Here is a 54,202-nt window from a genome sequence, read left to right as displayed (position 1 = left end):
GCCCCGCTCTGGACGCGCTGTCACCGCATCGGCGCGCGCCAGACAAAGCGGCCCTCGCCGTCTTCGTCGGTGAAAAGCGGGATCGCGTGGCCGATCACCGCCGAGGCGGGGAACGGGCCGAAATAGCGGCCGTCGAGGCTGTCGCCGACGTCCGGGTTCATCAGGAACACTTCGCCCTCGGCGATGACGCGACAGCCCTGCCAGACCGGCAGGTCTCGGCCGAAGCTGTCGTGGTCGCGCGCCTCGCCGAGCGGAACGCCGTCGACGATAATGGCGCGGCCATCGCGGCACAGGCGCTGTCCGGGCAGGCCGAGAACGTGCTTCAGAAGCGGCACGTCGCGTGCGACGTAGCCGCGCTCGACCATAAACGAGGCGAAGGGTTCGGGTGGGATGACGGCGACCAGATCGGGCACCGCGATCCGGTCGTCGGGTGCGACAGTATAGAACCCGATCGGCACGCTGGCCGATGCGTTCCAGACCAGCCTTGGCGCAGTCGGAACGAATCCGGCAAAGGCGATCCCGAGCGTGGCAACCGTCGTCACCATGACATAGCGAAAGCGCGTCATGGGGCGATCTCCCGCCGCCAGAGCCATGCCTGATGACGCTCCGCGGTGTAGGGACGCGGCGCTTCGCCTGCGTTTATCCAGTGGGAGACGTGCCGCCAATGATCGGGATCGACTTGGGCCGGATCGACACCTATGGCCTCGATCCCGTCGACATGGCGAAGGACAGCCTCGACCTTCGGCCAGCCTTCGATCTTCAGCAGGATTTCGCCGCCTGGACGGACGAAGGGCAGCGTCTGATAGGACTGGCCCGGCGCAACCGCGCGCAGGATGTCGAGGCGCGAAATGATCGTGCCGTGGTCGTTCGCCGCCCAGCGGACGAACGCAAACACCGTGCCGGGATGGAAGAATACAACACGCCGGTTGCGATCGAGGATCTGCTCACCAGTCGCATGGCCGAATCTGATCCAGTATTCGGTCTTGCCTTCCACCCAGGTCAGTTCCGCGCGGGTCAGATCGCCGTCATGGGCGTCGATGCCGATCATGGGCGGTCTCCCCCTATGTCGGGAAACTCGCGCGCCAGCAGGTCGCGCAGCATGTCGGCGACGGTGATGCCGCGCTGGAAGGCCGCGATCTTGATGCGGCCGCGCAGCGCCGGCGTGATGTCCACGGTCAGCCGCGCCGAATAGGCGTCGGCGGTATCCGTGCGCTTTGGCGGCGCGTCGCCGGCCTTGATCCAGCTATCGGGATCGGCCGGGCGCGTAGCGAAGCAGCGCTTCTCGGTGCGCGCCGTCATGACGAAATTCCGTCATGGAATGGCAGCACGGTGGCGATGCGCGCCCGCGCGCACTCGGCCATGTCGGGGTCGATCTCGCAGCCGAGATAGCGCCGGCCGGAAAGCCGGCAGGCTTCCCCGGCCGCGCCGGAACCGGCGAACCAGTCGCCGACCAGGCCGCCTTCGGGGCAGCTCGTGCGGATCAGGATCTCCAGGAGCGCCGACGGCTTTTCGGTCGGATGGATGGCGCGGCCGTGGCAGTTGCGCAGGTAGATGACCGAGCGCATGAGGCGCGGCCCGCCGTCATGGCTGACATAATGGCCGGCGTCGATCTGGCCGGTATGGGGCGGGCGCTGCTTGCGCCGCACCGTGCGGGCCGTCGCGTCGGGCGTGGTCTGGACGTCGTTGTAGATGTCACGCCAAGCGGTCTCGGCGGGATAGAACTGGACGGCCAGTTCATGCACCCGCTTGAAGCGGTCGGCATGAAAGCCGGTGCCGTTCTGCTTTTCCCAGACGATCTCCTGCGCGATCCGCAAGCCGGCGTCAGTGAAGCGGTCGGCGGTCGCCATGAAGCTGCGCAGCGAGCCGAAGACCCAGAGCGAGCCGGTCGGCCTGAGGGCGGCGCGCGCCAGCACGACCCAGCCCTCGACGCGCCGATCCCAGGCGAGCGAAGTGTCGCCATAGGGCGGATCGGCGATGATCATGTCGTAGGGTGCGTGCCAGGGCATTTCTTCGCGGCAGTCGCCGGTAAGGATCGTCATGCCGATACCCTCCCGATCCCCAGCAGGCCGATCTCGGCGGCCAGGGCGGCAATCTCGCGCGCGGCGGGTGATCGGCGCCCGATCTCGCGGACGAGCCGCCCGGTCTGCGCGGCGTCGGCGAAGACGACGCGCTGGCCGATGGCGCTGGTGAGCACGGGAGGATCGTGGTCCGCCAGCGTCTCGGCGGTCTCGCGGGCGATGACGGTGCGGGCACCGCAGCGGTTGAGCACGAAGCGGGCAACGAGCTGGGGCCGGTAGATGCGCGCCTCCGCCAGGAGGGCGAGCATCTCCGCCGAAGCCCAGCCGTCGAACGGCGATGGCTGCACCGGGATCAGCACGAGATCGGCGGCGAGCAGCGCGGAGCGCATGAGGCCGGCGACGCGCGGTGGCCCGTCGATGACGATGCGATCGACATCGCGGGCGAGTTCGGGCGCTTCGCGATGCAGCGTGTCGCGGGCCAGGCCAACGGTGCCGAAGGCGCGTGGCAGGCCCTCACGCGCGCGTTGTTGCGACCAGTCGAGGGCGGAGCCTTGCGGATCGGCGTCGATCAGGGTGACGCGCTTGCCACCCTGAGCCAGTTCACCGGCAAGATGCAGCGCCAGCGTCGTCTTGCCGACACCGCCCTTCTGGTTGAGGAGCGCGATGATCATTTGCACCCCCCCGGCAGATCGAGAGGCAGGCGGGGTCTTTCTGCAGATTCAGGAGCCTCGGTTGCGCCTCGATCAGATGCCGGTCGAGGCGATGCCGGGGCGTCGGATGCCCTCTTCTTAGCGGCTCTACCAAGGCTTCTGGCGGTGTCGCGGATGAGGTTTTCCACATCGCGCGCGCGCTCTTCAAAGTTAGACTCTTTGTTAGACTCTAAGTTAAGGGCGCGATTTCCTGAATGGGTTCCGGGTGTTAAGCCCGGTTTCGGTTCCTGATAGCACGAGCCTCCGGTTCCCGATAGCACGATAGTCCGGGTTCCCGATAGCACGAGGCCATCCACAGGTTTTCCACAGGGCGCGAGCGGCTCGAAGGCCAGCTGCATTCGCCCGCCGACCTCGGCCTCGAGAAACAGCGAATAGCCCGGCAGCGGCTGGCGCCGGATGATGTCGCGCAACTCGAAGGCGAAGCGCTTGAACGGCGACAGGCTGCCGGATTTCTGGTGAAGGTGACGGAAATCGAACCGCCAGCCATCGCGCTGGCGGCCGCCGTGCTTGCGCACCAGGCGGTAGAGCCAGCGGTCGAGGCCGCCGGTGAGATCGAAATAGGTCCGGTCGATGGTCAGCACGAGCGCATCGTCGAGGACGGCCTGGTAGAACCAGTCCGGCACGATCATCTCGATGCCATCGGGTCTGCCGCTATGGTCGGTGCGTTCCTGCCATTCGTTGATCCAGGAGAAGCGATGCCGGCGCCCTTCGACCGGCTGGCGGATCGAGGTGGAAATCGTGGTCGATTGCAGCCGGTCGAGCGCCGCCTTCAGGCGCTGATAGTCGCGCAAGCCGGTGCCGCGCCCGACATAGGTGAGAATCTCGTAGGGCGTGGCGGCCATCAGCCGGGAGGTGCGAAGGCCGCTGTCGCGGGCTTCGACGATCTGGCTCGCCGCCCAGATCAGAATATCGGCGTCCCAGATCGTGGCCATGCCGTGATCGGGAACAGCCTCGACCCGGATGGAGACATTGCCGGCGGCGAAGTCGATGGGCGCGATGCGCTTCGACTTGGCGAGGGAGAAGAAGGGATAGGCCATGAGATCCTGCGCGTCTCGTGGCGCGAAATCGCCGGGGAGCGCCCGGAACAGGTCGAGCTGCCCGCGCTCAGAAAGGGATCGGCGTCGCACCGTCATGAAGGGAACCGGCTGCGATCAGCGGGCGTAACGACCGGCCTGCGGGCCGGACGGAAACGCATGACGCTTGGCGGGCAGCACGGAGCCGCGCGGATCGGAGGTGGAGGTCACCGCGCCGCGCTCGGTCCAGGCCTCAAGATCGTCGATGGCATAGACCACACGGCCGCCAAGCTTGCGATAGGCTGGCCCGGTTCCGTAGGTGCGGTGCTTTTCGAGGGTCCGGGCCGAGAGGCTGAGAAAGGTCGCGGCCTCCTTGGTCCGTAGAAAACGCGGCGGCAGGACGACGGGTTCATGTGGCATGATCGGGCCTCCGTGGGGTTGCAAGCGGCCGCTGCGGATCAGCGGCGGGCAATGACCACGGTGGCGCAGGAAGAGCGGCGAGTTGCAGGGCGAAGTTGGGGGGTATCGAAATCGCCCACCATCAGGGCAAAGGATCGCGTTATCGTGGGCGGCGATGACGCAGGAGTTTCCGATAACCGCCGGCGACCATGGAACGGGCGTCGCGCAGGAATGCCTTGATGGCATGACGGGCCGAGGACGCCTGCCATTCGTCCCGCTCAAGCCGGCCGGTGTTCAGAAGAACCCGCGCGATCTCCTGCTGCGTCGCGCCGGCCCGATGGCCATCGAAGGCCCGCAGCATCCGTCGGAGGCGCGCGCGTTGCTGGCGTGTCAGGCGCGTATCCGGCGGGATCGCGCGACCATGCAGGGCCGAAAGGAAGCGTTGAATGGCCTCGATCCGGTCGAAACCGGCGAGGCTGAGAGGGACGACGGCGACCGCGATCGCGTCCCCCATAATGGCGCCGTCGAAGATCTGGAGCTTCCGCCCATTGCCAAGCGGGACATGGAACTCCGCGCCAGCGTTCTCGACCGAGAAGTCGAGGCGCCAGTTCGGCGGAGCGCCGTCAGTGCTGTCGTCAAGTTCCGAAGGGGCTTCGGTCAGCACCACCACACTTGTGTCCTCCGCTGGGAGCCAGAAGACCGGCGCATCGGGTGGCGGGACCAGCGGATCGACAGGGAAATCGCAACCCCCAGCGCTGCCGGATCCGTTCGGTCAGCGGTTGGGGGTCTCCATGGTCGGCAATTGAGGCTTCAAAATCTGCGTCATAATCGTCATTGCGGCGCAGCCATTCCCAGGCCAGATCGGATGCCGTCAGTTCATCCAGATGGTCGTATTGCGCCGACGAACGCCAAGTCGATGCGTCAGGGGTCATCGCGGCCTCCCGGGTCTACTCAAACGAATTGAGAAGGGTCAGGATTCCCGCACGCGTTGAATTGAGGAAGTCAGGCGATGGTCAACAGGTGATGCGCGGCACGCATCACGCGTCAGGAATTGCGCTGGCTTTCGCGGACCAGTTCGCGGTAGCCGTGTTCGGTCATCCAATGCGCGCGAGCGAGATGAGTATCATGGATGGAGCGGCAGCGGTCGGGATCGCACTCTGGATCGAGGCCAAAGAGAACCTGCACAGCTTCGCGCCAATCGGCGCCATCACGCTCGGCATCGAGAAGGCGCATGTAGAGTTTCATATGCTCGCGATCATAAGACGTCAGCGTCTGGCTGGACGGTGGTGTGTCGAGATATGTCTGTGTCGCGCGGCCCATCATTCGCTCACGTTCGGGTAACGTATTTGTTAACCATCTTCGGCGGAAGATAGCCATTCCTTTTGACGAGAACCTGACATCACGCTGGCCGCTGTTTCACCGTTTGTCGGTGTTGACCGTATCGTGTTGCAGCAACACGCCCTCGCCCTTATCCGTCGACAAGAAAACGATCCCGGCCGCTTCGAGAGCGCGGCGCACCTGGTCGCGGGTGGACTCGAACACCTCGAGCCCGCTTTGGGATTCGAGGCGTTTGAGTGCGGTCAATGCGACCTGGGCCTTGTCGGCGAGCGTCTCCTGTGTCCATCCCAGTAACGCGCGCGCAGCCCGAGATTGGCGAGCGGTGATCATACATGATCACCTCCCACCGGGATACGCACGCACTCCAGAACTACGACTTCTCTATTCGGACCAACCCAGTAGCGAGAGACCCGTCACTCTCGAGCGGACATTTTACATACTATAGTTGATAAACTCATAGTATGTAAATCGCGATCTTCCTGCGCATGGACATGCGCAAACTGGTCGGCCGGAACTTCGCCCGCCTGCGTCGGGAGAAGGGCCTGACTCAGGAAGAGGTCGAAGCACGTTCCGGCTTCAGCCAGCAATATCTCAGCAGCCTCGAACGTGGGCGGAGGAATCCGACCGTGATTACGCTGTATGAACTCGCCCAGGCCCTCGGCGTCAGCCACGTCGATCTGGTCGAGCCCGACGACGAGGTTTGAGCGGCACACCCGCGAGGATCATGCTTCTCTTCGTGGTCGGTACAAGACCGCCACAGGATGGGATCAGAGGAACCGGCGGGACAATCTAAATTGCGACATCACCTCGGCATCGGCCTTGGCGGTCAAGTCGTATTTGCGCGCTCGCCGTTCCCCGTCCCCTCACGGGAAGTGCCTCGATCGAGCAGCAACCCGATCGAATCTTTATGCCGATGGAGTTGCGCCTTCCGGCCGCTGGCCCCAGTTGAATTCCGTTCCGTCGATCCACATGCGATGGAGGATCACAGCGATTTTCCGCGCCAACGCGATGATTGCCTTCTTGTGGCCTCGGCGTCGCGAGATCTGTGCACCCCATGCCTTGAGCGCCGACCACCGTTTCACGCGCGTCAGCAGCACTTGCGCGGCCTCATAGAGGAGGCTTCGCATCATCTCATCGCCCCATCTCGATATCCGTCCGTTGCGATCGACTTCGCCGGATTGTAGCTTGCGTGGTGTCAGTCCAAAGTGGGCGCCGACAGTGCGTGAGCGCGTGAAGCGGGCCGGAACATCGACCGTCGCCCGGAACGTCAGTGCGACAAGAGGACCGACGCCGGGAACGGTCATGAACCGGCGTGTCACTTCATCCTGGCGGGCTAACCGGACAAGCATGTCATCCAACCGGCCAAATTGCTCTCGCAACCCGCGCCGCGCCAGCAGCAAAGCGTCGGCCACGGTGTGCAGGTCCGTGTCAGCGATCAACTCGCGCACCCGAGACTCGAAGTCGCGAGCAGTCACCTTGCCGAGGTGATAGCCGAAGTTTCGGATGAGGCCGCGGATTTCGTTTTCGACGTCCTGCAGCTTGTTCCGCAGGAGTTGCCGCGCGGTGAGGATGGTGCGGAGACGCTGGCTGTTGGGCGTTTTCACATGCACCGGCTTGAACAGTCCGACGCGCATCATCTGCGCAATCCCGCGCGCATCGTGCCGGTCTGTCTTGTTGAGTTGCGCCGCCAGCGCTGCTTTCATGTGTCGGGTTTCGACGCAGACAACCGGAATGTTGGCTTCCGCCAACGACCCATAGATATGCTGTGACAACATCCCCGCCTCGAGACCGACGCGGACGATCGGAAACTGAAGTGACAGGATATGCTGAGCGATCTCTTCCGGATCGGAGAAAAGCTTGCGTTCATGCACCACGTTGCCATCGTGATCGACGACGCAGAGATTGACACTGCGGGCCGAGACATCCAGCCCGATATAATAGCTTTGAGACATTCCGAATCCCCTTCTTCGAATCAAGGACCGGCAGTTCTCATAACCAATCTTCGGACGGTTTTGTAAACTACGACTATTTCAGTCGTTCCTGGCATGTTCGCTGGAACGATAGCGCCGGCTGCAAGCGGCTCCGGAGTTCCTGACGTCACGGCCACTGCCACGCGCTGAGATCTTCGTTCATGGGGATACCCGGGCACTTGCTTGCAAGGTAGATCCAGGATCGTCACACCTGGGGGGAAAATCATCCTTGGAAGCGTCTGTCCCCGAGCGAATGTATGGCGCAGAGATATTCTCGTTGCATCTGGAGTTGCTCGCGCCAGAATCGGCCGAGCGGCTGGGGGAGGTCGTTCCGGCTCGCAGCATTACTGTGGCTGCGCGCCGGAACGGGATGCAAATGACCTCATGGCATCGCCGCCTGCAACGTGATCGAGCTTTTCGAGTAGGTGCCGGAACATGTCTTCGGATCCGGTAGGCAATGCAAAGGCGGGATGCCTTTGCAGCTGTCGGGTAATCTCTCTCCGATGCCCGCGCCAATTGCGCGCGACACCTCAAAATTCGTGTCCCGTCTCATCTGCATCCGTATCCCTTCTCGTCATGATACGAAACAAAGCATGCCAAATTCCGTTCCCGCAAAGTTCTGTGGTGCGAGGGCACGGCTTGCTGGTGCACGGTTCCACGCGTCATCGAAACGCGCTGCTAACGTGTCAGAAGTATTCAAGATTGGTTTGGAGAGAAGAGTGAAATGGTTCGACCAGCGCACACGGATGAAGACAAAACGTCGCTTTGCTGAGGGACGGAAGCAAAGCGGAATGAGCGGTCATTGGCACGTTGATGGCCGAATGACGTGTTCGGGGCGTAGGCAGATCGGCTACTTCTGGATAGGCCGGGGAAGCAGGCCTGCTGTATGCCCCTGACACAGACAAAACCTCGGCTGCCCATTTCAAGCGGGGCGCCTGCAGGGCTCTTGAACAACCAATCAACTGAACTAAATCGTCTTCTGCCGGATGCCCATTCGGGGCCGGCATGTCGTGTGAATGCGAGAGAGCAGTCGGCGACAAAGGACTTGTATCCATGTTGCTCAAAGGAGGATGTGGCTATGAGAACCACTTTCGATTTCACTCCCCTGTTCCGGTCAAGCATCGGCTTCGACCGAATGCTGAGCGCGCTCGAAGCCGCGAGCCGCGTCGAGACCATCGACAACTGGCCTCCCTATGACATCGCCAAGACTGGCGAGGACGACTACCGCATCACCATGGCGGTGGCCGGCTTCAGCCAGGACGAGCTGACCATCACGCAGGAGCAGAACATGCTCATGGTGTCCGGTCAGAAGGCTGGTGAGGACAACGGTCAGTATCTGCATCGCGGCATCGCCGGACGCGCTTTCCAGCGCCGCTTCGAGCTGGCCGACCATGTAAAGGTCGTGGGCGCGAGCCTCGTCAACGGTCTACTGAAGATAGATCTCAAGCGCGAGGTTCCCGAAGAGATGAAGCCGCGCCGGATCGAGATCGCGGCGGGCGAGTCGCTCCCCAAGGTCGAGACCAAGCAGATCGAAGCCGAAAAGCAGGCCGCCTAAGGCCGTCCCCATCGCAACTCGCGCACCCGGCGCCGGGCAATCCGTTCGGCGCCGACGGGGAAGCTTTGCAATCCAGTGAACCGGAAGGAGAAAAACAATGAGTGTTCGTGATCTGATTCCGTGGGGCCGAAACAACGGAAACCAGCCCCCGAGCCTCTTCCGCGATGGCGAGCGTGATCCGTTCCTGTCGCTGCATCGTGAGGTGAACCGGCTGTTCGATGATGTCTTCCGTGGCTTCGGTTCCAGCCTGCCATCCTTCGGTGGTGTCTCCGCTTTCGGCGGGAGTTGGCCAAACGTCGAAATCTCCGACGGCGAGAAGGAGATCAAGGTGACGGCCGAGGTGCCGGGGCTCGAGGAGGAGGACATCGAAGTCCTGCTCAACGACGGCGTGCTGACACTGCGTGGCGAAAAGCGCTCCGAGACGGAGGACAAGGACAGGCAGTTCTCCGAGCGCTTCTATGGCCGTTTCGAGCGCCGTATCCCGCTCGGCTACGAGCTCCAGGAAGACAAGGTCGATGCACGTTTCAGGAATGGTGTGCTGACGGTGACCTTACCAAAGAGCGAGAAGGCGCAGTCGCGGGTCAAGCGCATCGCTATCAAGAGCTGACGCATGGCAGGCCGGCGGCGGGCCATTCGGCCGCCGCCGGCGCATCCTTCGCCAACCAGGGAGGGATGAACGATGGAGATTGTAGGACAGATAGAGCAAACGCCGAAAACGCAGGTTCCGCCGAGTTGGCCGTGCAACGACAACCGGCACAGGCCTCTTTCGATGGCAAGTTCATTTTTTCCGGAGGACGCGGTCGCGCGCATCTACAAACCATCCCGCTCGGTAATGTCCTCCGGCAAGGCGCGCACGAAGGGCTGGCGCCTCGCCTTCGAGCGGCGCACCGCGCCTTTTATCGAGCCGCTTATGGGCTATACGGGCGGCGACGATACGCTGACCCAGGTCGAGCTCAGTTTTCCGTCATTGGAAACCGCGATCAACTACGCCGAACGGCAGGGACTGACCTATGTGGTCCAAGCTCCGGACGCACAGATTGCTGCAGACCGCCGGCCAGCCGATGAAGCGCCTGTGCATGACGGAAGGCGGATGCACGCCTTCTCCGACGCGACCTTGGACCGGCTCGGCCTTTCGGCTCTTCAGGAAAGCTATGGGCGCGCGCTCGATAGCGCGGCGAACCGCAACGATCCGCCTGGTCCGGAAAGCTGGGCAACGCCCATGGGCGTGGTCGATGATCCAACGCTGACGCTGGAGGCCAAGCGTTCGATCCTTATGAACTGGGCCTTGACGGAGTATCTGATCGACCAGGCCACCAACGAGGGCATGCCTGAAAACAACCGGCCATCGCGCCTCGACGAGGTCGAACAGGCGCTGCTCGCACTCGAACGAGGAGTTGCGGCCGATCGGAATGATTCAGGCGCACGAAAGGCAGCGTGAGGTGCAGCGATGGACCCGCATGTCGTCTTCGATTGCCAGAAGGCTTTGCCGAACAGGTTTGCACTGACGCTTGCCGCCGCCGCGCGCACCCGGGCGCTCGGCCGGGGCGCTGAGCCAAGGCTCGATGCGGACAATGGCAGTGTGACCGATCTTGCGCTGCATGAGATTGCAGCCGGCGTGTTTACGCGCAACGAGCTTGCACCGTTTCTGCTCGATCCGGGCGGAAGGCGTTCTCTTCCTCCTCCCGGTCCGGGTTCCAGGCTTCGCGGCGGCGGTTGCGGAAGCGCCGCTGCCGCACCCGCCTCCCGTCAGCGGGAGACGGTTCATTGATGACGCAACCAACCGACAGTGAGGAATGAACGATGCTAAAGTCTCTGAACTCCGACAACCGGACCGCTTTCGATATCGTCAATATCGTCGCCGGTCTCGGTCTTCTGCTGTCACCTTGGTATCTCGGCTATTCGGCCGAAACCTATGCCGCGTGGAATGCCTGGGTCGTCGGCGCCGCCGTGACGCTGATCGGGGTCGCCGCGCTCTTCGCGTTCCATCAGGTAGAGGGATGGGCCAACGTTGCGCTCGGCCTTTGGGCCGTGATCGCGCCTTGGGCATTGGGCTTCTCGGCCGTGACGGCCGCGATGGCGGCGCATGTCATTGCCGGCCTCATCGCCGCGGCCCTGGCCGCAGTCAGCCTGTGGCTCGGCAGCAACCAGCCATATTCGACAGCTTGACGTCAAAAATGGCCCGGCCGTGCGCCGGGCCTATTCGCACTCTCCGTCTGACCTCAGGCGGAAAGGAGGACATCAGCCGACTGGTCAAAAACGGAGATCGCTCATGTTCAGGAGTGTCATAACCCTGCGTCCGGCCATCATCACATTCTGCGCGGCCCTCGCCTTCGCGGGACTGCCGTCCGCGGCCATTGGGCAGGCCGTGCCGGGCGTTGCGGGAGCGCTTCCCACCCTTGCCCCCGTGCTCGAACGGGTGACGCCAGCCGTGGTCAACATCTCGGTCGTCTCGGAGACGCCCGCGGCATCCAATCCGCTTTACAACGATCCGTACTTCCGACGTTTCTTCGATCTTCCCGAAGCGCCGCCCCCGCGGCAGCGCATGAGCGCCGGTTCCGGCGTGATCGTCGACGCGGCCAATGGCCATGTGCTCACCAACCATCACGTGGTTTCCAACGCCCGCGAGATCACGGTCACGCTGAAGGACGGGCGTCGCCTGCGCGCCGAGCTTGTCGGTTCGGACCAGGCGACGGACATCGCTCTCCTCAAGGTCGAGAGCAGCAATCTCGTCGCGCTGGAGATCGGCGATTCCAACCGCCTCAAGGTCGGCGACTATGTGGTCGCCATCGGCAATCCCTTCGGCCTCGGCCAGACGGTCACCTCCGGCATCGTCAGCGCGCTTGGCCGCAGCGGCATCAGCAATGACGGCTATGAGGATTTCATCCAGACCGATGCCTCCATCAATCCCGGAAACTCGGGCGGCGCCCTGGTGACGCTGGACGGCAGGCTCATCGGCATCAACACGGCGATCCTCACCCCAGCAGGCGGCAACATCGGTATCGGATTCGCGGTGCCCAGCAACATGGCGGTTTCCGTCATGAACCAGTTGATCGAGCACGGCGAGGTGCGGCGCGGCAGGCTGGGCATCGGCATACAAGACCTCACACCCGATCTCGCGGAGGCGCTCCAGCTCGGCGAGCTGCGAGGGGCTGTGATCGCCAATGTCGAGCCCGGCTCGCCAGCCGAGCGGGCCGGCTTGCAGGTGGGAGACGTGGTCACCGCGATCGACGGGCATCCCGTTCAGGGAGCGACGGACCTCAGGAACCGCATCGGCCTCACCCCGGTCGGCAGCACGATCGGCCTGACGATCAGACGCGGGGACAGCGAGCAGGTCGTCAGCGCCAAGATCGCCGCGGAGACCGGCACGTCGGCCGATCTGTCCGGCACGCCGCTCGATGGCGCCCGGATGCGGGATGCTTCCCCGCCCGAGGCGCAGCAGGCCGGAGCCGACGGTGTAGTCATCGAGAGCATTCTGCCCGACAGCCCCGCAGCACGGGCTGGCCTGCGTCCCGGAGACATGATCGTGGCGGTCAACAGGTCGCCGGTCTCTTCCGTGGCGGATTTGCGCGGCGCGATTGCGGGCCAGCGCACCATACTGGCGCTGGAGCTGATCCGCGACGGCGGCCGTCTCCTGCTAGTCGTGAGGTGAACGGGAGCTGCGACCATGGAAATGAACAAGAAAACCCAGTTCAACATCGGGTACTGGATCGCGGCCTTCTTCGCGCTGATGCTGTTTCAGTATCTCTTCACAACGGCCACGCAGGTGGCGCAGATCCCCTACAGCCAGTTCCAGACCTATCTCGAACAGGGCCGGATCGCCGAGGTCGCTGTTTCCGACCGCTTCATCCAAGGCACCTTCAGGGAGCCGGTGAATGGACGGCCGATGTTCATCACCACCCGCGTCGAGCCCGATCTGGCGCGTCAGCTTCAGGAGCACGGCGTGGTGGTCACCGGCCAGATCGAAAGCACTTTCCTTCGCGATCTTCTGTCCTGGATCATCCCAGTGGCCCTCATCGTCGGCATCTGGATGTTCATGATCCGGCGCATGGGCGGCGGCATCGGCGGCGGGCTGATGCAGATCGGAAAGTCGAAGGCGAAAATCTACGTGCAGTCCGACACCGGCGTCACCTTCAAGGACGTGGCCGGCGTGGACGAGGCCAAGGAAGAGCTGAAAGAGATCGTCGATTTCCTGAAGGATCCCCAAGGCTATGGCCGCCTTGGAGGGCGGATGCCCAAAGGCGTTTTGCTCGTCGGCCCGCCCGGCACCGGCAAGACCCTGCTCGCCAAGGCCGTCGCGGGAGAGGCCGGCGTGCCATTCTTCTCCATCTCCGGATCGGAGTTCGTGGAGATGTTCGTCGGCGTTGGCGCCGCTCGCGTGCGCGACCTGTTCGAGCAGGCGCGCGCCAAGGCGCCGGCCATCATCTTCATCGACGAGCTCGACGCGCTCGGCCGCGCCCGCGGCATCGGCCCGATGGCGGGCGGCCACGACGAGAAAGAGCAGACGCTCAACCAGTTGCTCGTCGAGCTCGACGGTTTCGACTCCTCCACTGGTCTCGTGCTGTTGGCCGCGACCAACCGGCCGGAAATCCTCGACCCGGCGCTGCTACGCGCCGGCCGCTTCGACCGTCAGGTTTTGGTCGACCGGCCCGACAAGCAGGGTCGCGTCCAGATCCTGAGTGTCCATCTGAAGAAGGCCAAGCTCTCGCCGGACGTCGAGCCGGAGAAAATCGCGGCACTAACTCCCGGATTCACGGGAGCGGACCTCGCCAACCTCGTTAACGAGGCCACGTTGCTCGCCACCCGCCGCAAGGCGGAATCCGTGACAATGGAAGATTTCAACAATGCGGTGGAGCGCATCGTGGCCGGGCTCGAGAAGCGCAACCGGCTGCTCAACCCGAAGGAACGCGAGATCGTGGCCTATCACGAGATGGGGCATGCCCTGGTGGCGATGGCGCTGCCGGGCGTCGATCCGGTCCACAAGGTCTCGATCATCCCGCGCGGCATCGGCGCGCTGGGCTACACCATCCAGAGGCCGACCGAGGACCGATTCCTGATGACTCTTGAAGAACTGCAAAACAAGATGGCGGTACTTCTTGGTGGTCGCGCGGCGGAGAAGATTGCCTTCGGCCACCTCTCAACCGGAGCCGCAGACGATCTGGCGAAGGTCACCGACATCGCCCGAGCTATCGTCACGCGCTATGGCATGTCCGAGAAGCTCGGCCATATCGCGCTGGAGAAGGACCGGCGCTCCTTCCTGGCCACCGACCAGCCCTATTACGGTCCACAGGAACGCAGCTATTCCGATGAAACGGCCGCCGCGGTGGACGCGGAGGTACGCCGGATCGTCGACGAGACGTTCGACAGGACCGTCGCGCTGCTTTCCGAACGCCGCGATTTGCTGGAACGAACTGCCCGCCGTCTACTGGAAAAGGAGACGCTTGACGAAGCGGAACTCCGCGCGCTGGTCGACGTTGATGCGCCGGCGCGTGAGGTGGTTCCATCCGGCTGAGGACGTAGCGTGGATCTGCCAAACCTGCATCGCGACGACTTGCCGCAGCTTCGAGAGCTTGCAAGCTTGGTGCTTGCACCAGCTTTCACGCCCCAATATCAACTATTTCACGACAGTTGCTAAGGGTTTGAATGAGCGTATTGTCTGGGGACGCAGTCATCGTGCCTACTGGCGTGCCGGGCCTGGACGACATCCTGGCAGGTGGCTATGCCGCCAACCGTGCTCACCTCATCGAGGGTCAGCCAGGTTCCGGAAAGACCACGATCGGCATCCAGTTTCTGCTCGAAGGCCTGCGCAGCAGCGAAAGGTGTCTTTACATCACGCTATCCGAAAGCAAGCGTGAGCTGCTGGCCGTAGCCGAGCGACACGGCTGGGATCTCTCCGGCCTCGAAATCTACGAGCTCATCCCGCCCGAACTGAGCCTCGATCCGAGCAACCAGCAGACACTGATCCATTCCTCCGAGCTGGAACTCGGGGAGACGGTGCGCATGGTCCTGGCAGAGGCCGAGCGGGTCAAGCCCACCCGCGTGGTCTTCGACAGCCTCTCGGAAATCCGCCTGTTGTCACAGGGCTCCCTGCGCTACCGGCGGCAGGTGCTGGCGCTGAAGAATTTCTTCCTGCTCCATAATACGACAGTTCTCCTGCTCGACGATCTCGCGGCCGGACCTGACGACCTCAATCTTCACAGCTTGGCCCACGCCATCATCCGGCTGGAGCAACTGGCGCCCATCTATGGTGTGGAGCGGCGGCGTGTCCGGGTCATCAAAATGCGTGGAACGCATTTCCGCGGCGGGTATCACGACCTCATCATTCGGCGCGGCGGGGTGCAAGTGTTTCCTCGCCTCGTCGCCCAGGAGCACCAGCGCGCCTTCGACTCGGAACCCGCCTCCAGCGCACTGCCGGAGCTCGACGCGTTGCTCGGCGGCGGACTAGACCGCGGCACTACGACGCTGATCGCCGGCCCCTCCGGTTCGGGCAAGTCGTCGCTGGCGCTCGCATTCGCTTACGCTGCGCTGAAGCGCGGCGAGCATGCCCTTTTCGTCAATTTCGACGAGACGCGGCACGTCTTCTTCCGCAGGGCGGCCGGCCTCGGAATGGACCTCCAGCCCTTCCACGACGCCGGCGCGCTTGTGGCGGAGCACGTGGACCCTGCGGAGCTGTCGCCGGGCGAACTCGTCGGCAGGATCCGCAACGCGGTCGAGGGACACGACGCCCGGGTGGTCGTGATCGACTCCCTCAGCGGATACATGAACGCGATGCCCGAGGAGCAGTTCCTGCTGCTGCAGATGCACGAGCTGGCGACCTATCTCAACCAACAGGGCGTGGTGAGCATCCTTATCCTCGCGCAGAGCGGCATGGTAGGGCAGATGCATTCGCCGCTCGACCTGACCTATCTTAGCGACGCCGTGCTGATGCTGCGCTTCTTCGAGGCCGGCGGCCGCATTCGGCGCGCCGCCTCGGCGATCAAGAAGCGCACCGGTCCGCATGAAAGCACCATCCGCGAGTTCATGATCGACGCCGGCGGCATCCGGGTAGGCGAGGCGCTGACCACGTTCCGCGGGTGCTAACCGGCGTCCCGGCATATGAAGGCGACGACCAGACACTCATCAGGCAACGCGATGCCGCCGGATAGCGGGCGCGTCCTGCTTCTCACGCCCGAGGGCCGCGATGCAGAGGTAGCCTCCGCTATCTTGCGCAACGTGGGCATTACCTCGCGCGCCGTCCGGGTTATCCCGGAACTCATCGAACACCTGCCGGAGGCCAGCTGTGCTGTGGTCTCGGCGGAAGGGCTCCTCCGCGCGGACCGGCAGGAATTGGCGGCATGGATCAACTCGCAGCCGCCGTGGTCCGACTTCCCCTTCGTCCTCCTCACCTTCCGCGGTGCGGCCCCCGATCCGCGCCTGGTCGAGCTGCTCGGCAACGTCACCATCCTCGAGCGGCCGTTCCACCCCAACGTGCTGGTCAATGCCGTGCGCTCGGCGGCGCGGGCGCGCCGGCGCCAGCGCGAGGCCGAGCTTTACCTGGACGAACGCCGGCGCTCTGAGGAGCACAAGGAAATCCTGATCCGCGAGCTGCATCACCGTGTTAAAAACATGCTCGCCACCGTGCAGGCGCTGATCCGGGCGCCGACGACCGCCGTGGGCAGCGTCGCCGAGTTCCGGGACATCCTCTCGGCGCGCCTCCAGTCGCTGGCCCAGACCCACGACCTGCTGCTTGCTGGTGATTGGCAGGCCGTGCCGCTCAGGGAGATTCTGCGGGGCGAGCTCAGTCCGTTCGGCGACGGCATGCGTATTCAGCTCGAAGGCCCGGAAGTGGAATTGCCGCCCGATCTCGCCCTGGCGCTTGGGATGGCGTTTCACGAGTTAGCGACGAACGCCGCCAAATATGGCGCCCTGTCGACCCCAGCCGGTCGGCTCGAGGTCAACTGGGAAATACGAGCAGACGACACCGAACTGGAACTCGCTCTGCGCTGGGTCGAGCGCGACGGTCCTTCCGTAACGCAGCCTGGCCGGCAAGGCTTCGGAACCAAGCTGATCCAGCGTATGCTGGGTAGTCGCAAGGGAGCAGGCTTTTCCTTTGATTTTCAGCCGTCTGGATTGGAGTTCGGCCTGACCCTGTCTCTGGAGCAACAGCCTTCGGCTGGCATCGCCGGAGTCCCGGCCAGGATACCTGCGGTCGGACCTCTCGGGGCGTAGGATCATTCCGTTGGCTCGGATAGACCGCCCGCTTCCGCAGGAGACGAGTATGCCTGAGCATCTGCTCTGTGCCGCAAGAAGCCTCATTGCTCGTGGTTTCTACATGTCTGCTTACAGGAAGCGGCAAAGACGTCCACAACGGTCAGGAGGGGGCACAATGCGGTCATTCGTGAAGCGTGGCGGGAACGACTGACCAAGGCTCGAAGCTGCCATCCGGGAGCGACCGAATACCCCATCTATAATAGTCGTTCTCGCTGTGAGCACCAGCCGAAATTCAGGTGCAATTATCAAGGATAGAGAGACGACGCTCCCGTCCATGCCCGTCTGATTCGGTCGCCGGACCTTGCCAGAAGCGGCGGGCGCGATCCGGTGAAGCAGGAGGGAAACCCGGCGGCTTGCGCCGCCGGGCCTCGGGTTCCCGATCAGAACGGAATGTCATCGTCGTCGATGAACTTGCCGTCGTCGTTCTGGGTCTGCTTCGCCCGGCTCAGGAAATCGACCGTCTCGGCGATGATCTCGCAGCCGTAGCGATCGACCCCGGCGGCATCGGTCCATTTCGTGTAGTGGATGCGGCCGCGAACCAGAACCTTCATGCCCTTGTCGCAATGCTGCTGGACCGTCTTGCCGAGGCCGTTGAAGCAGGTGATGCGGTGCCATTCGGTGTCCTGGACCCGATAGCCGTTCTCGTCGCGCAGGACGCGGCCTTCCGAATAGCGGGGGCGCGAGGTGGCCAGGGTGAAGTGGGTGATGCCGGTGCCGCCCTGGGTGGTGCGGGTTTCGGGGGCCTGGCCGATGTTGCCGGCGAGGATGACGATGTTCTGCATTGTAGGTCTCCGTTGCTCCTCGGAGGGACCGTCCCTCCGACGAGACCCGGCCAAGGCCGTCGGAAGACTCCTGCAACTGCCGCCCTTGCTGCAGCTTGCCCCCAAGGCCCCAGGTGGGGCGGGCAGCCGCGTTTGCGCGGCAACACGGCTGGGAGCCGCGGGGGTTGCTGGTGGAAGCCGAACGGACTTAGGGGATCAGTCAGGCGGAGGGATGGTGCTTTCGAAAGCAGATCGGGGACGCACAGCAGAACCATCGTCCTTGCTGGCGACAGCGACCAGGCAGGCCCCCATGCGAACCGAGACCACCGGCATGGCACTCCTTCAACCGTCTTTGCCGGTCACCGTCGTGTCCGCCGCCGGAAGGCCATGTCATCCGCGATGTGATCGGACAGGCTATCGGGTTCTCAGGTCCGGTATGGCGCCGCCCTGCTTCATCGGCCAAAGGCTCGGTCCCTCAGCATCGTGAAGGGACAAGGAAGGTGTTCGCGAAGGCCCCACGAAACGACGTGGACCGATGCAGCGGGGCATCGACCGCACGGGACCACGGTTCGCACCGCAGACCATTTCAAGCGCCGCGAGAAGCAGACCGGGTGCGATGGTGACATGCTGCGACGAACTGCTTTTCCGTCTTGGGCGAAACGACCGGGGCTCGGCGGCGCAAGCTGCCGGCCTTCCTCAGAAGTGGCTGATCGCGTCTGCCGTTTCAGCGCGAGAACACCGACTCGCCGAGGGCGTTCAGATTGACGATGGCCGAGATGCCGAGGACGAGACCGCCCATGCCGCCGAACAGGTTGAGAACCAGCCCCGAGTCGATGGCGTTCTTGGTGATGCCATAGACAAGGGCATAGCCGGCGATGACGGCGGGCACGGCGAAGAGAGCGAGCGCAATGAGCCGCAGGGCCGGGTTCTTCGCGAAGCCAAGAGTCACGATCACAAGCGCGATCGAGAGCACGGCGGCGCCGATGGCCATGAGGCCGGACATCACGACCCCGGCGCCCGCGCCCCAGGCATATTGCGCGGCCGTGATGGCTGCCATGACGGGCAAGGCATAGATCGCGAGATTCCAGGCGATCACGCAGGCCGCGATGGTGAGCGAGATGGCGAGCAGGATCAGCGTCATGGAAACCTCCAGAGAACGGTTGGGGATCACGACAGGCTGCCGGGAGATGCGCTCCGCCTGCGACTATGCTGCTTCGCCGGTTCTGCAAGGATGTTCCATCAAAGGCGCGGCCTTGCATCTTGTCAAGTATCGGCGGCCGAAAGCCGCCAGGCGGCGGCGCTTACGCGCCGCCGTCGAACTTCATGACCGGGATGCCGAGCTTGCGGGCCTTGTCGGCGAGATTCTCCTGAATCCCGGTGCCGGGGAAGACGAGGACGCCGACCGGCAGCACGTCCAGCATGGCATCGTTTCGCTTGAACGGCGCCGCCTTGGCGTGCTTGGTCCAGTCGGGCCGGAAGGCGACCTGGGGCACCTTGCGGTGATCTGCCCAACGGGAAGCGATCAGTTCGGCTCCCTTCGGCGACCCGCCGTGCAGCAGCACCATCTCGGGGTGCTTGGCATGGACCTGATCGAGCTTCGCCCAGATCAGGCGGTGATCGTTGAAGTCCGCGCCGCCAGTCACGGCAACCTTCGGGCCGGCGGGCAGCATCACCTCGGTCTCGGCCCGGCGCTTCGCGGCAAGGAAGTCGCGGCTGTCGATCATCGCGGCGGTCAGGTTGCGATGGTTGACCATCGAGCCGCTGCGCGGCCGCCAGGCACTGCCGGTGTGGTGCTCGAAAGCCTCGGCCGCGAGGTCGCGGAAGAGTTCCATGCTGGCGCGCCGTTCGATCAGGGTCTGCCCCTCGGCCGTGAGGCGTTCGAGTTCGACCGACTTGACCTCGCTGCCGTCCTGTTCCCGCTGAAGCCGGCGCTGCGCCTGCTCGTTGTCGTCGAGATCGCGCTCCACCCGGCCGGTGGCGCGGTGGAAGAGATTGACGGTCCCCCAGAGCAGCTCTTCGAGGTCGGGCTCTAAGCGGGTGTCGCCGAGCGTCGCGACGAGGGCGTCGAAGATGTCGGTGACGGCGGCGGCGACGGTGTTGCCCTCGGGCAGCGGCCTCGGATCGGGTTCGTCCTGGAACGGGCGCCAGCCGTAGAGCTGGAGTTCGGTGAGGGTGTGATCGGTCTGGGAGGAGGTGTGGACCGGCTCGTCGCCTGCGGAATAGGTTTCGTTCGTCATCGGGAGCGTCCTTCGTCTGGAGACCGCGCCCATCGCGGCCTTCGCAGGCGTCGAAGCGCACGGGCGGGACGGGTTGGCAGCCCTCGCCCGCTCCGCGAGGGCCTTGATGGCCGGGGGTGGGCTATTTTGACTTTCGCGATGCAAAGGCGGGGTTCGTCCCCGCCGGCGGAAAATAGTCCAAACCCGGCCATTGCCTGCCCGGCCCGTTTGTGCGCCGATCGCCCTCTCCGAAGGCCGTGGGCGCGGGACTCTCCGACGATGGATGCACCTGCCGATGGCGAAAGACTGAAACCGGCAGAGGATGACGCTGGGCCGCGCCTCCGGGACCGATCACGACCTCACCTCTCCATGAACCGGCGGACGTCTTCAGGATGAAGCTGATCCTTCAGACGCGCCCGGAGGGCATCGGCGCCGTGGCGTCGCAGATCATCGTTGAAATCGCCGTTGAGCGGCGTGAGCGACATCGCCTCGATCCCGAGGCTCTCTGCTCTGGCGGCCAGGCCGTCTCTTGCACCGTCCCCGGCCGGGTCGCGATCCCTGACGACATAGAGCCGGCGCAGCGACGGCGGGAACAGGATGGCAGCGAGGTGAGCGGCCGAAAGCGCCGCCAGCATCGGCATGCGGGGCAGAACCTGACGGGGCGACAGCACGGTCTCGATGCCCTCGCCGGCGGCGAGAACCTCAGCGGCGGTTCCGAAGCGGACAGCGTGCCCGAGAAGGACGCCCATCGCCCGCCGCGGTGTTTCGACAGCCGCCTTGCCGGAACCGTCCGGGGCGAGCCAGGTGCGATGCGCGCCGGTCTGCTGGCCCGCAAGATCGGTGACGGCGGCAACGAGTGCCGGCCGGATCTCGGTGGGTGAAGACTCGTCGGGTCTATAGTAGCACCTCGGATGGTAGCGCAGCGCGGTGGTGTCCGAGAGGGAGGTGATCGCCCGCCCGTTGAGGTAGATCGCCGCAAGGGTGCCGTGGATCGGCTGCGCCATGGCGAAGAGGCGGCGCGACGCTTCAGGCGAACCGGGCACGCTGCTGGATGTGCTGCCGGTCGGCGTCCTCGTCTTCTCCGGTTCAGGATGCGGGAGGGCAAGGAAACGGCGCGCTTCCTCGGCCACGTCCTTGAAGTCGACAAGGCCAAGCGCCTCGCGGATGACGTCGAGCAGATCGCCATGCTCACCCGTGGCCATATCGGTCCATTTCCCCGCCGCGCCCTTGCCGGATTCCTGGCCGGTGAGACGGACGAACATGGAACGGCCGGGCGTGTTCTGCACATCGCCGACCAGCCAGTATCGCCCGGCGCGACGGCCGGACGACAGGTAGTGGCGGCAGACCGCCTCGGCCTCGCGGCCGAGACGGATCGCCAGTTCGGATGCGTCGTGACGCGGCATCACGCGGCCTCCCGCTCGCCGATGCGTTCGACCGGCCAGCGGTCGAGAACCTTGGCAAGCACCGCAGGGCCGGCGGCATCGATCGGAACGAACATGCGCAGCTTCCACGAGATGATCTCGTGGAACAGGCCATAGGCCGTGAGGCGCTGGCGCATGCTGTCGGTGAAGCCGGAGAGTTCGATGCGGTTCACGCCCATGACGCGCGCCCGGCGAAGCTGGAGGCCCTCGGAGAGATCGAGGATCGTCCGGCCTTCCATCAGCGCCGCGAAGGCATCTTCGGGCGTGACAGATGCTATGCCGGTAGTGGTCGCGTTTGCCGCCCAGGCCGGGGAGACCTTGCGGCCGATGATGCGCTCGCCGGCATCGGTCTGAAGCCGATAAACACGGGTGGAGTCATTCGGCAGCCGCTTCCAGATCGGCAGCAGCAGGCCCGTCACCATATGCAGGGTGGCGTCGGCAAATTCCGGCACCTCCGCGAGTTCGGCCTTCCAAGCCGAAGCGAAGGCGTCCCGGTCCACCTCGACCCAATGGGTTTCGCCCATCATTCTGACCGGGATGTTCTGCGCTTCCATCGGCCGGATCAGCCTGACGCGGCGCTCGATCTCGCCATCGTCGAGCATGACGCTGGTGGTGGGGATCTGCACCGCCGCGCGGCCCGAGCGCTCGTTGATCAGCAGCTTCGCGCGCGGATCATCGAGTTCCGCCAGGGCGACGTCGAGCGTCACCGGCCGGTTGCGCCTGCGCTCGGTGATCGTCAGCAGGCTGGTTTCGGCCCCGGTGCGCGGATGGGTGTAGATCACCTGCCGGTCGCTGACGGTGAACGATTCCGCGCGCAGCGTCTCCAGCCCGGCGTCATAGGTGCCCGAAGCGATGGCGCCTTCGATGCGCGCGGTCAGAAGCTGCTCGAAGGCGGTGAACAGGATACCCTGAAGCTCGATGGTCAGTGCCAACACCCGGTTGAGGAAGGTGGTGATGGCGGGCAGATCGTCCTTGATGCCGTTGCTGTCCATCAGCTTCAGGCCGGTGGCGGACTCGAACCGCTCCAGCGAGCAGCCCTCGACCTTGCCTCGCACCAGCAGCAGATAGAGCTGGCGCAGCGCATCGCGCGCGTAATGGGATTCCAGATTGTCCTCGGGGCGGAACAGGCCCTGGCCGCCGGTCTGGCGCTGACCGCGCGTGATCGCGCCCAGCGTGTCGAGGCGGCGGGCAATGGTCGAGAGGAAGCGCTTTTCGGCTTTGACGTTCGTGGAGATCGGCCGGAACAGCGGCGGCTGCGCCTGATTAGTGCGATGCGTGCGGCCAAGGCCCTGGATGGCGGCGTCCGCCTTCCAGCCCGCCTCGAGCAGATAATGGACGCGCAGCCGGGTGTTCTTCGCTGACAGCTCGGCGTGATACGACCTGCCGGTGCCGCCAGCGTCGGAAAAGACCAGCACGCGCTTGGCATCGTCCATGAAGGCTTGGGTTTCCGCGAGGTTCGCCGAACCCGCGCGGTTCTCCACGATGAGGCGGTCGATGGTCACGCCGCGCTTGCGGACGATGCGCCGCGAGCGCCCCGTCACCTCGGCGACCGTATCGGTCCCGAAATGCTGGATGATCTGGTCGAGCGCGCCGGGAACCGGCGGCAGCGAAGCCAGACTGGCGATCATCTCGTCGCGCCGCGCCACGGCTTCGCGGCTTTCGACCGGCTGGCCGTCGCGATAGACCGGGCGCGAGGACAGGTTACCTTCTGAATCCGTGAACGGCTCGTAGAGCTGGACCGGGAAGGAATGGACGAGGTAGTCGAGGACGTATTCGCGCGGCGACAGGTCCATTTTCAGGTCACCCCATTCCTCTGTGGGGATCTCCGCCAGACGCCGCTCCATCAGCGCCTCGCCGGTCGAGACGATCTGGATGACGGCCGAATGGCCCGCTTCCAGATCGGCGGTGATCGAGCGGATCAGCGTCGGGGTTTTCATGCTGGTCAGGAGATGACCGAAGAAGCGCTGCTTGGCGCTCTCGAAGGCCGAGCGGGCGGCGGATTTTGCCTGCCGGTTCAGCGTGCCGGAGCCGCCTTCGCCGCCTGTGATGTTGGCGGCCTGCATCGCGGCATCGAGGTTGTTGTGGATGATGGCGAAGGCATCGGCATAGCTGTCGTAGATGCGGACCTGCTCGGGCGTCAGCTCGTGGTCGAGCAGCTCGTATTCGACGCCTTTGAACGACAACGACCGGGCGGTGTAGAGGCCGAGCGCCCGCAGGTCGCGCGCCAGAACCTCCATGGCCGCGACGCCGCCGGCCTCGATCGCCTCGACGAACTCGGCACGGGTCGAGAACGGGAAATCCTCGCCGCCCCAGAGGCCCAATCTTTGCGCATATGCGAGATTGTGGACGGTGGTGGCGCCGGTCGCCGAGACATAGACGACGCGGGCCTGCGGCAGGGCATGCTGGAGGCGCAGCCCGGCGCGACCCTGCTGGCTGGCGGCGACATCACCGCGTTCTCCCTTGCCGCCGGCGGCGTTGGCCATGGCATGCGCCTCGTCGAAAATCACCACTCCATCGAAGTCCTTGCCCAACCATTCGACGATCTGTTTGACGCGCGAAACCCTTTCTCCGCGATCATCGGAGCGCAGCGTGGCATAGGTTAAAAATAGGATGCCTTCGTTCAGCGTGATGGGCTTCCCCTGCGGGAAGCGCGACAGCGGCGTGACCAGCAGCCGCTCCATGCCGAGGGCCGACCAATCGCGCTGCGCGTCTTCCAGCAGTTTGTCGGACTTGCTGATCCACACCGCCTTGCGGCGGCCCTGCATCCAGTTGTCGAGGATGATGGCTGCGGATTCCCGGCCCTTGCCGACGCCAGTGCCGTCGCCGATCATGAAGCCCTGCCGAAAGCGGATGGCGTCCTCGGCATCCTCCGGCGCAGCGGCGAGATTGTCGAGCGTGTCATCGACCGTCCAGGCGCCGGCGAGGAATCCCATATGGGCCTCGCCGGCATAGATCACCGTCTCCAACTGCGCCTCGGACAGCCTGCCGAGAATGTCTTTGGGCAGCACCGGACGATAGCTCGGCTTCGGCGGCGCGATGCTCGCCATCGAGGCCGACTGCACGAGCTGGGTCGGATGCGCCTGCGCCCCGGCGATGCGGATGGTCTGAAGACCGTATTCCTCGTAGATCGCGTCGGAGAGGCGGCCGCCCTCGGCCGGTTCCCAATCCACGATCTCGTAGGCGACCGGCACGGCCTCCGGTTCCGCAAGGGGCGCGTCGGGCGCGGATCGCGCGGCGCGGTTGACATAGCCGCGCACGGTGCGCGGCGCGGTCGGTCGTGCCACCGGCACGGCCAGGCCGGGATCGACGGGAAGCCTGGCCGGAAGTTGCTCCGCCAGCCAGCCCATCAGGGTGGCAACATCCGACGCCACACCGGGCGCTGCCGGGAACACCGCCGGGTCTTCGGCGGGCAGCTTGTCGATGACGGTCAGCCGCGTGTCGATGGTGGTGCCGTGCTTGGCATAGACCGATCCATCGATGACGGCCGAGAAGACCACGCGGCCGCGCTCCTGCAGCCGTTTCCAGTTAGCCGTCCAGGCCGGATTGTCGGGGGCGAAGCTCGCGCCGGTGATGGTGACGAGCCGCCCGCCGGGCGCAAGGCGCGCCAGCGTCGAGGCGACATGGCGGAAGGCGGCATCAGCCACGCGGCCCTCGACATGGGCCATGACCGAGAACGGCGGGTTCATCAGCACCACTGTCGGGATCAGGCCGGGATCGAGATGATCGTCGATCTGGGCGGCGTCGAAGCGGGTGATGGACAGGGCCGGAAAGAGGGAGGAAAGCAGGCCGGCGCGGACCTCGGCCAGTTCGTTGACGAGCAGCGCACCGCCGGCGATCTCGGCCAGGATGGCGAGGAGCCCGGTGCCGGCCGAGGGCTCCAGCACGCGGTCGGCGTGCGTGATCGCCGCCGCCGTCACCGCAGCGAAGCCGAGAGGGATCGGGGTGGAGAACTGCTGGAAGGTCTGCGCTTCCTCGGAACGCCGGGTGTGGGTCGGCAGGAGCCCGGCAATTTTCGTAAGCTGCGGCAGGATTGCCGACGGAGACCCGGCTTTGCGGAAAAGTGCATTGCCGTATTTGCGCAGGAAGAGGACGGTCGCCGCCTCGCAGGCATCATAGGCGGTCTTCCAGTCCCAAGCGCCGGCGGCATCGGACGTGCCGAAGGCGGCCTCCATGGCGCCGCGCAGCGTGGCGGCGTCGACACGCTGACCGCGTTCCAGATGCGGCAGCAGCAGACCGGCAGCGGTGAAAACGCAGGCCGCGGTCTCAGCGTCATGGTCGAACGGAAGCGGCGCGGTGGCGGATGCCGCCGCGGATGCGGAAATCATGTTCATCGGGGATTCCTCGGGAGAGCAAGTCAGGATCAAGCCGGGCAGCGCTCTCTCTCGACCGCACCGGCTCAAACCCCTTCCGGCCCATCTCTCGCTCTGAAGCCGTGGCGAAAGCAGGCATGAAACAAGCGCCCGACCGTCAGGCTGGGCGCTTGTGGGTTTCAGTCGATGGCCTGGAAAATCGCCGCCGCCTCCGCGTGATCGGCGGCATGCTCGTAGAGGCGACCATAGCCCTCGGCGAGTTCGTCGTCATCGTAGCGGAAGGAAAGATGCGAGAAGGCGAAGAGCGTGGCGATGATCCCGGCGGCATCGCTTGAGACCTCGCCCTCGAAGCCGTTGCCTTCGCAGAACAGGCGGCAACGGGGCTTTGAGGTCGGCGCGAGATAGAGCGGCTGGCCGGCGCGTTCGTAGAAATCCCAGAGCCCGCCGCCGTAATCGCCGGGGCTGAGTATCTCCATGAAGCGAAAGACGGTATGCTCGCCGATGATGAGCAGGCGCCGGCCAAAAAGGCGCGGCAGGAAGTCCATGCGGCGCTCGTCGGGGACGCGGATTGCGGATTGGGAAGCAAGTTCGGGCAAAGCCATGATCGGTCTCCGAGAGGGAAAGGGGCACCTGCCGGACGACCCTCTCTCAACCCGTCCGGGGGCACCTGTTCCCGGCCCTCCTTTCGCTCTGGGGGCTTGAAGTGGACCATTATCTGGACCATCTTGTGCAGAATAGCGGAGAACATCTGGAGTGATATGCGATGAGGGTTTCTGTCACCGAGGCGAAGGGGCAGCTCACCGAACTGGTGAAGCGGGCCGAAGCCGGCGACGAGGTGATCCTGACGCGGCGGGGCCACGAGGTCGCCCGCCTCGTGCCGGTTGCCGTGGTGGCGACCCCGAAAGGCCGGCGCGCGCTGATGGAGCGGGTCCGGGCCACGGCGCGGGGCAAGGCATTGCCCGGCGCGGCTGCCGCGCGCAGCCAGGATTTCCTCTACGGGGATGACGGGATGCCGGCATGATCGCCGTCGATACCTCGGCGCTGATGGCCATCGTGCTGGACGAGCCGCAGGCCGAGACCTGCATGGTGGCGATCGAGGCGGCAGACGGCCTGCTGATCTCGGCCGGAACAGTGGCCGAGGCGCTGATCGTCGCCGGGCGGCGCAATGTCGGTGAAGAGATCGCCGCCCTGGTCGAGGGCCTTGGGTTCGAGGTGGTCTCCGTCACTGAAGCCTCGGCACGCAGGATCGCCGAAGCCTATGCCCGCTGGGGCAAGGGCGTTCATCCCGCCGGACTCAACTACGGGGATTGCTTCGCCTATGAGGTCGCCAGCGAACGCGGCTGCCCGTTGCTCTTCGTCGGCGACGACTTCTCACGGACGGACCTGCTGTCGGTTCTGTGAGGCAGCGCAGAAGGGTTTCAGCCGAAGCGCTTTCCATCAACTGTGAAGCTGTATTCGTTGGCAACGATGGCCTCATCGACCGCCTCATCCGAAGTCAGGTAGTCGTATTCGCGCTCAAGCTGGCGATAAAGCCAACGGGCGAGATCGCGCAATGCCTCCATGACGGTCTCCTCGGCATCGGCGGTCATGTCCTGCCAGGTCGGGCTGTCGCGGGTGACCGAGATCGCCATGCAGTATTCGTGATAGTATCGCCCCCGATGGGTCGCCTCGGCGGTCAACTGGTAGAAGTTGCGGCGTTGCGCCTGGTGCAGGGCATCCGCGATGCGGTGCAGCTCCACATCCTTCGGCGCATAGGTACGGATTTCCGCCGCCGTGCCTTTGCGATAGGAATAGTGGCCTTCGAACGCGGCGCCATCGCCCTGCGACCAGAAGCCCGTAAACCAGATGCAAGGCTCTTGTCGCACGCCGCCGCCCATGAGGCGGACGGTGCGGCTCTTGATGCGGATGCCGAGGATGTCCGCGATCCGCCGGAAATCCTCATAGACGGCATCGTACCAATCGTAGTCGAAGCCGCCCTCGCGATACCAGGCGCGGGCATTGTCTTTCGCGGCTTCGGAAAGCTCGTCGAGCCGATAGACCGTGGTTTCGATGACGTCAGGCATTGGGGTCGCCCCCGTCCAGAACGGTGGAAAGCCAACCGTCGGTGTAGATCCAGTCCACCGTCTCGCCGGTGGCGAGGTCGAGGACATGCGCGCCGCCCCCGAACCCGTCGATTCTCGGACGTGAGCAGGTATTGGCGTATTGCATCCCCCATAGCCCGGTCAGGCCGAACGCGGCGGCACAGCGTTTGACGAACTGGATGACATGCTCGGGATCGCCGGTGCCGTCATCGCGCATCCAGAGCTGGGTGCCGCCATGTTCGGGCTGGATCGAAAGCATGAAGCCGTCCGAGGGCGGATCTTCGGCGGCGTTTTCGCGCGCCAGCGCGTTGTAGAGATCAAGCGCGCGGGCGGCGTTCTCGGGGCTGCCCACGTCGAGCAGGCAGGAGAAATGGGTGAAGTAGTCGGCCATGTCAGGCTCCTGAAACGAGAAGGCCCGGCGCGGGGCCGGGCCTAGTGGATGGAAAGGGGCGACAGGTCAGGCAGCTTGTGGCAGCCGCAGCAGATCGGCAGTCGTCTCGCGCCAGAAGGGATCGACCAGCCGCGCCTCGAGCAGGCTGGCGCGGTGGCGGAGATCACGAGCCGATACCGCATCGCCGCGCCCGGATGCCGTGAAGGCCATGCCCCGCAGACGGCTGGCCTCCGTGACGGTGCGGCGAGCCTCGGCGTCGGAGGCGACCGGATGCTGCCAGAGCACGATCCCGGCCCGGACCTCACCGGCAAGGACAAGGCCCAGTTCGTTGTCCTGAATGACCATGACGCGGGGGCGAAAGCGCAGCGCATCGCCCTGTCCAACGCGGAAATCACCGCGCGCAACGCGCTGGCTGGCGATGATCAACGCCTCTTCGGGGGATTGGCACTGGCCGATGACGAGCGTGCGCTCGAAGCCGCCGACGTCATCGCTTTCGTCATCGCTGGCGATACCGATGCAGGAGATGCGCAGCGGCAGCTTCTGGGCATGACGCAGCCGGGGCAGGATCTGTCGCGCGACAATTTCGCCGATCGAGGCGAAAGTGGTGTGGTGGGAAAGGCTCATGGGGAATGCTCCGCGACGGACGGCGGAAGCCCCTCTCCCGCCTCACAATCCGTCACGGCCAACCGGCCCGCACTCTTACTCTCCCGTCCCGACGGTGGATCGTCCCGCACCTCGGCGGGACGATCCGGCGATCAGCACCAGGGCTCACGCCGCCCGGCCCAGGTTCTCGCCAGCCCTTCATCGACGAGAATATCGCCGACATCGCGGCCTTCGACGCGTATCGCCGCCAGGGTCCGGCCATAGCGGTCGGTCCCCTGACGCAGGATTTCGACCCGCCGACCTTGCAGGATTTCCGCCAGCCTGATCTTCGCTTGCCGGGCAAGGTCGGTTTCATGGATGCAGCGGCCCTCCATTTCGGGAGCGTCGATGTTGAATATCCGAACAGCTTCGGACTGCTGTCCCATACCCAGCCGGATCGAGTCACCGTCCCAGACGCGGATTTCCGCCGGTTCGCAGGAAGCCGTGCAGAGCAGGACGGAGATGACGATATGGCTGAGCATGGCAAGAGGCTTTCATAAGGGGGAGGCTGACGCGACTGCTCAGACTTCTTCCTGAAGTCGGCCATTGACGCAATGCGGATCGACCTCCGCCTCGATCCGCTGCGTCCGCCCCATCCAAGGCGCCGGGTGGATTGCCCGCGCCCAATCGGCGAAGGACGGGATACGGCCCAGATCCTCGCGGACATGCTGCTCCCCGACCCATCGGGCCGGGATCACCCTGCCGGTGGACAGGGTGATCGTCGCCCCGAAAATGGTCTCGGCCATGAAGATGCCCTCGGCATGGTGGCGAAGCGCGCGATGACGAAAATCGGCCAGGATCTCCTTGCTGGCATCGAACCAGCTATGGATGGGCAAGTAATCCTCGACCGTGCCGCCCCATTTCTTCACCGACGAGAGCGCATGATGATAGGGATGTGCCATTTCCACCCCCTCAGAACTCGTGACTGTAGAATTCGGTGGCGGTGTAGCGCTCGTTGTAGTCGAGCGTGATGGTGCGCGCCGCCACATCGAAGCTGAACTCGCCATAGGCGCCATCATTGTTCTCCCAGCCGCCATGGGTTTCCGAGAGGAAGTCATAGGCGAGCTGTTCGATGGCCGCCTCAACGCCCATTGAGATTGCGGTCACCTTGTCGGTTCCCCATGCCACCGTGGCAATGGTGATCTCGCCCTGCGGCAGGTCCACGGTCCGGTCGTCCGATTGCGCGGTGATGTCCTCGATCTGGCCGCTGTCGCCAGAACCGTCGAAGGTGACGGTCACGAGAGTGATGCCTGCGGCGGCCAGCGCATCGAACAGCGCCGTCTTGTTGTCGGGACGGACCGCTTCAGCGCGACGGTTGCGCTCATCGCGCTCGGCGAAGAAGCGCGCGACGCTGGCGGCCATGTCGAATTCCGGCGTGGCTGGTTTGTCGGTATCGGTCATTGGATGATCCTCCAGGAGAGCGGGATGATATGGCCCGGCGGCGCTCTCCTCTCCTTCCGCCAGGCTCGCCCCGATCCCGGCCCAACTCTCCCTTTCCAGAGCCGAGGCGAGGCCTCGGCACCGCCGCTGGCGATGCGCAGCCTGCGCATGGCACAAGGCCCGGCTGCGCCTGACGCGGGCCGGGCCGTCGGGCGGAGGCGCTTTCGCGCCTCAGCCGAAGGGATCGAGTTCGAGCTTCACCATCTCTTCGTCGCCGTCGAACTCGTCGGCGGGCATGGCGCCGTGGGTGCCGTCCCCGGCCTGGAACACGACGATCACGACCATCAGCGTGGTGGCGAGGCTGGCGGCGAAAGCGGTGGCATCTGCGTAGGACATGGGTTCCGGCTCCTGTCTTTGGAGGCGGGGGACCATCCCCCGCGCGACAGGCGCCCGAAGTGTCTGACCGGATCTGCAATCACCCTCGGGCGTTCGGATTCTTTCCGAATCCCCGAGGGCGGCACGCGCGCGTAAGCCGACCCCACCGGGGTTGAATGCAAAGAGACGGTCGGACCAAGGTTAGCGAATGGAAGCGGGGGATGGTGCTTTGCGTCGAGCCGGTGCCGGAAACCCGTCGCAGATGCTTTGCTGCGCCAGCCTCGTTGCCGGCGGATATTCAGGGTGTGTTTCAGGCCGGGGACGGAACCCGTTACCCCCACAACACCAAGGAGTTGGCGCAATGGTGAAGCTCGAACTCGATCCATCGCTGCTTGTGCAGCGATACCCGATAGCCCCGTGTGCAAGGTTCGGCTTTCAGGGCCGGTCAGTCCCAGAACCCATCGGCGATTTCGCGGGCGATCATGGCGCGGGCCTTCATCATCACATCGTCGCCGGAGGTGTCGATATGACCGAAAAAGCGCGTCCGGGCGCCATGGGCCGTCCAGTCGGCATAGCGGCAGTATTCGCGGGCATCGAGCCGGAAGGCGCGCATGTCCTCGGCCCAATGCGGTTTCGGTTCCACGATGACGGTGACGCCGTTGCGGGTTTCCTCCCAGGGAAGCGAGCGCTCCGATGGCGGATTGCGGCGGTCATCGGCGAAGATTTCATCGACCGTCATCATGATGCGCCCCCATCTTCGGCCTTCTCGACAAAGCCGGCAGGATCGTCGGGATCCGGCGGCAGATAGGCGTCATAGGGGTTGCCGCTTGCGAGATGGCCGAACGGCGTGAAGACGTAATCACCCCCGTCGCGGCCGACCGCGCACAGGACATAGCGTGTCTCACGGGTCGCGGCGTCGAGGCATTCCATAAGGGCGAGATTGCCGTCATCGGCAGCACGAAGCAGAGTGTCGAAGTTCGTTCGAACGGGATCGGGAATGGCCATTGTGTTCTCCTGAAACGAAGAAGGCCCGCCGTCACGGGACAAGCGGGCCGGATGAACGGGATCGGCGATGGTCACGCGGCAGCTCGACCCTCGACGGCATCGGCGCCTGCCTCGTCGGCGGTGATCTCCTCGAGGCGCGCGCGGCTGTAGCCGTTCCTGGCTAGCCAGAGTTCGGCCGCCTCGTGGTTCTCCGCGAGGTGCAGCAATTCGACGTTCTCTCCGACATCCTGCACAACACGGACCTGACCGATCTTCGGGCGTTCGACAACCCGGAAGCTCAGATCGCTGTCGATGCCGTAGCTGCGCATGATGGTGATGAGGATGATGCCGCCTTCGCCGAAATCACCCTCATGCAGGGTGAAGGACGGCGGCGTCGTGTAGGTCGGGCGCTCGCGGCCCGGTTCCTTGCGCACGAGGCGACCGGCCCCGTTGCGGGATTTCCACGCGGCGAGCTTCTTGGTGAAACGTGCGGGCGGTTTCGGCTGGCCGTCGCTATAGGCCACGAGCGAGCCGAGAGGCGCAATGTCGAAAATGAGGGAAGCGGACATGATCTTGCTCCTGAAACGAAAGCGGCCCGGCGAGATGCCGGGCCTTCAGATGGAAGGGATGGAATGCGGGGCGGCGGAGGCCGCCCCGCTGCTGCGCGTCACTCGGCGGCGACGAGGGCCTCTGGATCGTCGGCGGCCTCGGCCGTGTCCTCATGGCCACCGGCGAGGAAGTCGGGCAGCGCCACGCTGTCCTCGTCCTGATCGGTCGCGCCATCCACGGCCTGCGCCTCGATGGCGGGGCGCAGCGGCTCCGGCAGCCAGCCGGTATCGGCCAGGAGCCGTTCGGCCTCCTTCGCCATATCGCCCTTCTTGAGATGCGCGATGAGATCGGCCGCGCGATCGCCGGCGCCCTCGCGCACCGCCTCGATGATGCGGGTCTTGGTCACGCGACCCAGGTAGTTCTCGACCGTGGGCCTCCAGCCCGCTTCGACGAGATCGAGGCCGGTGGCCTGTGCCAGCCGTTCGGCCTCGGCCATGCGGCGGTCGAGACCGTGCTGCGAGATGCCATTCCCCGAATAGGGGTTGGGCCGCTCGTAAAGCGCGTTGACCCCGAAACTGACGCAATGGGCGAGCAGCGCCAGGCGGCTGGCATCGTCGAGACCGTCGATCCAGTCCCAGAGCCGGTCGTCATCGCCAGCGGGGATGTCGCCCCGCCAGGCGTCCGCGCGCTCGTCGATCATCTTCGCGGCGGCGCTGTCAGCGAGCCCGGTCGCATCCGTGGGAAGATAGATGTGACGCACGGCGGCATAGAGGCTGGTTCCCGAGGTGGCGGTGCGCTCGAAAGTATCGAGAACCAGCTTGTGCAGCAGCGCCGTCATGGCGACGCGCGGATTCTCGGCAAGCGCATTGCGCAACGCCAGCGTCCGCCAGGCGGTCAGGTCGGTCACCAGCCGCTCGGGCAGCGGCTTGACGGCATCGTCCTCCTCTTCATCGCCGTCCGGGACCGGCTCGCCGCCGACGGTGATAACCGCGCGCTGCACCGCATCGGGATCGGACGGGTCGGCACCTTCGCCCGCATCCTCACCATCGACGCTCTCGGGTTGTTCGTCCTCGGGGCGGACATAACCGGGACTGACGATCAACTCGCCATCGCGGTCGATGCTGACGAAAACACCGGCACGGGCGATGTCTTCCGGCGCGAAGGTGACGGGCCGGTTCTCGAAGCCTTCCAACTCGGCTTCGATCTCCCCGAGCCGCTGGTCGATCTCATCGGGCAGGTCGTCGGCTTCTGCATACTGCGCTTCGAGTTCGTCATACTCGTCGCGCAGCGCCTCGCGGGCGGTGCGCTCCTCGTCGGTCAGCTCCTGGGTCACACCGACCAGCCTGCGCAGGCCGTTGGCGTAGCCGTAGGGAAGTTCGACTGCCGCGTCGATCCACTTCCAGCCCTGTCCGGCGATCTCGTCGGCGACAGTGCGCAGCTTATCGTCAACCAGGCGGTCGAGCAGCGTGACGTCCTGCAACCAACCGCCGTTCTCGTCGGAGAAGAGATCGCGCAGCACCGGGCCGCCCGCCGCCTCATAGGCGTCGATGCCGATGAAGCGGGCGCGCTTGTCGGCAGCCGGAACCGTGGTCTCGGTCAGCAGGCTGCGGATGTGCCAGGGCTCTTTCTGCCACGACGTGCTGATCCGCTCCCAGACCTGCTGCTGGCGCTCGTGGTCGGGATTGACGGTGAAGGCTTCCAGCATCGCCAGCGTCATCTCATTCCGCGCATAGGCGTCGTGCAGCGCCGGCGCGACCGTCGCGAGACGAAGGCGCTGCATGATGTAGCGCGGCGTGGTCCGCCAGGCGTCGGCGATCTCCTCCTTCGACATGCCCATGTCGAACATCCGCTTGAACGCCTTGAACTGGTCGAGCGGATGCAGGGCGAGGCGCAGCAGGTTCTCGGCCAGCGAGTCGTCGACTGCCGAGGTCTTGGCATCGGCCTTCTTGACGATGCAGGGGACGAGGCCATCGGCCGGGAAGCGACCGGCTTCGACGAGGCGCGCGATGGACCTGTAGCGGCGGCCGCCGGCCGGGGTCTCGAAATCGCCGGTCTCAACGCCGTCCGCGTCGAGGATGGCGCGAACGTTGAGGCCCTGCACGAGATCCTCGCGCCGGTCGATGTCATGGGTAAGTTCGTCCAGACCCGCCTCGACGTCAGCCTCGCGAACATTGCTGTCCGACAGCCTGATCCGGTTGAACGGAATGTCGCGCGCCCGTGAAAAGACGATCATCGGGGCGACGGGCTTCTTCCTGGCAGCTTTGGCCATGGTGATTTCTCCGCCACGGGCGGCCGGGAGCCACTCTCTCGACCTCCAACCCGTCACGAAGCGAAGCGCCGCCCTCTTCCTCTGAAGAGTGCGACGCCAGGCCACAAAGCCGGCAACCGGAAATCAGGATTCCCGGCTTTCCGTATCTGTGGATGTGCGGGTGAATGCCGCACCGGCGCGGTAGAGGGCTCGTTCCGCCGCCTGGATGCTGCCGGTTTCCCACGCAGCCTCCGCCCAGACCGAGATCGGGAAATCCCCGGTGAAGAGCAGATCCCGCTCGATCCCCATGCCGAAGGGCAACCGGACCCCACGCAGCTCTTCCAGGCTCCACGAGCCGAGTTCGGGGTAGCCGATATCGGCCAGGCCGAACATGATGTCGCCGCCCTGATCCAGCTCGGTGGCGAGCCAGACGCCCGCGCCGAAGGGGTTGAAGAATTTCACGACGGGGATGTGATCCCCGCCGCGCTGGCATCCATTGGCCAGAAGCCGGTCACGCTGTGTTCCGGTCAGGAGGATCATGCCGCGACCCTCTCGTCGATTGCAGCCGGATCCGGTTCCCCGGCATCTTCGGCCGGCAGATGCGCCAGCAGCCAGTCGGCCGCCTTACTGGCCTGTGAGGCCGCGCGGACAATGGCGCGGTTATCCTCGCGCAGCACCTCCAGCCAGGAGCCGATGTAGTCGGCATGGCGCACGGTCGGCACGATGCCGAGCGAGGCGCAGCAGAAGGCCGCGTTCATCTCAGCCACCAGCTCCTCGAAGGCGTATTTCTTCGTGCCGAAACTGCCCGAAAAATCCCGCCCCAGGCGCGAGGCATGGCCTGTGGCGTGACCCATCTCGTGGAGCGCCGTCCTGTGCCAGTTGATCGGTTCGAAATAGGCGGCCGGTGGCGGCACCTGGACATAGTCGAGCGCCGGAACATAGAAGGCGCGATCCCCGCCGATGCGGAAATCGATACCAGTGGCACAGATCAGCGCCTCGACCCTCGGCTCGATCATGCCTGGCGGTGGTGGTGGTGCCTCGACAGCGATGTCCTCGGGCAAGCCTTCGCATTGCGCCGCGTTGAACACGGTGAAACGCTTCAGGAACGGGACGCGTCCCGGTTCTTCACCGGTCTCGCGGGCTCGGCGCTTCTCGTCTTCCGGGGTGAAGCGGTCGGCATAGACGACCGTCGTGCCGTGCTCGCCCTTACGGACATTGCCGCCGAGGGCTGCCGCCTGGCGATAGGTGAGCCAATGCTGGGTCGGATAGCCGTTCTGGACCACGGCACCCCAGAGGATCAGCACATTGATCCCGGAATACTGCCGCGAGGTCGCGGCGTTTCGCGGCATGGCAAGCGGCGCTTTCGCCGCAGTCCCCCAAGGCTGGACCCAGGGAAGCCGTCCTTCCTCCAGCTCGGCGATGATCTTGTCGGTGATGTCGTCATAGAGATTGCTGCGGGCGCCGCCTGGGCGAGCGCGGTCCTGTCTGGCCATCGGGATGATCTCCGCGACGGGCGCCGGAGGCCACTCCTCCAGCACTCAACCCGTCACGGAAAACCCGTCCGCACTCTCCCTCTCAGGGGGCGTTGCGGGGTCTCCCCGCTGAAGGGGGTGCGCCGGCAACGATAGTGCCGGCCAGGGGGAAGGCCTTCCCCCGTCAGGCCCACGGCAAGATGCGCGTTTATTCGCGGGAACAATAAAAAGAGCCCGCGCGAATGAAGAATCAGAAGCGAATAGCCGTCGCCGGTGTTGGCGTCTGCCGGTATGATGAGGTGAGTTTGGCGCTCAGGCTTGGAAAACTAATGACGCAGCATGACCAGCACATCGCCACGTGGCGGGATGCTTTTCGCGACGAGACAACGGGCATCCACAGAACCATTCAGGATCTGCTCTGGAACTACGCCGCCTTTCGCACGACGGTTCGGATCGTCCGTCTTGCAAATGAGAAGAGAGGCTCGAGACCCCCGCTTAACCAGATGATGTTCAATCTCGTTTCCGAGGGGTACTGGTCAAGCCTGCTTCTCGGCACTCGCCGACTTCTCGATAAGGCCCCGATCAATGGCCCCAAGGGAGTTTACTCGATCCGATCTGTCGTCAACGACGTGAAAGCGAGCCAAAACTGGTTGACCAGGAGAATCTACGTCGAGAAAGTGCTTGACGCGCAATACGATCTCGATCGCCTGCATCAAGAACAACATGACCACCTCGTCGCCGCGAATGGGCGTCCGGTGTGGGGTGATCCAGAGCTCATGAAAAGTCAGGCCGCGCATCGGCATTTCGATGTTTTGAGCGGCGTGTCTCCATCAGGGCGTAACCCGAGCGATCTGATCTCAGCCACGGTATTGGAGAAGATCGAAACTCGGCTCGCCAGCCTTGATCGAATTGCCGAGCACGTTAACTCGCATGTTGCTCATGCCGGGAACAAGCAAAGTCGGCAGGACAGGGAGCTTGGTGATTTCGACATTCGCGATGCCGAAAAGACTCTCAGGCAGTTGAAGGAAATCGCGGATCTGGTCGGAGTGTGGTTCGCCAACGAAGGCGGTGCGGGCCTCGCCACATATCTCGGTGACCAATTCGAGGGCCTCGATCATGCGGTCGTAGACAGCGCCGACCTTGCCGACCTTTTAGAGCAATGGCGATTGATCGATAGAGAAATCGCAGAATGGTCGATCCGGCCAGAAGATTTGTGACCCCCGAGAGGCAGGCCGATTCGTTGGTTCGAACCGATACCGCCTTCTGTCAAAGCCACCGGCTTTACCGAAAATCCCGCGCCTTCACCCTGATACCGCCGGCCCCCGGCCCCTGCTGCCCGTCCGTCGCCACCTCGCGCTGCACGACAGTCGCCAGATCCCGCGACAGATCGACGATCCGATGGGCGACGAGATGCACGACCTCGCCCTCGCGCTGAACGCGGCCCCGCACGGCGATCATGCTCGATGAGAGAATGACCCGGCGATAGCGCTCGAAAATCTTCTGCCAGACGACGAGATTGGCGATGCCGGTCTCGTCCTCGAGCGTGATGAACATGACGCCATTGGCCGAACCGGGGCGTTGGCGCACCAGCACGATCCCGGCAGCCTCCAGCCAGCGCTGATCACGGGCCGCCATCGCCTCGGCGCAGGTGACGATCCGGCGCCTCGCCAGGTCCTCGCGCAGGAAGGAGACCGGATGGCGACGCAGCGACAGGCCGATATGCCCATAATCCTCGACCACCTCGCGGCCAGCAGGCATCGCTCTGAGCGCGATCGCCGGCTCGTCGAGTTCCGGAACGGTCCGTCCCTCGCGCTCCGAGGCGGCGGCGAAGAGCGGCAGTTCCTCGTCGCGCAGCCCCTTGATGGCCCATTGCGCCTCGCGCCGGGCCAGACCGAACGCCGGGCGGAATCCGTCGGCCGCCGCGATCTGATCGAGCGCCGCCACGGGTACACCCGCCCGCCGCCAGAGATCGTCGACCGAGGTGAACATCTCATCGCCCTGGGCCGCGACGATGGCGGCGGCATGGGCATTGGCGAGACCCTTGACCATCCGCAGCCCGAGGCGGACGGCGAATCGGCTTTCGTCTCCGGTCGGCTCCAGCGTGCAGTCCCAGCGGGAGGCATTGATGCAGACCGGGCGGACCTCCACTTCATGCTCGCGCGCGTCGCGCACAATCTGGGCCGGCGCATAAAAGCCCATGGGCTGGGCGTTGAGGAGCGCAGCGCAGAAGACATCCGGGTGCCAGCATTTGAGCCAGGCCGAGGCATAGGCGATCAGCGCAAAGCTCGCCGCATGGCTTTCCGGAAAACCATAGGAGCCGAAGCCTTCGAGCTGCTGGAAGGTCCGCTCCGCGAAGTCCTGCTCGTAGCCACGCTCGATCATCCCCGAGATCAGCCGGTCGCGGAACTTCGAGACCCCGCCGGTATGCTTGAAGGTCGCCATGCTCTTGCGCAGGAGATCGGCCTCGCCAGCGGTGAAGCCCGCGCATTCGATGGCAACGCGCATCGCCTGTTCCTGGAACAGCGGCACGCCGAGCGTCTTGCCCAGCACCTTCTCCAGCTCGGGCCGGGGATAGTCGACCTCTTCCAGACCCTCGCGCCGGCGCAGATAGGGATGAACCATATCGCCCTGGATCGGCCCCGGCCGCACGATCGCGACCTGCACCACCAGGTCGTAATAGGTCCGGGGCTTCAGGCGCGGCAGCATGGACATCTGCGCCCGGCTCTCGATCTGGAAGGTGCCGAGTGTGTCGGCCTTGCGGATCATCGCATAGGTGCGCGGATCCTCGGCCGGGATCGACGCCAGATCGAGGCGGATATCCTTGTGCTCGGCCAGCAGGTCCAGCCCCCGGCGCATGCAGCTCAGCATGCCGAGCGCCAGGACATCGACCTTCATGAAGCGCAGCGCGTCGATATCGTCCTTGTCCCATTCGATGATCTGGCGCCCCTCCATCGCCGCGGGCTCGATGGGGACGAGATCGTCGAGCCGGTCGTGGGTCAGCACGAAACCGCCCGGATGCTGCGACAGATGCCGCGGCGCGCCGCGAAGCTGTGCGGCCAGTTCGAGCGTCAGGCGCAATCGGCGATCTTGCGGGTTGAGATTGAGATCGCGGAGCTGCTGCTCGGTCACACCGGCCTCGGACCAGCCCCAGAGCTGGCCGGACAGCGTCTGGATCAGGTCTTCGGGAAGCCCCAGGGCCTTGCCGACGTCCCGCAGCGCGCCCTTGGAGCGGTAGCGGATGACGGTGGCGGTTAGCGCGGCGCGCTCGCGGCCGTAATGCTCATAGACCCACTGGATCACCTCCTCGCGCCGCTCATGCTCGAAATCCACGTCGATGTCCGGCGGCTCCCGGCGCTCCTCGGAGACGAAACGCTCGAAGAGGAGATCGTTGCGGCCGGGATCGATCGCGGTGATACCGAGCACATAGCAGACGGCCGAGTTCGCGGCCGATCCGCGCCCCTGGCAGAGGATGCCGCGCGACCGGGCGAAGCGGACAATGCTGTTCACCGTCAGGAAGTAGGGCGCGTAGTCGAGCTTGCCGATCAGGGCCAGCTCATGCTTCAGCGCCGCTGTCACCTCGTCGGGGACACCCTCGGGATAGCGGCTCGCCGCGCCCTCCCAGGTCAGCCGCTCCAGGGTCTCCTGCGGGGTCAGCGCCGGATCGTCGCGCTCTTCGGGATATTGATAGCGCAGCTCGTCGAGCGAGAAGCGGCAGCGATCCGCGATCTCACGCGTCCGGGCCAAAGCCTCGGGCCAGCGCGCGAAGAGCCGGTGCATTTCGGCAGGCGGCTTCAGATAGCGGTCGGCATGGCGATCGCGCCGGGTGCCGAGCGCATCGACGGTGAGATTGTGCCGGATCGCGGTGACGACATCCTGCAGGATGCGGCGTCCGGGCTCATGGAAGAGCACGTCATTGGTCACGACGGTGGGCACACCTAGGCCCGCAGCGAGCGTCGACAGCTCCCAGAGGCGCATCTGGTCATTGGGCCGCCGGCGCAGCGTCAGGCCGAGATAGGCGCGATCGCCAAAGGCATCGCGCAGGCGCCGCAGCCGCAGACCGCAGGTCTCGTCGGCGAGGTCCGGCGCCAGGACCACGATCAACCCCTCGCCATAGGCGACCAGATCGTCCCATTCGAGATGACAGCGCGCCTTGCCCGCCCTCCCCTTGCCCAGCGACAGCAATCGGCAAAGCCGTGAATAGGCCGCCCGGTCGGTCGGATAGACCAGCACCGACATGCCGCAGGCAAGATCGAGGCGGCAGCCGACGATCAGCCGCACCCCCGCCTCCTTCGCCGCCTCATGGGCGCGCACGATGCCGGCCAGCGTGTTGCGATCGGTCACGGCGAGCGCCTCGATCCCCATCGCGGCCGCCGCGGCGAACAGCTCCTCGGCCGAGGACGCGCCGCGCAGGAAGGAGAAATGCGACGTCACCTGCAATTCGGCGTAAGCGGGCGCGCTCATCCGAATATCCCGTGCAGGAACCAGCGATGCGAGCCGGTGGCCGCATCCTCGCCATCGCCGGAGCGGAAGATCCAGAAGCGTTCGCCGGCATCGTCCTCGACCCGGAAATAGTCCCGCACAGCGATGAGCTCGGCATCGCGTTTCCACCATTCCCCGAAGATGCGCTCGGGGCCGTCGGCCCGGCGAACACGGCGGCGCACGCCCTTCCAGGAGAACCAGTTCGGAGGATGGTCCGGCAGCAGCGCCATGGTCTCGATCGGCTCCGGCTGGGAGAGCAGCCGCGAGGGGCGCGGCCAATGGTCCGGCCAGCCTGCGCCCGTATCCTCGGCAAGCGCCGGCAGGCGGCGGACCGAGCGTTCGGGCACATCGCTCGCCACCGGGGCGAAGCGATAGACCGCCCGCGCGCCGACCCGGTTCGCCAGCGTGTCGATCAGGCCGGAGAGATCCGGCACCCCCTCTTCGATCAGGCTGCTGGCCGCCTGTTTCAGGGCCAGCGGTTCGGCCAGGGTGGCGGTCAGCGACATGATCTCGACGCCGAAGCCTGGCGCGATCGTCTCGATCTTGTCGCAGAGAAGCCGGGTCAGGCGCGCGGGATTCCGCACCGGCATGGCCAGACCGATGCGCACCGTCTCGACCCGGTTGTCGACGCGGTAGCAGAGCAGGTCGAGACGGCGCGCGCCAAGACCCCGCCCTTCGAGCGCCTCGCAGAGCGCCATGACCAGCTTGCGAATATAGCGCGCGATGGTCTCGGCGGCGCCTATGGGTTCGGCGAAGACGCGGCGGACGGAGACCAGCTCCTCCAGTCGGATCGGCTCGATGGGTTCGGCGACCGCACCCAGGGCCTGATCGAGACGCCGGCAGAGCTCCGGGCCGAAGCGCCGGGTCAGGGGCGCACGGGGCTGCCCGATCAGGTCGCCGATGCGGACAAAGCCCAGGTCATTCAACCCCACCGCGATCGCGGGCGGCAGGCGCAGTGCTTGCAGCGGCAGCGGCGCGAGGACCGGGACGGTTTCGCCGGGAGGGGCGACAAACAGCGGATCGGCCGCGTAGCGCGCCAGCGCATGGGCCGCGCCCCAGCTATCGGCAATGGCGGCGCGGGCGGTGACGCCGGACATGACAAGCCGACCGGTCAGCACCTCCAGCATGGCCGCCTCACCGCCATGCAGATGGTCGGCGCCGGTCGCGTCGATGACGATCCCGTCCGGCGCGTCGGCGGCGACGATAGGTGAGAAGCGTTGCAGCACCCAGAGCGCGAGGCGTTCGAGGCTGTCCAGGTCGGCCCGCGGGTCGGCGGGCTCGATGTGGAGGCCGGGCACCATCGCCTGGGCCTTGGTGACAGGCATTCCGGCGCGCAGGCCGAGCGCCTGCGCGGCCGGATCGGCCGCCGTCACCACCCGGCGGTTCTTCTCCTTTCCGGCGATGACCAGCGGCGCCTCACCGGGCGGCGCTGCGTCGCCCGCCTTCCGCCGCAACCGGTCTGTCGGCCAGTTCGGCAGGAAGACAGAGATGACCCGAGCCATCGCACGCCTCCAGTTCGATATCGAGACATTCGCCCGCCCGCGCCCGGATCAACTCAACGAGCCAGCGCGGCCGTCCAACACCGGGAACCGGAAGGGGCGCGGACGGCAGCGCCGAGATCCGCCAGCGGGTCATCGCCGCCGTCGGCTGCCCGAAATCGCTCGCCTCCGCCTGCCGCCGCCAGCGGCGCAACGCGATGCAGATCGTCGCCGAACCTTTCGCGGCCAGATGCAGCCGCCGCGAGGCGGGCATCGGCAGGCGCGCGACGTCACCGACGACCGCCCCCAGCCCGCCATGCCGCAGCCCTTCCTCCATACAGGCGAGAGTCGCCTTGTCGTCCCCGGCTTCGACGAAGATCACCCGGCCGGGCGGCAATCCGGCCTGCTCCAGCCCCGGTGCGAAGAGATCCTGGAGCGCCACGCACCAGAGCACCTGGCCGGCGGTGCGGGCGGCGATCCCGGCGGTGAAACAGGCGGCAGCCGCGCCATCCACCGCCCCGTTGCCGCCTCCGGCGACTTCATGGAGGCATCCGAGCGCCAGTCCGCCACCGGGCAGCTTGCGATCCAGCGGCGCGATCCCGAAGGGCAGCACCTCGTGCGGACGCACGCCATCGCCTTCGAGCCGCGCGATGCGCGCCCGAAGTTCGGCAATGGCTGGGCTGTCGGCACGGCTGGGCATATGAGGATGGCGTCTCCGGGGCTTTGCACTGGTCGATTCTGTTGCTATGTTCTTTATTTGTTCTCTTGTGGGTCGAGAGTCAATCTCGGCCATCCCGGAAGTGATCGACGGCGCGCGATGCCCTATGGTGGCGTAAAGTATTCGCAAGGAGAGTAGTGGGGCGATGTGCAACCTGTATCGCATTACGACCAATCAGCAGGCGATCAGGGATTTCGTGGCCGCCACCCATGACAGCATCGGCAATCTCGAACCTTCGATCGACGTCTATCCCGACCGGCCGGCTCCGGTGGTGCGCAACACCGATGGCGGACGGGAACTGGCTTCGCTGACCTGGGGCATGCCGACGCCCATCGAATATCTGAAGTCCCGCGATGCACCGGACACCGGCGTCACCAATATCCGCAACACGGCCAGCCCCCATTGGCGCAAATGGCTCGGAGTTGAGCATCGCAGCGTGGTCCCGGCCACCGCCTTTTCCGAATATGGGCAAAAGCCCGATCCGGTCACGAAGCGCAAACCGCTGCACTGGTTCGCCCTCGATGAGACCCAGCCCCTGTTCTTCTTCGCGGGAATCTGGACGCCATGGCGCGGAACCCGCGGATCGAACCGGACCCCGCGTCCGGGCGATCATCAGCTGTTCGCCTTCCTGACGACCGAGGCCAATGGCGTGGTGAAACCGATCCATCCGAAGGCCATGCCCGTCATCCTGACGGGCCGTGACGAAGTCGAGACCTGGCTAACCGCCGACTGGAAGGAAGCGAAGGACCTGCAACGGCCGCTGCCCGACGAGCGGCTGGTGATCGCGGAGACGCCAGCGAGCGCAGCCGCCGATGGCATGTTGCCGGGCCTCTGACAATGATCCGGAGGACGAAAATGGGCCGGAAGGAAGAAGAACAGTTAGCGGCGACGCTCGCCAAGGCGATGGCGATGATCTGCGTCCGCAACAGCATGCTGGAGGACCTGCATGCGGGGCCGGTCCCGGTCACGAAGACCGGTGACTATTCCGATGTCTTCGTCATCGACGCCGACGGCAACCACATCCCCTGGGGAAGCGTGTCGCGGTTCGACGATGAGGAGATGCGCGACCTGATGCGGCAAGTGGTCAATCGCCTCTACACGTTCCAGACCTGTTTCGCAGAGCCCCAGTTTCAGGCGGTGATCGACAAGTGGCTCGGGGTGACGCGCACCTGGGACGAGCCGGTTCTCGACGAGCGCCTCGCGGGAAGGCCAGTATAGATTTCCTCGCTCCGGCAATCATTGCGCTCGAACGGCTGCTCATATGAGCCCTTCAAGCGTCCAGGCTGATAATCTGGGTCCAATAGCTGATCCGTTGAGCAGGCACGGCGTCCCGCTCTCTCAGCGATCTCAACATATCCAAGATCGGCTTGGTTCGCGAGGTAGGCAGCACGGGCCTCGGCATGGTTGGCATGCGATCAACGCAAATCGATCCGTGCGACCAGCGCCTCCTCCGCTTCAGTGAAGGCGAGCCTGTAGCGGTTCGCCGCATCCATCCGTTTGCTCATCTCAGCGTGATCCTATTGGCTTCGACGTGACGAAAAGCCTTCGACCGGCACGTGAGAAGTATCACCTGCATCCGCTTCGAAGCGTCCTGCAGGATGTCGGTCATCGTCTCCAAGCGGGCATCATCGGAATAGACGAGAGGGTCGTCGAGGATCAGAGAGATCGGCGCTCCATCCTCGAGCAGGAGGTCCGCAAACGCGAGCCGAGTCAATATCGCCAACTGCTCCTGCGTGCCTCGACTGAGATCACCACAGGATTCATCGATCCCCGCCCTCGTGAGGCCGGTCAGCCCGAGCTCCTCGTTGAATGACAGATCACATCCGGGAAGAAGCTGCTGGATGTATCGACTAGCCCGAGCCGTGACGGGTGCGAGGAATGTCCTCGACGCTTCATTCGCGGCATCCGACAGCGCCTCGCGGAGCACCTCAAGCATGTCGGCCTCATGCCGCAAACGATCGCAAGCGGCGATCGCGGCCTCCTCTTCCTCCCGCGTTTCGGCAAGGCGACCGGCAGGCCCGTTTGTCCCTTCCCTAACGATCGTGGATTCGAGCGACGCGATCCGGGCGGTCAGTTCAAGTCGTTCCTCGCCGGCCCGGCTGGCGGCACGATCGAGGTTCACAATGCGGCGTCGGATAGCGTCGGCGTCGAAAGACGTGGCGCTTTCGCGCGCCTTCTCGAGAGCTTCGAACTTCGCGGCACGCTCCCGCTGAGCCTCACCGCGCGCCGCTTCGAGCGTTTCCCGATCCCCGATCTCTAGGAGGTTCCGGAGATCTTCAGCCGCAGCCTCGGATTCGCGGATGGCTGCGGAATAATCGGCTTCGGCCGTTGCGAGCGTACTCTCCGCCTTCGACAGAGCCGTCCTCCCGTCTTCGCGCTTTCCGGATGCGGCAGCCTCGGCGAGCTTGGCGTCGACCACCGCCTTCTCCAGCGTGTCGACATTGTCGGTTGGGGCGACAACGTCGGCGATGTCGCCCAGCTCGGCCACGAAGGCGCGCAGGGCATCTGCCCCGGGCGCCAACCCGATTGTCGGATCTCCAGGACATGCCGAGGCGATCTGTGTCCGGAGCGCCTTCAACTCGCGCTTGGCAGCGGAGGCCCGTTCGTTCCGGGCCACGCCCTCCGCATGCGACTTGATGCCGAGCGACCGCAAGGCGGAAGCGAGTTCTTCCGTCGCCGCTGCAAGATCGGCCTCAATGGACTGACCCGAACCCTGCGGCGGGCGCACGACTAGGCTGCCCGCATCACCCAACTCGAACTTGGTGGTCTTGAGGACGTCAACGCTGGTGACGTCGGTCGTCAACCCGTCAATCCTCAAAGATGCGCCCGCCCCGAGTTCGACTTCTACCTTCACAGCGCCTGCTTCGAACCGGGCGCGTGCCTGGATGGCGGCAAGCTCGAGTTCGGTAATCTCCTCAAGGTCGTCACTTTCGACGGCCCCGGCGGAGTCATCAACCAGCGCACGCTCACGCTCCTCTAGCTCGGCTAGAGCTTTTCGCGCATCGATCGCGCGACGAGCGCCCGCGGCATTAGCGAACCCGCGCAATCGCGCGCGTGCGGAGGACAGTGCCTCCTCGTGTTTCTCCCTTTCCGCGCGAGCCTCGTCGAGCGCGGCGCGGAGTGATTTTTCCTCCTCACCGGCACGAGCAGCCTCAGCCTTGGCTTCGTCCCGCAGACGAGCCTTCTCTTCGAGGTATGTGCCGGCGGATCCGACGCGAGCCTCGGCTGCGTCCAATCGCTCGATCCTCGACGAAGCCGTCTTCGCGACCTCGTCGGCGCGTCCGAATTGCGCCTCCGCCGCAGTCGACCGCAGAGAGGCGGTCTCCGCGACCTTCTGGTCCGCCTCGAGCTTTTTTCGCTGCTCCGCCGCCTCTGGGTCGACGAGATCACGCTCGATAATCCTAAGCCGTGACCTCGCCGCGTCCAACTCGGTGAGAGTGTTCTCGTATTCATGGAAGTTGGTCTCGGCCGCCTGGCGGGCAGCCGTCGCCGTGGACACGCGAGCCTCTGCCACCGCTAAGTCGCCGCGCGACTTGCCCGTCGCCGATGTGCGCAGCGCTGAATATGCCGCTTCGATGCTGGCCCGGATCGCGTCAAAGCGTCGACCACCCGTCACCGCGCCGACTTCCGCCTCGAGCACTCCCCGAACGGTATCGCGCACGATGCGGTTTGGACTCTCCACGGAGAGTGCCGTCGCCTGCTCGACCCAGAGCATGCCAAGGGGCCCGCGCGTTTCGGGATCGCTGCCCCGGTTGTTGCCCCGCTCGAATCCGAGCAGCTCCTGCAGCGCTTCTTCGGCCGCATCGCTCTCTCGTCGCCCGCTCGCGCCGGTAAGTCGCACGGAGGGAGACTTCATGAACTGCTTCTCGAGCCTCCAAGTCTGCCCGTTGAGGCCGAAGCCGACAGTGACACGGGGCGCCACGTCATCACCAGTCGGGACATAGGAACGGACGAGTTCGGTCTTGGCGGAGTAGCGGATGAAGAAGGCCGCACGCAGGGCCTCCAATAGGGTAGATTTGCCCGTCTCGTTCGGCTCGACTACGATGTTCAAACCGTCGGTGAAGCCGTCGATGCGTAGCGGTTCGCGGAACTTGCGGAAGTTCTCGACCTCCAGGGATTTGAGGATCATCGCGCAACCTCCGCATCGAATCGCATCGCCTCGACATAGAGACGCTCCAGCGCCGCGGCGGCGATCTGGGCATCGGAACCCGATCCGGTAGCCCTGGCCTGTAGGGTAGCAGTCGCCCCGGCGAGCGCACCTTGGACATCGATTTGGGCGACGTCCTCTGCCGTCGGACGCGCGGTCAGGCCATCCGCGTCGAGTTCCAAATGCCGCAGTTCGTGCGCCAGACAGTCCTGGACGGCCGACGTCATCGTGACGCGGTCGGCGAGACTCACCACACCGACGAGATGGAGCGAAAGGAGCACGTCCGACAAACGCGCCTCGCTGCGGAGCGCGGCGAGTTCACGGTCCAAGTCTTCCATGTTCTCCATACTCCAGCGGCGCGACATCCAGCGATATCGACCGGTCTCGATCCGCTGCAGCTCGGGCGTTTCGTTGGATCGCAGGCTCACGCCGATGCAGCCGCCCGGCTCATCGCGCCCGAACCGGTCAATTTCAGGGGTCCCGCTGTAAGCGGTCCGGTCGCCAACCGTCAAAAAGCCATGCCAGTCCCCGAGCGCGAGGTAGTCAAGGCCCGCGGACTTGGCGCGATCCGGCGGGATCAGATTGGAGCTCTCTCCGGTGGCGCCAAACTCTGTGATGGAGCCATGTGCGAGACCGATGCGGAGTGCCCCCGGCGGCGTCGTCATATCGACCATCGCCGCGGAAGGATCGGACACCGTCTTCCGGTGCTCCAGGGGCGCCGGCAGAAGCCAAGCACCCTGCTCCATCTCAATAGGCTCGGGAGTGTCCACGATCCGGACTGAGGCAGGCGCACGCCCGCGCAGCCTGCTCCAGAGTCCACCGGCTCGCGCATGATCGTGGTTGCCCGGCATCAGCCACCAGGTGACCGACGCCCGCTGCATACGTGACAGCATCTGCGTGACGATGCGGTCGCCGGGTTCGACGTTGTCGAACACATCACCGGCGACGACGATGTGCGTGGCACCGCTGGATATTGCCGCAGCACCGAGGCGATCGATGGCATCGAGGCGAGCCTCAGCCAACGCACTACGCACCTCCTGCGGAAAGCGCCCGAACGGCTTTCCGAGCTGCCAGTCAGCCGTATGGATGATCTTGAGCGTCGCCACGAATCAGTTCCTCGTTACAGTGCCACACATGGATCACGCACCCACTGCTACCGGAGCTTGCGCCTCCGTCGGGTCCGGGATTTCCTCATCGCGGAAGAAACGCCACATGGCACGGACGAGGCTCTTCAGCATCTCGCTCTCGTGGCCCTGTTCTTTAGCACGGAGAAGTGTCTGATAGACGATTTCCGGTATCTTCTGCGCATCGTTGCTCGGATGCACACCAAAGGGTTCGCAGGCAGCAGCAAGGCACGCCGTGTGTACTTCAGGCGTGAGATCCTCCTTGAGCTTGTGCTCCAATGTCTTTTCGAAATGCGCGTAACAATCGCTGATGAGGTCGCTAGTGGGCGCGGCGTCGATCTGATCGTTCGGCTTAGCGAGCTTGCTCAAAGCAAGATCGGTTGCCGGCGTTCGTTTAGCCTCGGGTAACTGCTGGTCGCAATCCCATAGCATGAAGGTTGGAATACCCAGCTCGCGAAAAATCACATAGGGACGATCGAGATTGGCTTTGCCTTCGGTTGACAGGATGGCGATGCCGGCCGCCTCGAAATTCACGCCGAGCATCCGCGCCGTCGCGGTGAGCGCCGCTTTATCGCTTCGGCCCTCAACCAGAATCACACCGGTGGCGAAAAAGCCTTCGGCCAATTCAGCACCGAGAATGTGCAACCGCGGCATCAAAGTCTGTGCACTGAAAGTGCCAGCGGGCTTATTCCAGCCGCGTTCGAGCTTCTGCGCAACGGTGCCGAGATCCAGCGCTTGCAGGCTGCATTGCTTGAATTCACTGTCGTCACAATGCGAGCGCCGGGTAAGCCTGATCTCGTCGGCCTTCCCCATCGAAATGAACATTGGCGAGTGCGAACCGAAGATAACCTGTGTGTGGCCCTGCGCGCCAGGGAGCGTACCGCTACTCAAGCCCCGCAGCACTTCCGCGAAGTGCCGCTGTTTGGTCGGATGCTGATACAGTTCGGGTTCTTCAATTGCGAGGATAAGCGTCGGTGCCTGCGCCATGACCGCAGCCGCAGCCGCAGCGGGCGCGTCATCACTGCCGTCAACGTCACTATCAGGGGGTGCCTCGTCGCCCTCCGGCACGGCAGTTCGCGCAAGATGCTGGAGAAGTGTAAAGATGAAGGCACGCTGGAGGCCGTGACCTTGCCTGTCCACCGGTCCACCGAAGCCTTCGTCCTTGAGAAACACATCCGCCATTGGCAACGGGACTGGCATCTCGCCGACCTCGCGCCAGGCCAACGAAACTTCAGCATCTTGATACAAACCCCGCAGGTCGGCGGTGAGGGTCCCAGCGAGCGCACCGAGTTCAGGCATATTTTCGGCGGATACCAAGGCCTGGTAGGCCTCGGTCAACTGCGCCTTGAACGCTTGAACGTCCGGCCGCTGAAGGATCTGACTGCGCACTAGCAGTTCGAGTAGTTTGCCGATGACGCTCGTCTTGCCGTCCGCCGCGTCCGCTGATGCGTCGCGAACCGCCGGAATGAACACGAAGCTCGTGTGCTGCTGGAGCTTGCCTCGGCTGTTGTTCTGGAATCCGAAAAACTGACCATCGTCGGGCAGCAGCACCAACTGATCGGGATGCTCAGCCTCCCAGGTTAGCATCGCCTGGTCGACCGCTGCCGCACTGCCAGCAGTGGGAAGGTCGGCGTAGAGTGGGTTATTCTCGCGCAGGGCATTATAAGCAGCGCGCTTGGGTGTGGCTGCGGAATGAGCCCGAACAGCGACGAAGTCGGGAATCTGTGGAACGACACCATGATAGCGTCCACTTGATGGACCTCCGTCAAAAATGCGGGTGACGACCAACCTACCATCCCGCACCCGATCCTCGAACGCTGCGGCTTCTTGCTCGCTAAGCTGGTGAAAGGTTAGTTCAATCTCGATCGGCTGCCCTTGATCGCGTCCAAAGAAATCGTCAGCGTCGCAGTTTTTCGTAGTCGAGTAGAACTTCTCGATAGCCTTCAAGATTGAAGACTTTCCTGCGCCATTGCCGCCGATCAATGCGGTGTGTGCGCCAAAAACGACTTCGACATCGCGAAGTGAACGGAAATTTCTGATGCGAGCACGCTCAAGCTGCATGGCATTTTCCCCCGAGTACACCAGTTGTCGAATCCGAGCGGCGGGAATGCAAGTGCGATGAACAGCTACTCCATCAAGTCGCGCCTACCTCGCACGGCAAAGCCTTGGTCACACTGGGCGCTGAAAAGCTGCTTCCAGGATCAGCGGATCATCGTCGAAACGACAGAGAAGGGGCGCACAGTGAGTTAGTTTGATCTCGCCAGGCGGTCGACGGCGTGGAACTAACGTCTACGGGTTGCACCACCATTCTTCGCCATCGGGCCAGGGTCTGGCCAGCCTTTCGGCAATCAGGATGTCACCGATGTCGCGACCACCGATTCTGATCGTCACGAGCGTCCGCGTGCCGGTGTTGTCCGGCTCTCCATATTCGACGGTCCAGTCGTGCGAGTTCAGCAGCTCGATCACCCGATCACTGGCTCGGTGTGCCAGCGCGATTTCGGCGTCGCCACCACAGATGTGGGTTTGCGGTTCCGGGGTGTCGTAGCCTTCCATGCGCAGCTTTTCCCCGTCGATCCAGATCGTGTCGCCATCAACGAGGCAATATTCGTCGGCGGTACGGGCCTGGCCGGGAACGCACTTCGCAATCTGCGGCCGAGGCTGAGCCTTGGCAGGTTCGGGCATGCCGCCGACCGCCCAGAATAGCGCGAAGGAAAGCACGAACATCTGCCAGTGGAATGTGGGCAATGGGGGAGGACGAATTTGCATGGGCGGATCTGATCTACTTCAATCTGACTGAAGGGGCGGATCGCTACGGTTGGAGGCCAGCCAAGCTTTCACCCACCGCCCTCGCCGAGCGAGGCAGCGATGTCGCTGATCGAGCGGAGCAGAACCAGGGGATCATCCCTGGAAGGCTCGAAGCCACGCCGCCTCCAGAACTTGGCCGCCTCCCCGTCGACGGCGTTGACCAGCAAGGCCCGCCCGCCGATCAGCGATGCGGCCTGAACGCAGCGCTGGAGAGCATGCTTCACAAGACCGGTCCCGATGCCCAGCCCTGCCCATCCGGTGTCGGTTGCGAGTTGGCCGAGCAGCATACAGGGGACCGGGTTGGGCGGCTGCCCCGTCCTGATCGAACGCGGCAGAACCGAAGGCACCACACCGGTAGGCGCGAGGCCGTAGAAGCCGACCACGCGCCCAGCCTCATGCACGACGAGGACGGCGGTGAAGCCCTTCTGCTGATTGGAGAGGGCGCGTGATTTCAGCCAGTGGTCAAGCGTGGGCTTGCCACAGGTGAACTCGGACACATCGTGTTCGGCAGAGAGCGGTTCAGGACCCGAAAGGTGCAAGAGCTTACCGCTTCGCCACGTAGCCGGGCTCCCATGGCGCGGGCCGCTTCAGAACGTCTACCATCTCCGGAACGGGAGCGGCCGGACGCGCCAGCACATCCATGAACTCGGCGAAGCCCTCCGGGCTCATCCGGATCAGGCCCTGCTCCATGACGACCTCCTCGGCCGCGCGCACAGCGGCGTCGCGCACGAAATCGGTGCGCGAGCGGCCGCGCAAGCTGGCGGCGCGATCGATCATTGCGACATCCGCCTCGGGCAAGCGCATCGAGATCGGGTATTCCTTGCGTTCGGCGGTCGTGGCCATGGCGAATCTCCTTGGTCGGCATATAGCGCCTTGTATCGCGAATTACAATACGATAAGGTTGCGCCTACAGTCAATGACCTCATGAGGAGAGGCGACGAGGCCAATGATGACCGGGCCAGCGAGGGATTCCGATAGGTTATTTTGCTACGCCATGGCTCGCCAGGACACGCTGAGCTACGCGATAGCACGCTCACCCGCGCCAATTGCCGCCGAATATTCGCCTTCAATTTCCGTTGCTTATGCTTCCCTCGGGGCGAATGCTGCAAGTTATGACCTTGCGAGCCCCAGGAAACCCGGCAAAGATGACAGGAGGAGAGCGCGAAGCGCTGCTCGAATCCTTGCTGCTGGACGTGCCGGAGCTGACGTTTACGCCACGCGGCAATCCCGACCCACGCCTTCTGCGACTGGTCGGCATCCTGGCGAGGCAGGCGGCGCAGGAGTGCTATGCAGAGGAAGTGATGATGTCACGGCAAAGGAGGAAGCGCTCCTCCTGATATGGATGGGAGCCAAGTTTTGAAAGTCGCGATCTACGCTCGCTATTCTTCCGACAATCAACGCGACGCTTCCATCGCCGACCAGTTCCGTATGTGCCGTCTCCATGCCGAGAAGCAGGGCTGGCACATCGTCGAGGAGTATTCGGACCACGCGATCTCCGGCGCCTCGCTGATCCGGCCGGGCATTCAGGCGCTCATGGCCGACGCAATGGGCGGCCGCTTTGACCTGATCCTCGCCGAGGCGATGGACCGCCTCTCCCGCGACCAGGAAGACATCGCGGGCATCTTCAAGCGCATGTCCTATGCCGACGTGAAGATGTTCACCCTGTCGGAAGGCGAGGTGACGCATCTGCATGTCGGCCTCAAGGGCACGATGAATGCGCTGTTCCTGAAGGATCTGGCCGACAAGACCCGCCGCGGGCAGCGCGGCCGCGTCGAGGCAGGCAAATCGGGTGGCGGCAATGCCTATGGCTACGATGTGGTCAAGAAGTTCGATGCGAACGGCGAGCCGATCCGCGGCGATCGCACCATCAACGAATTCCAGGCCGAAGTCGTGCGCCGCATCTTCCGCGACTATGCCGCCGGCAAATCGGCCAAGACCATCGCCTTCGCCCTGAACAAGGAAGGCATTCCCGCTCCGTCAGGCGGCGACTGGGGCTTCAGCACGATCAACGGCAACCCGAAACGGGGCAACGGCATCCTCAACAATGAGATGTATGTCGGCAAGATCGTCTGGAACCGACAGCGCTTCGTCAAAGATCCGAGCACCGGCAAGCGGCAGGCCCGCCCCAACCCGGAAGAGGAATGGGTCATCCAGGAGGCGCCGGAGCTGCGCATTCTCGACGACGACCTCTGGAGCGCGGTGAAGGCGCGACAGGAAAAGAACAAGATCGCACGGAAGGAAAACGGCGAGGCCGATCTCTCCCGGATCAATACCCGCCGCCGTCCCAAATACCTCTTCTCGGGACTGACCAAATGTTCCTGCTGTGGTGGCGGCTATTCCGCGATTTCGGCGACGCTGATCGGATGTGCGACAGCGCGCAACAAGGGGACCTGCAACAACCGGGTCAACATCCGCCGCGACGAGCTTGAATCGCGTGTACTCAATGCGCTGCGCACCAAGCTCGTCGATCCGGAGCTCTTCGCCCATTTCTGCGAGGTCTTCACGCAGGAGATGAACCGCCTGCGCATGGAAGGCCGTGCGGGTATCGCGTCGGCCGAGGCGGAACTGGCCAAGGTCAACCGAGAACTGGAAAAGATCCTCGACCTGTACCTGAGCGACGCCCTTTCGGTCGACATGGTGAAAGAACGCAGCAAGAAGCTCGAGGCCCGAAAGACCGAACTGGAACAGTTCCTGGCCGAAGCCGACGAGCCGCCACCGCTGCTGCACCCGAGCATGGCACTGCAATACCGCAAGCGGGTCCAACAGCTTTACGACGCTCTGCAGGACGAAGATGAGGGGAAGCGGATCGAGGCCGCCGACACGCTGCGCTCGCTCGTGGATCAGATCGTGCTGACCCCAGTCGACGGCAAGGTGGAGATCGACGTTCAAGGCGATCTCGCTGGAATCCTTACGATTTCCACGCAAAGCAAAAACCCCGCAGCGGGTGCTACGGGGTCGCAAGTAAAGATGGTTGCGGGGGTAGGATTTGAACCTACGACCTTCAGGTTATGAGCCTGACGAGCTACCGGGCTGCTCCACCCCGCGTCACCATGGCAGGCGTTGCCTGCGGGAAGCGTTTTGCGCCGACGGGCCTTGTTTTGGCTTGTTTTCGGCGTCGGCCGGGACCGTTCTCCGCGATCGGGGCGGAGGAAGCGTGAAGAGAAGATGAGAAGCATGCGTTTTGCAGACCTGGCAGCGACCTACTCTCCCGCGTCTTAAGACGAAGTACCATCGGCGCTGGGGCGTTTCACGGCCGTGTTCGGAATGGGAACGGGTGCAGCCACCCCGCCATGACCACCAGGTCGGCGAAGCGCATGTTTTCGAGAAGCTGGGTTCTGGCGAGTACGGCAACAGCAGTTCTTTCTGCCGTC

General features: G+C 64.6%; 56 protein-coding genes, 1 tRNA gene, 1 rRNA gene and 1 pseudogene. 17 read left to right on the top strand and 42 right to left on the bottom strand.

The features are described from left to right. Positions 1 to 20 precede the first annotated feature (20 nt). From CHEJ32_RS0114055 to CHEJ32_RS0114010, 11 genes are all read right to left on the bottom strand, one after another. Positions 21 to 566: a S26 family signal peptidase gene (locus CHEJ32_RS0114055; RefSeq protein WP_012092632.1), complete on the bottom strand. Its 546-nt coding sequence runs from the start codon at positions 564 to 566 to the stop codon at positions 21 to 23. Continuing rightward, on the bottom strand, positions 563 to 1,048 hold the full coding sequence (locus CHEJ32_RS0114050; RefSeq protein ID WP_012092631.1) for a DUF2840 domain-containing protein: 486 nt from the start codon (positions 1,046 to 1,048) through the stop codon (positions 563 to 565). The genes CHEJ32_RS0114055 and CHEJ32_RS0114050 overlap by 4 nt, the downstream gene beginning before the upstream one ends. Beyond that, positions 1,045 to 1,299 carry a hypothetical protein gene (locus CHEJ32_RS0114045; protein ID WP_012092630.1) on the bottom strand — a complete coding sequence of 85 codons (255 nt, stop codon included), beginning with the start codon at positions 1,297 to 1,299 and terminating at the stop codon, positions 1,045 to 1,047. Before CHEJ32_RS0114045 ends, CHEJ32_RS0114050 begins: the two co-directional genes overlap by 4 nt. Further along, positions 1,296 to 2,039, bottom strand: a complete 744-nt coding sequence (locus CHEJ32_RS0114040; RefSeq protein WP_012092629.1) for a site-specific DNA-methyltransferase — start codon at positions 2,037 to 2,039, stop codon at positions 1,296 to 1,298. The genes CHEJ32_RS0114045 and CHEJ32_RS0114040 overlap by 4 nt, the downstream gene beginning before the upstream one ends. Next, on the bottom strand, positions 2,036 to 2,689 hold the full coding sequence (parA, locus tag CHEJ32_RS0114035; protein ID WP_012092628.1) for a ParA family partition ATPase: 654 nt from the start codon (positions 2,687 to 2,689) through the stop codon (positions 2,036 to 2,038). The genes CHEJ32_RS0114040 and parA overlap by 4 nt, the downstream gene beginning before the upstream one ends. Further along, positions 2,686 to 3,861 carry a replication initiator protein A gene (locus CHEJ32_RS0114030; protein WP_028034395.1) on the bottom strand — a complete coding sequence of 392 codons (1,176 nt, stop codon included), beginning with the start codon at positions 3,859 to 3,861 and terminating at the stop codon, positions 2,686 to 2,688. Before CHEJ32_RS0114030 ends, parA begins: the two co-directional genes overlap by 4 nt. A gap of 18 nt (positions 3,862 to 3,879) precedes the next feature. Beyond that, positions 3,880 to 4,161 (bottom strand): AlpA family transcriptional regulator, encoded by a 282-nt coding sequence (locus CHEJ32_RS0114025; RefSeq protein ID WP_012092626.1) that lies wholly within the window; start codon positions 4,159 to 4,161, stop codon positions 3,880 to 3,882. Positions 4,162 to 4,300: 139 nt separating this feature from the next. After that, positions 4,301 to 4,810 (bottom strand): DUF2285 domain-containing protein, encoded by a 510-nt coding sequence (locus CHEJ32_RS26790; protein WP_034658490.1) that lies wholly within the window; start codon positions 4,808 to 4,810, stop codon positions 4,301 to 4,303. Next, positions 4,776 to 5,072, bottom strand: a complete 297-nt coding sequence (locus CHEJ32_RS27750) for a transcriptional regulator domain-containing protein (RefSeq protein ID WP_012092624.1) — start codon at positions 5,070 to 5,072, stop codon at positions 4,776 to 4,778. The genes CHEJ32_RS26790 and CHEJ32_RS27750 overlap by 35 nt, the downstream gene beginning before the upstream one ends. 112 nt (positions 5,073 to 5,184) lie before the next feature. After that, positions 5,185 to 5,463, bottom strand: coding sequence for a DNA -binding domain-containing protein (locus CHEJ32_RS0114015; protein WP_012092623.1), 279 nt, complete (start codon positions 5,461 to 5,463; stop codon positions 5,185 to 5,187). Positions 5,464 to 5,556: 93 nt separating this feature from the next. Next, entirely contained in the window at positions 5,557 to 5,808 is a 252-nt protein-coding gene (locus tag CHEJ32_RS0114010; protein WP_012092622.1) for a helix-turn-helix transcriptional regulator, read from the bottom strand. Positions 5,809 to 5,963: 155 nt separating this feature from the next. Between CHEJ32_RS0114010 and CHEJ32_RS0114005 the strand changes: the two genes are divergently transcribed. Then, positions 5,964 to 6,182, top strand: coding sequence for a helix-turn-helix domain-containing protein (locus CHEJ32_RS0114005; RefSeq protein ID WP_028034392.1), 219 nt, complete (start codon positions 5,964 to 5,966; stop codon positions 6,180 to 6,182). Positions 6,183 to 6,383: 201 nt separating this feature from the next. Here CHEJ32_RS0114005 and CHEJ32_RS0114000 read toward each other — a convergent pair whose 3' ends face one another. Then, complete coding sequence (locus tag CHEJ32_RS0114000) at positions 6,384 to 7,430, bottom strand: IS110 family transposase (RefSeq protein WP_028034391.1); 1,047 nt, start codon at positions 7,428 to 7,430, stop codon at positions 6,384 to 6,386. Between the two features lie 1,096 nt (positions 7,431 to 8,526). Here CHEJ32_RS0114000 and CHEJ32_RS0113995 point away from each other — a divergent pair. From CHEJ32_RS0113995 to CHEJ32_RS24865, 9 genes and pseudogenes are all read left to right on the top strand, one after another. After that, positions 8,527 to 9,003 carry an Hsp20 family protein gene (locus tag CHEJ32_RS0113995; RefSeq protein WP_028034390.1) on the top strand — a complete coding sequence of 159 codons (477 nt, stop codon included), beginning with the start codon at positions 8,527 to 8,529 and terminating at the stop codon, positions 9,001 to 9,003. Positions 9,004 to 9,100: 97 nt separating this feature from the next. Further along, on the top strand, positions 9,101 to 9,610 hold the full coding sequence (locus CHEJ32_RS0113990) for an Hsp20/alpha crystallin family protein (protein ID WP_028034389.1): 510 nt from the start codon (positions 9,101 to 9,103) through the stop codon (positions 9,608 to 9,610). Positions 9,611 to 9,682: 72 nt separating this feature from the next. After that, positions 9,683 to 10,441: an ETC complex I subunit gene (locus CHEJ32_RS0113985; RefSeq protein ID WP_028034388.1), complete on the top strand. Its 759-nt coding sequence runs from the start codon at positions 9,683 to 9,685 to the stop codon at positions 10,439 to 10,441. Between the two features lie 9 nt (positions 10,442 to 10,450). Continuing rightward, positions 10,451 to 10,771, top strand: coding sequence for a DNA-directed RNA polymerase subunit omega (locus tag CHEJ32_RS0113980; RefSeq protein WP_028034387.1), 321 nt, complete (start codon positions 10,451 to 10,453; stop codon positions 10,769 to 10,771). A gap of 32 nt (positions 10,772 to 10,803) precedes the next feature. Next, positions 10,804 to 11,169: an SPW repeat protein gene (locus tag CHEJ32_RS0113975; RefSeq protein ID WP_028034386.1), complete on the top strand. Its 366-nt coding sequence runs from the start codon at positions 10,804 to 10,806 to the stop codon at positions 11,167 to 11,169. Positions 11,170 to 11,272: 103 nt separating this feature from the next. Further along, on the top strand, positions 11,273 to 12,652 hold the full coding sequence (locus CHEJ32_RS0113970) for a DegQ family serine endoprotease (RefSeq protein ID WP_028034385.1): 1,380 nt from the start codon (positions 11,273 to 11,275) through the stop codon (positions 12,650 to 12,652). 15 nt (positions 12,653 to 12,667) lie between these two features. Further along, positions 12,668 to 14,512 carry an ATP-dependent zinc metalloprotease FtsH gene (gene ftsH / locus CHEJ32_RS0113965; protein WP_186441447.1) on the top strand — a complete coding sequence of 615 codons (1,845 nt, stop codon included), beginning with the start codon at positions 12,668 to 12,670 and terminating at the stop codon, positions 14,510 to 14,512. A 131-nt stretch (positions 14,513 to 14,643) separates the two neighbouring features. Then, positions 14,644 to 16,145 (top strand): annotated as a pseudogene (locus CHEJ32_RS24870) (ATPase domain-containing protein). Beyond that, positions 16,096 to 17,208 (top strand): sensor histidine kinase, encoded by a 1,113-nt coding sequence (locus CHEJ32_RS24865; protein WP_245261106.1) that lies wholly within the window; start codon positions 16,096 to 16,098, stop codon positions 17,206 to 17,208. Before CHEJ32_RS24870 ends, CHEJ32_RS24865 begins: the two are co-directional and overlap by 50 nt. Positions 17,209 to 17,630: 422 nt before the next feature. Here CHEJ32_RS24865 and CHEJ32_RS0113950 read toward each other — a convergent pair whose 3' ends face one another. The 6 genes from CHEJ32_RS0113950 to CHEJ32_RS0113925 form a co-directional block, all read right to left on the bottom strand. Next, positions 17,631 to 18,032 carry a single-stranded DNA-binding protein gene (locus tag CHEJ32_RS0113950; protein WP_012092621.1) on the bottom strand — a complete coding sequence of 134 codons (402 nt, stop codon included), beginning with the start codon at positions 18,030 to 18,032 and terminating at the stop codon, positions 17,631 to 17,633. 703 nt (positions 18,033 to 18,735) lie between these two features. After that, positions 18,736 to 19,152, bottom strand: coding sequence for a hypothetical protein (locus tag CHEJ32_RS0113945; protein WP_012092620.1), 417 nt, complete (start codon positions 19,150 to 19,152; stop codon positions 18,736 to 18,738). A 160-nt stretch (positions 19,153 to 19,312) separates the two neighbouring features. Then, a complete protein-coding gene (locus tag CHEJ32_RS0113940; RefSeq protein ID WP_012092619.1) occupies positions 19,313 to 20,248 on the bottom strand; it encodes a DUF2493 domain-containing protein in 936 nt (311 codons plus the stop codon). Between the two features lie 338 nt (positions 20,249 to 20,586). Further along, positions 20,587 to 21,630, bottom strand: coding sequence for a toprim domain-containing protein (locus CHEJ32_RS0113935; RefSeq protein WP_028034383.1), 1,044 nt, complete (start codon positions 21,628 to 21,630; stop codon positions 20,587 to 20,589). Continuing rightward, a complete protein-coding gene (locus tag CHEJ32_RS0113930; RefSeq protein ID WP_028034382.1) occupies positions 21,630 to 25,979 on the bottom strand; it encodes a strawberry notch-like NTP hydrolase domain-containing protein in 4,350 nt (1,449 codons plus the stop codon). Before CHEJ32_RS0113930 ends, CHEJ32_RS0113935 begins: the two co-directional genes overlap by 1 nt. A gap of 158 nt (positions 25,980 to 26,137) precedes the next feature. Then, positions 26,138 to 26,560, bottom strand: coding sequence for an antirestriction protein (locus CHEJ32_RS0113925; protein WP_012092616.1), 423 nt, complete (start codon positions 26,558 to 26,560; stop codon positions 26,138 to 26,140). 161 nt (positions 26,561 to 26,721) lie between these two features. Between CHEJ32_RS0113925 and CHEJ32_RS0113920 the strand changes: the two genes are divergently transcribed. Both CHEJ32_RS0113920 and CHEJ32_RS0113915 read left to right on the top strand, forming a co-directional pair. After that, positions 26,722 to 26,979, top strand: coding sequence for a type II toxin-antitoxin system Phd/YefM family antitoxin (locus tag CHEJ32_RS0113920; protein WP_028034381.1), 258 nt, complete (start codon positions 26,722 to 26,724; stop codon positions 26,977 to 26,979). Further along, positions 26,976 to 27,359, top strand: a complete 384-nt coding sequence (locus tag CHEJ32_RS0113915; RefSeq protein ID WP_012092614.1) for a type II toxin-antitoxin system VapC family toxin — start codon at positions 26,976 to 26,978, stop codon at positions 27,357 to 27,359. Before CHEJ32_RS0113920 ends, CHEJ32_RS0113915 begins: the two co-directional genes overlap by 4 nt. A 17-nt stretch (positions 27,360 to 27,376) precedes the next feature. Here CHEJ32_RS0113915 and CHEJ32_RS0113910 read toward each other — a convergent pair whose 3' ends face one another. The 13 genes from CHEJ32_RS0113910 to CHEJ32_RS0113845 form a co-directional block, all read right to left on the bottom strand. Then, a complete protein-coding gene (locus CHEJ32_RS0113910; RefSeq protein ID WP_012092613.1) occupies positions 27,377 to 28,021 on the bottom strand; it encodes a hypothetical protein in 645 nt (214 codons plus the stop codon). Continuing rightward, the gene (locus CHEJ32_RS0113905; protein ID WP_012092612.1) at positions 28,014 to 28,430 is read right to left on the bottom strand and encodes a hypothetical protein; all 417 of its coding nucleotides are present in this window, start codon (positions 28,428 to 28,430) and stop codon (positions 28,014 to 28,016) included. Before CHEJ32_RS0113905 ends, CHEJ32_RS0113910 begins: the two co-directional genes overlap by 8 nt. A 66-nt stretch (positions 28,431 to 28,496) precedes the next feature. Further along, on the bottom strand, positions 28,497 to 29,054 hold the full coding sequence (locus tag CHEJ32_RS0113900) for a hypothetical protein (protein WP_012092611.1): 558 nt from the start codon (positions 29,052 to 29,054) through the stop codon (positions 28,497 to 28,499). A 131-nt stretch (positions 29,055 to 29,185) separates the two neighbouring features. Next, the gene (locus tag CHEJ32_RS0113895; protein WP_012092610.1) at positions 29,186 to 29,554 is read right to left on the bottom strand and encodes a thermonuclease family protein; all 369 of its coding nucleotides are present in this window, start codon (positions 29,552 to 29,554) and stop codon (positions 29,186 to 29,188) included. Between the two features lie 39 nt (positions 29,555 to 29,593). Next, positions 29,594 to 29,974, bottom strand: a complete 381-nt coding sequence (locus tag CHEJ32_RS0113890; protein ID WP_012092609.1) for a hypothetical protein — start codon at positions 29,972 to 29,974, stop codon at positions 29,594 to 29,596. 10 nt (positions 29,975 to 29,984) lie between these two features. Beyond that, entirely contained in the window at positions 29,985 to 30,473 is a 489-nt protein-coding gene (locus tag CHEJ32_RS0113885; RefSeq protein ID WP_012092608.1) for a DUF6878 family protein, read from the bottom strand. Positions 30,474 to 30,683: 210 nt separating this feature from the next. Next, positions 30,684 to 30,848, bottom strand: coding sequence for a hypothetical protein (locus CHEJ32_RS27165; RefSeq protein WP_166507195.1), 165 nt, complete (start codon positions 30,846 to 30,848; stop codon positions 30,684 to 30,686). A 424-nt stretch (positions 30,849 to 31,272) separates the two neighbouring features. Continuing rightward, complete coding sequence (locus CHEJ32_RS0113870; RefSeq protein ID WP_012092597.1) at positions 31,273 to 31,569, bottom strand: hypothetical protein; 297 nt, start codon at positions 31,567 to 31,569, stop codon at positions 31,273 to 31,275. Next, complete coding sequence (locus CHEJ32_RS0113865; RefSeq protein WP_012092596.1) at positions 31,566 to 31,832, bottom strand: DUF6117 family protein; 267 nt, start codon at positions 31,830 to 31,832, stop codon at positions 31,566 to 31,568. The genes CHEJ32_RS0113870 and CHEJ32_RS0113865 overlap by 4 nt, the downstream gene beginning before the upstream one ends. A gap of 71 nt (positions 31,833 to 31,903) precedes the next feature. Continuing rightward, on the bottom strand, positions 31,904 to 32,380 hold the full coding sequence (locus tag CHEJ32_RS0113860) for a hypothetical protein (RefSeq protein WP_012092595.1): 477 nt from the start codon (positions 32,378 to 32,380) through the stop codon (positions 31,904 to 31,906). A 98-nt stretch (positions 32,381 to 32,478) separates the two neighbouring features. Next, positions 32,479 to 34,629: a chromosome partitioning protein ParB gene (locus CHEJ32_RS0113855; protein WP_012092594.1), complete on the bottom strand. Its 2,151-nt coding sequence runs from the start codon at positions 34,627 to 34,629 to the stop codon at positions 32,479 to 32,481. Positions 34,630 to 34,752: 123 nt separating this feature from the next. Beyond that, a complete protein-coding gene (locus CHEJ32_RS0113850) occupies positions 34,753 to 35,148 on the bottom strand; it encodes a DUF2958 domain-containing protein (protein WP_012092593.1) in 396 nt (131 codons plus the stop codon). Next, positions 35,145 to 36,101 carry an ArdC family protein gene (locus CHEJ32_RS0113845; RefSeq protein ID WP_028034380.1) on the bottom strand — a complete coding sequence of 319 codons (957 nt, stop codon included), beginning with the start codon at positions 36,099 to 36,101 and terminating at the stop codon, positions 35,145 to 35,147. The genes CHEJ32_RS0113850 and CHEJ32_RS0113845 overlap by 4 nt, the downstream gene beginning before the upstream one ends. 221 nt (positions 36,102 to 36,322) lie before the next feature. Here CHEJ32_RS0113845 and CHEJ32_RS0113840 point away from each other — a divergent pair, with 221 nt between their 5' ends. Further along, positions 36,323 to 37,297 (top strand): hypothetical protein, encoded by a 975-nt coding sequence (locus CHEJ32_RS0113840; RefSeq protein ID WP_012092591.1) that lies wholly within the window; start codon positions 36,323 to 36,325, stop codon positions 37,295 to 37,297. Positions 37,298 to 37,361: 64 nt separating this feature from the next. Here CHEJ32_RS0113840 and CHEJ32_RS0113835 read toward each other — a convergent pair whose 3' ends face one another. From CHEJ32_RS0113835 to CHEJ32_RS0113825, 3 genes are read right to left on the bottom strand one after another with little or no spacing between them, the layout of a single operon-like run. Then, positions 37,362 to 40,541: an error-prone DNA polymerase gene (locus CHEJ32_RS0113835; protein WP_012092590.1), complete on the bottom strand. Its 3,180-nt coding sequence runs from the start codon at positions 40,539 to 40,541 to the stop codon at positions 37,362 to 37,364. Next, on the bottom strand, positions 40,538 to 42,061 hold the full coding sequence (locus CHEJ32_RS0113830) for a DNA polymerase Y family protein (protein WP_028034379.1): 1,524 nt from the start codon (positions 42,059 to 42,061) through the stop codon (positions 40,538 to 40,540). The genes CHEJ32_RS0113835 and CHEJ32_RS0113830 overlap by 4 nt, the downstream gene beginning before the upstream one ends. Continuing rightward, entirely contained in the window at positions 41,976 to 42,737 is a 762-nt protein-coding gene (locus CHEJ32_RS0113825) for an ImuA family protein (protein WP_012092588.1), read from the bottom strand. The genes CHEJ32_RS0113830 and CHEJ32_RS0113825 overlap by 86 nt, the downstream gene beginning before the upstream one ends. A 163-nt stretch (positions 42,738 to 42,900) precedes the next feature. Between CHEJ32_RS0113825 and CHEJ32_RS0113820 the strand changes: the two genes are divergently transcribed. Both CHEJ32_RS0113820 and CHEJ32_RS0113815 read left to right on the top strand, forming a co-directional pair. Next, complete coding sequence (locus CHEJ32_RS0113820; protein WP_028034378.1) at positions 42,901 to 43,590, top strand: SOS response-associated peptidase; 690 nt, start codon at positions 42,901 to 42,903, stop codon at positions 43,588 to 43,590. Between the two features lie 20 nt (positions 43,591 to 43,610). After that, positions 43,611 to 43,973, top strand: coding sequence for a hypothetical protein (locus CHEJ32_RS0113815; RefSeq protein ID WP_012092586.1), 363 nt, complete (start codon positions 43,611 to 43,613; stop codon positions 43,971 to 43,973). Between the two features lie 283 nt (positions 43,974 to 44,256). Here CHEJ32_RS0113815 and CHEJ32_RS0113800 read toward each other — a convergent pair whose 3' ends face one another. The 6 genes from CHEJ32_RS0113800 to CHEJ32_RS0113775 form a co-directional block, all read right to left on the bottom strand. After that, a complete protein-coding gene (locus CHEJ32_RS0113800) occupies positions 44,257 to 46,884 on the bottom strand; it encodes an AAA family ATPase (protein ID WP_034658482.1) in 2,628 nt (875 codons plus the stop codon). Next, a complete protein-coding gene (locus CHEJ32_RS0113795; RefSeq protein WP_012092584.1) occupies positions 46,881 to 48,008 on the bottom strand; it encodes a DNA repair exonuclease in 1,128 nt (375 codons plus the stop codon). Before CHEJ32_RS0113795 ends, CHEJ32_RS0113800 begins: the two co-directional genes overlap by 4 nt. A gap of 33 nt (positions 48,009 to 48,041) precedes the next feature. Then, a complete protein-coding gene (locus CHEJ32_RS0113790; protein WP_012092583.1) occupies positions 48,042 to 50,087 on the bottom strand; it encodes an ATP-dependent endonuclease in 2,046 nt (681 codons plus the stop codon). A 228-nt stretch (positions 50,088 to 50,315) separates the two neighbouring features. Beyond that, entirely contained in the window at positions 50,316 to 50,792 is a 477-nt protein-coding gene (locus CHEJ32_RS24860) for a thermonuclease family protein (protein ID WP_012092582.1), read from the bottom strand. 68 nt (positions 50,793 to 50,860) lie between these two features. Next, positions 50,861 to 51,370 (bottom strand): GNAT family N-acetyltransferase, encoded by a 510-nt coding sequence (locus tag CHEJ32_RS0113780; RefSeq protein WP_012092581.1) that lies wholly within the window; start codon positions 51,368 to 51,370, stop codon positions 50,861 to 50,863. Between the two features lie 4 nt (positions 51,371 to 51,374). Next, positions 51,375 to 51,674: a DUF1778 domain-containing protein gene (locus CHEJ32_RS0113775; protein WP_012092580.1), complete on the bottom strand. Its 300-nt coding sequence runs from the start codon at positions 51,672 to 51,674 to the stop codon at positions 51,375 to 51,377. 302 nt (positions 51,675 to 51,976) lie between these two features. On the opposite strand from CHEJ32_RS0113775, the gene CHEJ32_RS26320 reads away from it, so the two are divergent. Beyond that, a complete protein-coding gene (locus CHEJ32_RS26320) occupies positions 51,977 to 52,168 on the top strand; it encodes a hypothetical protein (RefSeq protein WP_012092579.1) in 192 nt (63 codons plus the stop codon). A 19-nt stretch (positions 52,169 to 52,187) separates the two neighbouring features. Then, positions 52,188 to 53,843 carry a recombinase family protein gene (locus CHEJ32_RS26780; protein WP_084032822.1) on the top strand — a complete coding sequence of 552 codons (1,656 nt, stop codon included), beginning with the start codon at positions 52,188 to 52,190 and terminating at the stop codon, positions 53,841 to 53,843. On the opposite strand, the gene CHEJ32_RS0113760 is transcribed toward CHEJ32_RS26780, so the two are convergent. Together CHEJ32_RS0113760 and rrf are read right to left on the bottom strand one after the other, a co-directional pair. Beyond that, a tRNA-Met gene (locus CHEJ32_RS0113760) sits at positions 53,800 to 53,876 on the bottom strand. The two genes, CHEJ32_RS26780 and CHEJ32_RS0113760, sit on opposite strands and share 44 nt — an antisense overlap. Positions 53,877 to 54,018: 142 nt before the next feature. Continuing rightward, positions 54,019 to 54,133, bottom strand: a 5S ribosomal RNA gene (gene rrf / locus CHEJ32_RS0113755). Positions 54,134 to 54,202 lie beyond the last annotated feature (69 nt).

The sequence above is a fragment of the Chelativorans sp. J32 genome (assembly GCF_000518985.1).
In the GTDB taxonomy this organism is placed as follows: Bacteria; Pseudomonadota; Alphaproteobacteria; order Rhizobiales; family Rhizobiaceae; genus Chelativorans.
The sequence above is the reverse complement of the archived record's forward strand: the minus strand, read 5'-3'. Positions and strand labels throughout refer to the sequence as shown.

What these genes read in the sequence shown, in the direction of transcription:
- CHEJ32_RS0114055 (WP_012092632.1), bottom strand. Translation starts at nt 566, where the DNA reads ATGACGCGCTTTCGCTATGTCATGGTGACGACGGTTGCCACGCTCGGG.
- CHEJ32_RS0114050 (WP_012092631.1), bottom strand. Translation starts at nt 1,048, where the DNA reads ATGATCGGCATCGACGCCCATGACGGCGATCTGACCCGCGCGGAACTG.
- CHEJ32_RS0114045 (WP_012092630.1), bottom strand. Translation starts at nt 1,299, where the DNA reads ATGACGGCGCGCACCGAGAAGCGCTGCTTCGCTACGCGCCCGGCCGAT.
- CHEJ32_RS0114040 (WP_012092629.1), bottom strand. Translation starts at nt 2,039, where the DNA reads ATGACGATCCTTACCGGCGACTGCCGCGAAGAAATGCCCTGGCACGCA.
- parA (WP_012092628.1), bottom strand. Translation starts at nt 2,689, where the DNA reads ATGATCATCGCGCTCCTCAACCAGAAGGGCGGTGTCGGCAAGACGACG.
- CHEJ32_RS0114030 (WP_028034395.1), bottom strand. Translation starts at nt 3,861, where the DNA reads ATGACGGTGCGACGCCGATCCCTTTCTGAGCGCGGGCAGCTCGACCTG.
- CHEJ32_RS0114025 (WP_012092626.1), bottom strand. Translation starts at nt 4,161, where the DNA reads ATGCCACATGAACCCGTCGTCCTGCCGCCGCGTTTTCTACGGACCAAG.
- CHEJ32_RS27750 (WP_012092624.1), bottom strand. Translation starts at nt 5,072, where the DNA reads ATGACCCCTGACGCATCGACTTGGCGTTCGTCGGCGCAATACGACCAT.
- CHEJ32_RS0114015 (WP_012092623.1), bottom strand. Translation starts at nt 5,463, where the DNA reads ATGATGGGCCGCGCGACACAGACATATCTCGACACACCACCGTCCAGC.
- CHEJ32_RS0114010 (WP_012092622.1), bottom strand. Translation starts at nt 5,808, where the DNA reads ATGATCACCGCTCGCCAATCTCGGGCTGCGCGCGCGTTACTGGGATGG.
- CHEJ32_RS0114005 (WP_028034392.1), top strand. Translation starts at nt 5,964, where the DNA reads ATGGACATGCGCAAACTGGTCGGCCGGAACTTCGCCCGCCTGCGTCGG.
- CHEJ32_RS0114000 (WP_028034391.1), bottom strand. Translation starts at nt 7,430, where the DNA reads ATGTCTCAAAGCTATTATATCGGGCTGGATGTCTCGGCCCGCAGTGTC.
- CHEJ32_RS0113995 (WP_028034390.1), top strand. Translation starts at nt 8,527, where the DNA reads ATGAGAACCACTTTCGATTTCACTCCCCTGTTCCGGTCAAGCATCGGC.
- CHEJ32_RS0113990 (WP_028034389.1), top strand. Translation starts at nt 9,101, where the DNA reads ATGAGTGTTCGTGATCTGATTCCGTGGGGCCGAAACAACGGAAACCAG.
- CHEJ32_RS0113985 (WP_028034388.1), top strand. Translation starts at nt 9,683, where the DNA reads ATGGAGATTGTAGGACAGATAGAGCAAACGCCGAAAACGCAGGTTCCG.
- CHEJ32_RS0113980 (WP_028034387.1), top strand. Translation starts at nt 10,451, where the DNA reads ATGGACCCGCATGTCGTCTTCGATTGCCAGAAGGCTTTGCCGAACAGG.
- CHEJ32_RS0113975 (WP_028034386.1), top strand. Translation starts at nt 10,804, where the DNA reads ATGCTAAAGTCTCTGAACTCCGACAACCGGACCGCTTTCGATATCGTC.
- CHEJ32_RS0113970 (WP_028034385.1), top strand. Translation starts at nt 11,273, where the DNA reads ATGTTCAGGAGTGTCATAACCCTGCGTCCGGCCATCATCACATTCTGC.
- ftsH (WP_186441447.1), top strand. Translation starts at nt 12,668, where the DNA reads ATGGAAATGAACAAGAAAACCCAGTTCAACATCGGGTACTGGATCGCG.
- CHEJ32_RS24865 (WP_245261106.1), top strand. Translation starts at nt 16,096, where the DNA reads ATGAAGGCGACGACCAGACACTCATCAGGCAACGCGATGCCGCCGGAT.
- CHEJ32_RS0113950 (WP_012092621.1), bottom strand. Translation starts at nt 18,032, where the DNA reads ATGCAGAACATCGTCATCCTCGCCGGCAACATCGGCCAGGCCCCCGAA.
- CHEJ32_RS0113945 (WP_012092620.1), bottom strand. Translation starts at nt 19,152, where the DNA reads ATGACGCTGATCCTGCTCGCCATCTCGCTCACCATCGCGGCCTGCGTG.
- CHEJ32_RS0113940 (WP_012092619.1), bottom strand. Translation starts at nt 20,248, where the DNA reads ATGACGAACGAAACCTATTCCGCAGGCGACGAGCCGGTCCACACCTCC.
- CHEJ32_RS0113935 (WP_028034383.1), bottom strand. Translation starts at nt 21,630, where the DNA reads ATGCCGCGTCACGACGCATCCGAACTGGCGATCCGTCTCGGCCGCGAG.
- CHEJ32_RS0113930 (WP_028034382.1), bottom strand. Translation starts at nt 25,979, where the DNA reads ATGAACATGATTTCCGCATCCGCGGCGGCATCCGCCACCGCGCCGCTT.
- CHEJ32_RS0113925 (WP_012092616.1), bottom strand. Translation starts at nt 26,560, where the DNA reads ATGGCTTTGCCCGAACTTGCTTCCCAATCCGCAATCCGCGTCCCCGAC.
- CHEJ32_RS0113920 (WP_028034381.1), top strand. Translation starts at nt 26,722, where the DNA reads ATGAGGGTTTCTGTCACCGAGGCGAAGGGGCAGCTCACCGAACTGGTG.
- CHEJ32_RS0113915 (WP_012092614.1), top strand. Translation starts at nt 26,976, where the DNA reads ATGATCGCCGTCGATACCTCGGCGCTGATGGCCATCGTGCTGGACGAG.
- CHEJ32_RS0113910 (WP_012092613.1), bottom strand. Translation starts at nt 28,021, where the DNA reads ATGCCTGACGTCATCGAAACCACGGTCTATCGGCTCGACGAGCTTTCC.
- CHEJ32_RS0113905 (WP_012092612.1), bottom strand. Translation starts at nt 28,430, where the DNA reads ATGGCCGACTACTTCACCCATTTCTCCTGCCTGCTCGACGTGGGCAGC.
- CHEJ32_RS0113900 (WP_012092611.1), bottom strand. Translation starts at nt 29,054, where the DNA reads ATGAGCCTTTCCCACCACACCACTTTCGCCTCGATCGGCGAAATTGTC.
- CHEJ32_RS0113895 (WP_012092610.1), bottom strand. Translation starts at nt 29,554, where the DNA reads ATGCTCAGCCATATCGTCATCTCCGTCCTGCTCTGCACGGCTTCCTGC.
- CHEJ32_RS0113890 (WP_012092609.1), bottom strand. Translation starts at nt 29,974, where the DNA reads ATGGCACATCCCTATCATCATGCGCTCTCGTCGGTGAAGAAATGGGGC.
- CHEJ32_RS0113885 (WP_012092608.1), bottom strand. Translation starts at nt 30,473, where the DNA reads ATGACCGATACCGACAAACCAGCCACGCCGGAATTCGACATGGCCGCC.
- CHEJ32_RS27165 (WP_166507195.1), bottom strand. Translation starts at nt 30,848, where the DNA reads ATGTCCTACGCAGATGCCACCGCTTTCGCCGCCAGCCTCGCCACCACG.
- CHEJ32_RS0113870 (WP_012092597.1), bottom strand. Translation starts at nt 31,569, where the DNA reads ATGATGACGGTCGATGAAATCTTCGCCGATGACCGCCGCAATCCGCCA.
- CHEJ32_RS0113865 (WP_012092596.1), bottom strand. Translation starts at nt 31,832, where the DNA reads ATGGCCATTCCCGATCCCGTTCGAACGAACTTCGACACTCTGCTTCGT.
- CHEJ32_RS0113860 (WP_012092595.1), bottom strand. Translation starts at nt 32,380, where the DNA reads ATGTCCGCTTCCCTCATTTTCGACATTGCGCCTCTCGGCTCGCTCGTG.
- CHEJ32_RS0113855 (WP_012092594.1), bottom strand. Translation starts at nt 34,629, where the DNA reads ATGGCCAAAGCTGCCAGGAAGAAGCCCGTCGCCCCGATGATCGTCTTT.
- CHEJ32_RS0113850 (WP_012092593.1), bottom strand. Translation starts at nt 35,148, where the DNA reads ATGATCCTCCTGACCGGAACACAGCGTGACCGGCTTCTGGCCAATGGA.
- CHEJ32_RS0113845 (WP_028034380.1), bottom strand. Translation starts at nt 36,101, where the DNA reads ATGGCCAGACAGGACCGCGCTCGCCCAGGCGGCGCCCGCAGCAATCTC.
- CHEJ32_RS0113840 (WP_012092591.1), top strand. Translation starts at nt 36,323, where the DNA reads ATGAAGAATCAGAAGCGAATAGCCGTCGCCGGTGTTGGCGTCTGCCGG.
- CHEJ32_RS0113835 (WP_012092590.1), bottom strand. Translation starts at nt 40,541, where the DNA reads ATGAGCGCGCCCGCTTACGCCGAATTGCAGGTGACGTCGCATTTCTCC.
- CHEJ32_RS0113830 (WP_028034379.1), bottom strand. Translation starts at nt 42,061, where the DNA reads ATGGCTCGGGTCATCTCTGTCTTCCTGCCGAACTGGCCGACAGACCGG.
- CHEJ32_RS0113825 (WP_012092588.1), bottom strand. Translation starts at nt 42,737, where the DNA reads ATGCCCAGCCGTGCCGACAGCCCAGCCATTGCCGAACTTCGGGCGCGC.
- CHEJ32_RS0113820 (WP_028034378.1), top strand. Translation starts at nt 42,901, where the DNA reads ATGTGCAACCTGTATCGCATTACGACCAATCAGCAGGCGATCAGGGAT.
- CHEJ32_RS0113815 (WP_012092586.1), top strand. Translation starts at nt 43,611, where the DNA reads ATGGGCCGGAAGGAAGAAGAACAGTTAGCGGCGACGCTCGCCAAGGCG.
- CHEJ32_RS0113800 (WP_034658482.1), bottom strand. Translation starts at nt 46,884, where the DNA reads ATGATCCTCAAATCCCTGGAGGTCGAGAACTTCCGCAAGTTCCGCGAA.
- CHEJ32_RS0113790 (WP_012092583.1), bottom strand. Translation starts at nt 50,087, where the DNA reads ATGCAGCTTGAGCGTGCTCGCATCAGAAATTTCCGTTCACTTCGCGAT.
- CHEJ32_RS24860 (WP_012092582.1), bottom strand. Translation starts at nt 50,792, where the DNA reads ATGCAAATTCGTCCTCCCCCATTGCCCACATTCCACTGGCAGATGTTC.
- CHEJ32_RS0113775 (WP_012092580.1), bottom strand. Translation starts at nt 51,674, where the DNA reads ATGGCCACGACCGCCGAACGCAAGGAATACCCGATCTCGATGCGCTTG.
- CHEJ32_RS26320 (WP_012092579.1), top strand. Translation starts at nt 51,977, where the DNA reads ATGACAGGAGGAGAGCGCGAAGCGCTGCTCGAATCCTTGCTGCTGGAC.